Raw genomic sequence first — 57,671 nt, 5'->3', positions numbered from 1 at the left:
GTCGTGCCGGCCGCGGTCTTCCGCGTCGGCATGGCGATCGTCGACAAGGTCAGGCCGCGCGGCCCGGCGCCCGGGGCGGTACCCGCCGACGGCACGGCACCGCGCGCCCTGCCCTGGTTCACCCCGGACACCGCACCGTCCATCACCACATCCACCGAGCGACCGACGTCGAAAGGTACTTCGTGATGAGGCAACGGAGGAGAGCGGCCGCGGCCGGCAGCGCGCTGATGCTCGCGGGCGCGGGGCTGCTGGCGGTGTCCGGCACGGCAGCGGCGGCGGACCCGGTACCGGGCCTGCCGGCCGCCGCGAGCGCGGTGTCGTACGCGACCGAGTGCGTCCCGCCGCCCATCTCGGGCCTGGACCCGGTGCGGGGCACGACCGAGGTCGAGATCAGCGCGCCGGCCACGGCGAAGGTGGGCGACACGGTCGAGGTGGTGTGGAAGACGGTCACGGCTGCGTCGAAGAACCCGGACGTACTGGACCTTGGCAAGGACACCGTGCTGCCGACCGGGGTGCTGACGGCGGCCGGCGCGCAGGCCGGTGAGATCGCCATGAAGGGCCTGCGGCAGAACCCGCCGATACCGAAGAACAGCCCGATGGCGCTGTCCGACATGACGGGCAGGCTGAAGCTGGAGAAGCCGGGGGAGGTCACGCTGACCCCGGGCGCGTACACGATCAACGTCAACAAGCCGGTCTCGACGGACACCAAGTGCACGCCGAAGGAGAAGGTGAAGCCGGCCCTCACGATCAAGGTCACGGACGGCAGCGGCTCGTCGGGCGGGTCCTCGTCGGGCGGCTCGGCCTCGGGCGGGTCCGGCTCGGGCGGTACGTCGACGTCCGGCGGGTCGTCCTCCGGCGGGTCGTCCTCCGGCGGATCGGACACCGGCGGCTCGGGCACCGGGGGTTCGTCCTCCGGCGGTGTCTCCGGAGCGTCGGGCGGGAGCACGGGCGGCGGCTCCGGCGGCGGCAACGGCGACCCCGACGGCACCGCGTACAAGGGCAAGCAGGTCGACGTCCCGTACGCCTGCAAGACGCCGATCGGGGACAAGAAGGCCACCTCGCCGGTGCAGATCAACGGCACCAAGAAGGGCGGCGCCTTCGACCTGACCGTGAAGTTCGCCAAGTCCGTGATGGACAGCCCGGCGGACATCCCCAAGGACTCGGTCAAGCCGACGATGGAGGTGAAGCTGGGCGGCGCCGACAAGGGCACGGTGCACGTCGAGGGCCCGGCCAACAAGAAGGAGATCAAGTCCGGCGACCCCATCGAGATCCCCGACCTCAAGGGCACGTACAAGCCCGGCGCCAGCGGCAAGGCCACGCTCACGCCCGGCGTCCTGACGGTCAAGGCCATGGGTACGACGACGACCTGCACGCCGGAGAAGGACCCGGGCGTCTCGCTGGAACTGGACACCAGTGCCCAGCCGGGCGGCGCGAGCGGCGGCACCGGCTCCGGAGGAACCAGCGGCGGTGACGCGAGCGGCGGCGGCACGGGCAGCGGCGGTGCCGCGGGCTCCGCGGGCGGCGCCGGCGGCCTCGCCGACACCGGGGCTGCCGACCACGGCGGCCTGCAGGCGCTCGGGCTGGCCGCCGGCACCGTGATCCTGCTCGGCGGCGCCGTCTTCACCTTCATGCCGCGCCGCTACCTGCGGCGCTGAGCGACCGGGACGGGGCGGCGGCGCGCGGCCGCGCCACGGGCCGGCCGGCGGGGCCGGGCGGTGTGCCTACGGGCGCGCCGCGCGGTCCGCCGCCCGCTCCGTCCTGGCCAGCAGCCAGTTCACCACCCGGCGCTCGGTCTCCGGGCGGGTGAGCGCCGTCATGCCGTGGCCCGTCCCGGGCACGACCGACACCGTGGCCGCTGGCTCGGCCTTCGCCAGGCTCCGCGAGTGCGCCACGGGGACGAAGTCGTGCGCGAAGTGCAGCAGCAGCATCGGCATCCCGGGCCCGCCGGGCCGCTTCGGTCCGCCGGGCGCCCAGGTGCGTGCGGCCATGTCGTCCCACACGGCCCGGCACCCGGCCGCCGCCACCGCCGGCGCCTTCTTGGCCTTCGGGTCGCATCCCGCGAGCTTCTGCGCCTCGCGCCGCAGCCGGCGCTGCTCGGCCGAGGCACCGGCGCGGGCGCCGTCCCGCCACGCCAGGTACGGATCGGCGACCGGCGACAGCGCGACCACCCCGGCCGGCCGGTAGGCGGTGCCGGCTGCGTACTCCGCGGTGTTCGCCGCGATCTGGCCGCCCGCCGACGAGCCGAGCAGCACGATCCGCCGGGGATCGGCGCGGAAGCGGGCGGTCTGGGCGTGGATCCAGCGCAGCGCGGTGAGCGCGTCGGTGCGCTGCGCGGGCCAGGGCGCGTCGGTGTTCAGCCGGTAGTCCACGTCGAAGACGACGAAGCCGCGGTCGGCCAGCTTCCGTGCCCAGCCGCTCCAGTCGGAGTCCTGCGCCCAGTACCCGCCGTGCAGGATCATCACCGCCGGCCGGACGTCCTGGCCGGCGGCCCGGTAGACCCCGATGGTCTGCCGCTTCCCCGTGCCGTACGCATACGTCCCCACGTACGGGTCGGCGCCGCGCTGCGCCTCCGCCGCCGGCTGCCCGCGCTGTGCCGCAGCGGCCCGCCCGGCCTGCGGCGCCGCCGTCAGACACACGACGGCCAGCACCCCGCAGACCCCGGCCCACACACTCCCTCGGCGCATACGCCGATCGTTACCGCACCGCGCCGGGGCTCTCCCGGGCCGCCGGGCGCCCCACCCGAACGGCGGCACACGCGAAAGGGCCCCGGCGCGCCGTGGCGCCGGGGCCCTGAATCCGCTGCGAGCGGGGGTCCGTCAGTGGATCTCGCCCATGCGGGCGCGGACCTGCTTGCGGAACATGTAGACCGCGAAGCCCGCGAGGGCGGCGAGGATGGCCTCGATGAGGACCGCGCGCGAGCCGCTCATGTCGACGTTGCCGATGGACAGCAGGCTGGTGACGGAGTCGCCCGCGGTGTTCGCGAGGAACCAGATGCCCATCATCTGGCTGGCGTACTTCACCGGCGCCATCTTCGTCGTCAGCGACAGGCCGACGGGGGAGAGGCACAGCTCACCGATGGTCTGGATGAAGTAGATGCCGAGCACCCACATCGGGCTGACCTTCGTGCCGTCGGAGGCGACGGCCAGCGGCAGCAGGAAGAAGAAGAACGAGACGCCGATGAGGAACAGGCCGGCGGCGAACTTCAGGATCGTGCTGGGCTCCTTGCCCTTCCGGTTCAGCCACAGCCACAGCCAGGCGAAGACCGGGGCCAGCGCCATGACGAAGATCGGGTTCAGCGACTGGAACCAGGTGGTCGGGAAGGAGAGCCCGAACAGCTCGCCGGAGGTCTTGGTGGTGCCGAACGCCTGGACGGTGGAGCCGCCCTGGTCGTAGATCATCCAGAAGGCCGCGGCGGCGATGAAGAACCAGATGTACGCGGACACCTTGCTCTGGTCGTCGCGGGACAGCTCCCGGTCCCGCTTGATGCGGAACAGCACGGCGGCCGGGATGAGGATGCCGAGCACGCCCAGCGGGATCATCGCCCAGTTCAGGGTGAAGTGACCGGTGAAGGCGACCACGCCGTAGAAGACGACGGCGATGATCAGCCAGGTCAGGCCCTTGCGCAGCCAGGAGTTGCGCTCCTCGGCGGAGAGCGGCGTGGGGACCTTGTTGCTCTCCGGGCTGAGGTGCTTGGTGCCCAGCAGGAACTGGAGCAGGCCCAGGCCCATGCCGATGGCGGCGAGCGCGAAGCCCAGGTGCCAGTTGTGGCTCTCACCGACGGTGCCGATGACGAGCGGCGCGAGGAAGGCACCGACGTTGATGCCGATGTAGAAGATCGTGAAGCCGCCGTCGCGACGGGGGTCGTTCGGCCCGTCGTAGAGGTGGCCGACCATCGTGGAGATGTTGGCCTTCAGCAGACCGGAGCCGAGCGCCACCAGCGCCAGGCCGGCGAAGAAGAAGCCCTGGCCCGGGCCGGCCAGCGAGAGGTGGCCGAGCATGATGATCGACGCCGCGATGGCGACCGTCTTGCGCGGGCCCCAGACACGGTCGGCGAGCCAGCCGCCGGGCATGGCCAGCAGGTAGACCATCGCCATGTAGATGGAGTAGATGGCCGTGGTGGTGGCCGCGTTGAACCCGAGACCGCCCTCGCGGATGCCCGATCCGTCCGGACCGCCGGACAACAGGTAGATCGTCAGCAGGGCCCGCATGCCGTAGAAGCTGAAGCGCTCCCACATCTCGGTCATGAACAGGGTGGCCAGTCCGCGGGGGTGGCCGAAGAAGGTCTTGCCGCCGGCAGGGGTCCCCTGCCCGGGGGAATCCTTCGTCAGGCTGGACGCCATGGTCGATCCTTGGGTGATCGGGACGCACAGGTGGGGCTGCGCGCCCGGGTCGGCTGACCGGCACCGGCGCAGTGCCGTCCGCCTTCCCACGCCCGGTAGGGAGGTGCGACACCACTGTGGAGAGAGGAATCGACAGGACGGCCGTACACCGGAATCCACGCCCCCGTGTATGTGCGATGGACCCGGTCTAGGAGGTCATTTGCCCGCGGGCCCGGTCGTGCCGGCCCCGCACACAACAGGGACCGTGACGTCACATGAGCGCCAAGGTCCCGGGTTGTACGACGGACGTTCCAGCCACTGTACGACGCGCGTAGCTGAGGTTGGTGACAGTGAGACAACGGTCACACCACGGGCCGGGAACCGGGAGGCGCACCCCCGGGCTCACCCGAGGACCCCCGGAGGGGCATCGGGGCCGTGACCTGTCGGACTACCATCGGGCCATGACCCGTGTACTGCTCGCCGAGGACGACGCGTCCATCTCGGAGCCGCTGGCCCGCGCACTCCGCCGTGAGGGTTACGAAGTCGAGGTGCGTGAGGACGGGCCCACGGCGCTCGACGCCGGTCTGCAGGGCAACATCGACCTGCTCGTGCTCGACCTGGGCCTGCCCGGCATGGACGGCCTGGAGGTCGCCCGCCGGCTGCGCAACGAAGGCCACTCCTTCCCGATCCTGGTCCTCACCGCCCGCGCGGACGAGGTGGACACCGTGGTCGGCCTGGACGCCGGCGCCGACGACTACGTCACCAAGCCCTTCCGGCTGGCCGAGCTGCTCGCGCGGGTGCGGGCGCTGCTCCGCCGCGGCACGACCGCCGAGCCCCAGCAGCCGCCGGCCACCCACGGCGTACGGATCGACGTGGAGTCCCACCGCGCCTGGATGGGCGAGGAGGAACTGCAGCTCACCGCGAAGGAGTTCGACCTGCTCCGGGTGCTGGTGCGGGACGCCGGCCGGGTGGTGACCCGCGACCAGCTGATGCGCGAGGTCTGGGACACCACCTGGTGGTCCTCGACGAAGACGCTCGACATGCACATCTCCTGGCTCCGCAAGAAGCTCGGCGACGACGCGGCCAACCCGCGCTACATCGCCACCGTGCGCGGCGTGGGCTTCCGGTTCGAGAAGAGCTGAAGCCACCACAGCAGCCTCCCCCACCCTGCCCGGAGGGCACCGTGCGCCGCCGACTGATCAACTCCACGCTCGCCGTGGTGCTCGTCGTGATCGCCGTCTTCGGCGTCTCGCTCGTCATCGTGGAGACCCGCACCATCCAGGCGGGCGCCCGGGAGAGCGTGGGCGCCGAGGCGGTACGGCTGGTGGGCATGGTGGAGAGCCGGCTGAGCGGCGGCGAGAAGATCACCGCCGAGGTGCTCTCGGAGCAGATCACCACCGACCGGTACGCCCTGATCGACGTGCCGGGCCATCCGCCGGTGGAGATCGGGGACCGGCCCTCGGGCGATGTCATCGCCACCACCGTGCACGGCGAGCGGGGCGAGACCGTCACCGTCGAGGAGCCCCGCTCGGCGGTCAGCGCCGAGATCGGCCGGACCCTGCTGATCATCCTGGCGGTCGCCGCGCTGGCCGTCCTCGCCGCCGTGGTCCTCGCCGTGCGCCAGGCCCGCAAGCTGACCGCGCCGCTCACCGACCTCGCCGAGACCGCCGAGCGCCTCGGCTCCGGCGACCCCCGGCCGCGCCACCGCCGCTACGGCGTGCAGGAGCTGGACCGGGTCGCGGACGTGCTGGACGCCTCGGCCGAGCGGATCGCGCGGATGCTCACCGCCGAGCGCCGGCTCGCCGCGGACGCCTCCCACCAGCTCCGTACGCCGCTGACCGCGCTGTCCATGCGGCTGGAGGAGATCACCCTCACCGACGACCCGGAGACGGTGAAGGAGGAGGCGACGATCGCCCTGGGCCAGGTCGACCGGCTGAGCGACGTCGTCCAGCGGCTGCTGACGAACTCCCGCGACCCGCGCTCGGGCTCGGCCGTCGCCTTCGACCTGGACGAGGTCGTCAAGCAGCAGATCGAGGAGTGGCGGCCCGCCTACCGCAGCGCCGGCCGGGCCATCGTCCGCTCCGGCAAGAAGCACCTGCGGGCGGTGGGCACGCCCGGCGCTGTGGCCCAGGTGCTCGCCACGCTCATCGAGAACGCGCTGATGCACGGTGACGGCACGGTGGCGCTGCGTACCCGGGTCACCGGCAACCAGGCCGTCGTGGAGGTCACCGACGCCGGCCCCGGCGTACCGCCCGACCTGGGCTCCCGGGTCTTCGAGCGGACGGTGAGCGGCCGGAACTCCACGGGCCTCGGCCTCGCGGTCGCCCGGGACCTGGCGGAGGCGGACGGCGGCCGGCTGGAGCTGCTCCAGCAGGAGCCGCCGGTCTTCGCGCTCTTCCTCAGCCGGGAGTCCGAGCAGTACGGGCCGGGCGGTGCCGTGGACGAGCGAGGTCCGGCCTCCGGGCCGCGCTGAGCCGAGGGCCCGCCCGGGCTGCGGCCGGTTCCCTTACGCGCGCGGGCCGCGCCGGGACGCGCCGGCCGGGGCGTCCTCGGAGTCCGCGAGGAAACCCTCGGCGGTCTCCACGGCCTCCCGGGCCGGCAGCGCCTTGAAGACCCAGGAGCGGTAGGACCAGAAGCGGAAGAGCGTGGCGATGCCGATGCCGAGGAACTTGAAGACGTTGTTCTGCAGCGGGGTGTTCCAGCCGCACCAGTACGTCGCGGCGTAGAGGATGCCGTTCTCGATCACCAGGCCGACCGCGCTGAAGAAGACGAAGAGCGCCAGTTCCTTGGTGCGGCCGCTCTTGTCCCGGTCCCGGTAGGTGAAGTAGCGGAAGCCGACGTAGTTGAAGAGGATCGCGACGACCGTGGCCACGATCCCGGCCCGCACCACGGGCAGCTCGGTGGTGTGCCGTACGAGGTTGAAGACCACGAGGTTGACCAGCACGCCGGCCCCGCCGACCGCGCCGAACTTCACGATCTCACGGGTCAGCAGCCGAAGCCGCGAGCGCAGCGCGCTCCGTCCAGACATGGTGGTGGCTCAGCTCCCCGTGACGGCGTCGTGTCCGGCGGGCCGTGGTCGGCGGCCCCGCCGCCCACTCATGCTAACCAGCGCGCCTGCCGCCCGCCCGTGGCCCTCGCGCCACCCCGGACGGGCGGTGACCGGCCCGTCACCGCGGTCCGTCAGTCGGTCACCGTGACGCGGAAGGCGAGCTGCTCGCCGCCGCGGTCCGGGTCGGCCTGCCCGGTGCCGCACTGGAAGCAGTGCCGCAGGGCCAGCTCGGTGCGGCCCGCGCGGACCGCCTGGAACTCCAGGTAGCGGGTGCCGCCGGAGCCGGTCACCACCGGCTCGTCGGCGTCGTAGTGGCTGCCGGCCGGCTTGAGGACGTCCGGGTCGGGCGCCGGGGACTCGATGCTCCAGCGGTAGCCGGTGCTGGGGTTGTCGTCCAGCTCTATGACGAAGCGCTCCCCGGGCGAGACGGAGATGACGGTGTCCTGCGGCCCGTACACCTCGGGGCCCGCGGTGAGCACGGCGATCAGGGAGTACACGGCCACCAGGAGGGCGGTCACCGCGACCGCTATGCCGATCCTGCGGGACGGCGTCGATATGCCGTCGGTGCCCTCCATGCGTCCTCCCCCGGTCCGCGCGTGCGATGAGCCTACCGTCCGGTGGCGGCTCGTACAGAGGTGCGGAATGTCCGGTGTCGGAGGATCCTCCAAGGGGTGGCCGGGAACGGTCGGCCGGAGCGGATACCCTGAAGACGTGACGTTTCCGGTAGTCGGCATGGTCGGCGGCGGACAGCTGGCTCGTATGACCCACGAGGCAGGCATCCCCCTCGGCATCAGGTTCAAGCTCCTCAGTGACACCCCGCAGGACTCCGCTGCGCAGGTCGTCGGCGACGTCGTCGTCGGCGACTACCGCGACCTGGAGACCCTGCGCGCGTTCGCGCGCGGCTGCGACGTGATCACTTTCGACCACGAGCACGTTCCCACCGAGCACCTACGGGCCCTGGAGGCGGACGGCATCCCCGTGCGCCCCGGCCCGGACGCGCTGGTGCACGCCCAGGACAAGGGCGTGATGCGGGCGAAGCTCACCGAGATCGGTGCGCCGTGCCCGCGCCACCGCATCGTCTCGGACCCGGCGGACGTGGCGGCCTTCGCGGCGGAGGGTGACGGTTTCCCGGTCATCCTCAAGACCGTCCGCGGGGGCTACGACGGCAAGGGCGTATGGGTCGTACGATCCTCCAAGGACGCCGAGGAGCCGTTCCGCGCCGGGGTGCCGGTTCTCGCCGAGGAGAAGGTCGACTTCACCCGCGAGCTGGCCGCCAACATCGTTCGTTCCCCGCACGGCCAGGCCGTCGCGTACCCGGTCGTGGAGTCCATCCAGGTCGACGGCGTCTGCGACACGGTGATCGCGCCCGCGCCCGGCCTCTCCGAGGAGCTGTCGGCACAGGCCCAGGAGCTGGCGCTGCGCATCGCCAAGGAGCTGGACGTCGTCGGGCACCTCGCGGTCGAGCTCTTCGAGACCGCCGACGGCCGCATCCTGGTCAACGAGCTGGCCATGCGCCCGCACAACTCCGGCCACTGGACCCAGGACGGCGCCGTCACCTCGCAGTTCGCCAACCACGTCCGCGCGGTCCTGGACCTGCCGCTGGGCGACCCGCGCCCGCGCGCCGAGTGGACCGTGATGGCCAACGTGCTCGGCGGCGACTACCCCGACATGTACAGCGCGTACCTGCACTGCATGGCACGGGACCCGCAGCTGAAGATCCACATGTACGGCAAGGACGTGAAGCCGGGCCGTAAGGTCGGGCACGTCAACACCTACGGCGACGACCTGGCCGACGTGCGCGAGCGCGCCGCGCACGCCGCCGGCTACCTGCGAGGAACGATCACCGAATGAGCGAGAGCAGCTCCCCCCTGGTCGGCATCGTCATGGGCTCGGACTCCGACTGGCCCGTCATGGAGGCCGCGGCCCAGGCCCTCGACGAGTTCGGCATCCCCTACGAGGTCGACGTCGTCTCCGCGCACCGCATGCCGCGCGAGATGGTCGCGTACGGCGAGGAGGCCGCGGGCCGCGGTCTGAAGGCGATCATCGCGGGCGCCGGGGGAGCCGCTCACCTGCCGGGCATGCTGGCCTCGGTCACCCCGCTGCCGGTCATCGGCGTGCCCGTGCCGCTGAAGTACCTCGACGGCATGGACTCGCTGCTCTCCATCGTGCAGATGCCGGCCGGCGTGCCGGTCGCCACGGTCTCCGTCGGCGGCGCCCGCAACGCGGGGCTGCTCGCCGCCCGGATGCTGGCCGCGCACGACGCGGAGCTGCAGGAGCGGATGCGCGAATTCCAGCAGGAGCTGAACGACCAGGCCACCGAGAAGGGCAAGCGGCTGCGGAACAAGGTCGCGGGCAACGAGGGCTTCGGCTTCGGGGGCGGCAAGTGAGCGAGGCGGCCCGGGAGCTGCTGGCCCGCTGGCCCGTCGTCGACGGCCACAACGACCTGCCCTGGGCGCTGCGCGAGCAGGTCCGCTACGACCTGGACCGGCGCGACATCGCGGCCGACCAGTCCGCGCACCTGCACACCGACATCCCCCGGCTGCGCGCGGGCGGCGTCGGCGCGCAGTTCTGGTCGGTGTACGTGCGCTCGGACTACGACGGCGACCGGGCGGTCAGCGCCACCCTGGAGCAGGTCGACTGCGTACGGCAGCTGATCGACCGTTACCCGGGCGACCTGCGGCGCGCGCTCACCGCCGACGACATGGAGGCCGCCCGCGCCGAGGGGAGGATCGCTTCCCTCATGGGCGCCGAGGGCGGCCACTCCATCCACTGCTCGCTGGCCACCCTGCGCGCCCTGTACGCGCTCGGCGTGCGCTACCTGACGCTGACCCACAACGACACCATCGCCTGGGCCGACTCGGCGACCGACGAGCCGCGCCACGGCGGCCTCACCGCCTTCGGCGAGGAGGTCGTCCGGGAGATGAACCGGCTCGGCATGCTCGTCGACCTCAGCCACGTCTCCGCCGACACCATGCGGGACGCGCTGCGGGTCAGCGAGGCGCCGGTGGTCTTCTCGCACTCCTCGGCGCGCGCCGTCTGCGACCACCCGCGCAACATCCCCGACGACGTGCTGGCCCAGCTGCCCGCCAACGGCGGCGTCGCGATGGCCACCTTCGTGCCGAAGTTCGTGCTGCCCGAGGCCGGGGAGTGGACCAGGCGCGCCGACGAGAACATGCGCGCGCACGGCCTGCACCACCTGGACACCACCGAGGCCGGCATGAAGGTGCAGCGCGCCTTCGAGGCGGCGCACCCGCGCCCGGTGGCCACCGCCGCCACCGTCGCCGACCACCTCGACCACATGCGCGAGGTCGCCGGCGTCGACCACATCGGCATCGGCGGCGACTACGACGGCACCGCTTTCACCCCGGACGGCCTCGCCGACGTCGCGGGCTACCCGAACCTGATCGCGGAGCTGCTGGACCGCAAGTGGTCCGAGGCCGACCTCGCCAAGCTCACCTGGCAGAACGCGGTCCGTACGCTCCGCGACGCGGAGGACGTGGCCCGCGGCCTCCAGGAGCGGCGCGGCCCGTCGAACGCGACGATCGAGCAGCTGGACGGCTGAGGACCGGTCAGGTCCCGGCCGGGGCGCGGGCAGCCGCGCGAACTGACCCATTCGCCGGGGGTGTCGGCCGTTCGGCCGACACCCCCGGACGCATGTCCGAGTGCAAGATGCCCCGTACGCATCACTCACCGCGAACTAGTGGATCTCCCGTGTCACGGTGGCCCTACTGCCACCGATCCAGGAGTTCCGAAATGGCCGACCTCGCCCCCGATCTGGAAGCCGCAGACCTCACCGGTGCCGCCGGGGATCTCGGCGCCGCCGAGGACGCCCACTCCCCGTACGGAACGCTCGGGCGCCCCGCCGACCCGCCGCTGCGCCGGGACCCGCTCTCCCGCGCGCACGCGCTGCTCGCCGCGCACCCCGTCTTCGACGGCCACAACGCCCTGCCGTGGGCCCTGCGGCTGCACCACGGCGATGACCTGACACCGGGTCACTACTACGACCTCGAATACGGCGAACCCGCCGTCAGCACCGACATCCCGCGGCTCCAGCAGGGCCGGGTGGGCGCGCAGTTCTGGTCGGTGCAGGTGCCGACCGCGCTCAGCGGCGACCACGCCATCAGCGCCACGCTCGAACAGATCGACTTCGTGCACCAGCTGGTGCGGGCCTACCCCGAGGCGCTGCGGCTGGCGATGACCGCCGACGACGTCACCGAGTGCCGCAACCGCGGCCGCATCGCCTGCCTGCTCGGCTCGGCCGGCGGCCAGATCATCGACAGCTCGCTCGGCGCGCTGCGCGCCCTGCACACCCTCGGCGTCCGCTCGATGCTGCTGACGCCGGACCGCAACACCCCGTGGGCGGACGCGGCGGCCGACACCCCGTGCGCGGGCGGCCTCACCGCCTTCGGCGAGGAGGTGGTCCGGGAGATGAACCGCCTCGGGATGCTCATCGACCTCTCGTACGCCTCGCACGACACGATGCGGCACACGCTGGGCATCACCAAGGCGCCGGTCTTCCTGCACCGCTCGGCCGCCCGGAACCTGACCAACCACCGGTACAACGTCCCCGACGACGTGCTCGCGCAGCTGCCCCGCAACGGCGGCATCTGCATGGTCACCTTCGCGCCGCAGCGGGTCGCGGGGCCGGTGGGCGCCGCGACCATCGAGGACGTCGCCGACCACCTGGACCACGTACGGAACGTGGCGGGGGCGCAGCACGTCGGCCTCGGCGGCGGGTTCGACACCGATCCGGCCGACGGGCGGCCGCAGGGCCTGGAGGACGTCTCCGGCTATCCGCGGCTGATCGCCGAGCTGATCTCGCGCGGCTGGTCCTTCTCCGACCTGGCCGGGCTGACCTGGGGGAACGCGCTGCGCGCGATGCGCGGCGCGGAGTTCGCCGCGCGCGAGGCCCGGCACCGCCGCGGGCCGTCCACGGCGACCATCGACCGGCTGGACCGGGCCGACCGGCGGGACCGGATGACCCGGCTGCACTGGGCCTGGACCTGACGGGCGCGGAACGGCGGAGGGGCGGGCGGGAAGCTCCCGCCCGCCCCGCGCCGGCCCGTCGTCAGTGCAGGCAGAGACAGAACGGATGCCCGGCCGGGTCGAGGTAGACCCGCCAGTTGCGGTCGCCGTCGTCGGTCTGGACGAGCCGCGCGCCCAGCTTCAGCGCCTCGCGCTCGGCCTCCTCGATCCGCTCCCGCGGCACCCGGAAGTCCAGGTGGAACTGCTGGGACCGCTCTCCGCTGGGCCAGTCCGGCGGCACCATGTCGGGCGCCTTCTGGAAGGCGAGCAGCCGGCCCTGCGGCCCGTTCACCTCGATCCAGGTGCCGTCCTCCTCGAGCTCGCCGACCTGCCAGCCGAGCAGTCCGGCGTAGAACTCGGCGAGCGCCACGGGGTCGGGGGCGTCGAGCACGACGACGCCGAACTCAGCGATGGCCATGGTGTTACCTCCTGCGCAGGGGTAGCGGTAACTCGGTTACTGCATGATGGCCCAGTGCCGGTAACGTGGCAAGGGTGGCCGACCGCAGCGCGCCGCCTCCCCTGGCCCTGGTCCAGGAGCTGGCGAACACCCTCGACATCGAAACCGGACAGGACGCGCTGGCGGCCCCCGGCGCACTCGCCGCCTTCCTGCGCGACCACGGCGTGCCGCCGGCGTCCGCCGGCACGCACGAGCTGGACGCCGTCCGGCGGCTCCGCGAGGCGCTGCGCGCCGCCTGTCTCGCGCACACCGGCCAGGACGTGCCCGCGGAGACCGGGCGGACGCTGAACGCGCTGCTCGCCGACGCGCCCCTCACCCTCGCCGTCGACGCCCGCGGCGAGGCCGCGCTGCGCCCGGCCGCCGGGCTCACCGGCGCCGCCGCGCTGACCGCCCGGATCGCCGCCGGCATCGCGACCGCTGCGGCCGACGGCAGCTGGCCCCGCCTCAAGGCATGCGAGGCGCACGACTGCCAGTGGGTGTTCTACGACCGCAGCCCAGGCGGGCGGGGCCGGTGGTGCTCCATGGCGGTGTGCGGCAGCCGGGCGAAGATGCGCACGTACCGGGCCCGGCGCGCGGCGGAGTCCGGCTGACGGCCGCGCGGCTCCGTACTGCTCCGCCGCCCGGCGGCCGGAGCCTGCCGCGGCCGGAAAACGGCACCGCCCGCCCCGCCGGTGCGGCGGGACGGGCGGTACGGAAGTCCGGTACGGCTTACGCGCGCGGGCGGCCCAGCGCCCGGTACGTCCAGCCGGCCTTGCGCCACAGCTCCGGGTCGAGCGCGTTGCGGCCGTCCAGGATGCGGCGGTGCGCCGCGACCTCGCCCAGCGTCGCCGGGTCCAGCTCGCGGAACTCGCGCCACTCGGTCAGGTGCAGCACCACGTCGGCGCCGCGCACCGCGTCCAGCGCGGTCGGCGCGTACCCGAGGGTGGGGAAGACCCGGCGGGCGTTCTCCATGCCCTTGGGGTCGTACACCGTGACCTGGCCGCCCTGGAGGTGGATCTGGCCCGCGACGTTCAGCGCGGGGGAGTCGCGCACGTCGTCGGAGTCCGGCTTGAAGGTCGCGCCCAGGACGGCGACCCGCTTGCCGAGGAAGCCGCCGCCGACCGCCTCGCGCGCCAGCTCCACCATGTGCCCGCGGCGGCGCATGTTGATCGAGTCGATCTCGCGGAGGAAGGTCAGCGCCTGGTCGGCGCCCAGCTCACCGGCGCGCGCCATGAAGGCGCGCAGGTCCTTGGGCAGGCAACCGCCGCCGAAGCCGACCCCGGCGCGCAGGAACTTCTTGCCGATCCGCTCGTCGTGGCCGATCGCCTCGGCCAGCTTCATGACGTCGCCGTCGGCCGCCTCACAGATCTCGGCCATCGCGTTGATGAAGGAGATCTTGGTGGCCAGGAAGGAGTTGGCCGCGGTCTTCACCAGCTCGGCGGTCGGGTAGTCCATGACGACGAACGGCGAGCCCTCGGCCAGCGGCGTGGCGTACACCTCGCGCAGCAGCGACTCGGCGCGGTCGCTCGCGACGCCGACCACGATCCGGTCCGGGTGCAGGGTGTCCTGGACCGCGAAGCCCTCGCGCAGGAATTCGGGGTTCCAGGCCAGCTCGGCCTCCTCGCCGGCCGGGGCCAGCTCGGCCAGCCGCTTCGCGAGCCGCGCCGCGCTGCCGACCGGCACGGTGGACTTGCCGACCACCAGCGTGGGGCGCGTCAGGTGCGGCGCCAGCGACTCGAAGGCGCTGTCGACGTAGGACATGTCACAGGCGTACTCGCCGTGCTTCTGCGGGGTGTTCACGCACACGAAGTGCACGTCACCGAAGGCACCGGCCTCTTCCCACGAGGTGGTGAACCGCAGCCGCCCGCTGGAGCCCGGCAGCCCGGCGACGTGCTTGCGCAGCAGCTCCTCCAGGCCGGGCTCGTACAGGGGCACCTCACCGCGGCCGAGCATCTCGATCTTCTCGGGCACGATGTCGAGCCCCAGCACCTCGAAGCCGAGCTCGGCCATGGCGGCGGCGTGCGTGGCGCCGAGGTAGCCGGTGCCGATCACGGTGATCTTGAGGGGCATGGATGCTCCAAATGCGAACTCGGTGACGCTGCGGGCCCGAGCATATCCGTGACGGGGCGTGCGCGATCCGGACGTTGTCGGCAACCTCACGTACCCCAGGGCATGCCACGGCTCTAGAATTCGGGGAAACGCGACAGGTTACTTAACGGTAGTTAGCACTCAGGGGAGATGAGAGACCTTGGCGGGAAACGCCGATTTCGATCTGTACCGGCCGGCCGAGGAGCACGACATGCTCCGCGAGTCGGTGCGCGCGCTCGCCGAGGCGAAGATCGCGCCGTTCGCCACCGAGGTCGACGAGGAGGCGCGCTTCCCGCAGGAGGCGCTGGACGCGCTGGTCGCCAATGACCTGCACGCCGTGCACGTCCCCGAGTCCTACGGCGGCGCCGGCGCCGACGCGCTGGCCACCGTCATCGTCATCGAGGAGGTGGCCCGCGTCTGCGCCTCCTCCTCCCTGATCCCCGCGGTGAACAAGCTGGGCTCGCTGCCGGTGATCCTCTCCGGCTCCGAGGAGCTGAAGAAGAAGTACCTGGGCCCGCTGGCCAAGGGCGACGCGATGTTCTCCTACTGCCTCTCCGAGCCGGACGCGGGCTCGGACGCGGCGGGCATGAAGACCCGTGCCGTGCGCGACGGCGACTCCTGGGTGCTCAACGGCGTCAAGCGCTGGATCACCAACGCCGGCGTCTCGGAGTACTACACCGTGATGGCCGTCACCGACCCCGAGAAGCGCTCCAAGGGCATCTCCGCCTTCGTGGTGGAGAAGGGCGACGAGGGCGTCTCCTTCGGCGCGCCGGAGAAGAAGCTGGGCATCAAGGGCTCGCCGACCCGCGAGGTCTACCTGGACAACGTGCGCATCCCCGCCGACCGCATGATCGGCGCGGAGGGCACCGGCTTCGCCACCGCCATGAAGACCCTGGACCACACCCGCATCACCATCGCGGCCCAGGCGCTGGGCATCGCCCAGGGCGCGCTGGACTACGCCAAGGGGTACGTCCAGGAGCGCAAGCAGTTCGGCAAGCCGATCGGCGACTTCCAGGGCGTGCAGTTCATGCTCGCCGACATGGCCATGAAGCTGGAGGCCGCCCGCCAGCTCACCTACGCGGCGGCCGCCAAGTCCGAGCGGATCTCCGCCGGCGGCAAGGACGAGGACCTCACCTTCTTCGGTGCGGCCGCCAAGTGCTACGCCTCCGACGCGGCCATGGAGATCACCACCGACGCGGTCCAGCTCCTCGGCGGCTACGGCTACACCCGGGACTACCCGCTGGAGCGCATGATGCGCGACGCGAAGATCACCCAGATCTACGAGGGCACCAACCAGGTCCAGCGCATCGTCATGGCGCGGAACCTGCCGTAACGGCGGGCCCCCTGCACGCGGGAAGGCCCCGGCTCCTCCGAGGAGCCGGGGCCTTCCCGCGTGCCGGACGACGGGTCACTGGTCGGCGGAGACCGTCACCGGGTCGTCGTTCTTCAGCTCGTTCACCAGCTGCTTGACCTTGGGCATGTCCCACGCGAGGTTGCCGCCGACGCTGCCGGAGACCGGCATGTTCATCGACTTCCCGTCGCCGCCCTTGCTGGTGACGTCCTTCAGCGCGAAGAACATCTTGGCCAGCGAGTACGGGCCCATGTCCTTGTCGACGATCAGGGTGTCCAGGCCGGCGCCCATCGCGGGGTACAGCTCGAAGGGGTTCAGCAGCGTGCCGGGCGAGGCCACCTGGTGGGCCAGCGTGGAGAGGAACTTCTGCTGGTTCTTGGTGCGGTCCAGGTCGCTGCCGGCGAAGGCGTGCCGGGTACGGACGTACGCCAGGGCCTGCTGGCCGTTGAGGGTCTGCTCGCCGGCCTTGAAGTCGGCGCCGGACCACTTGTCCTTGAAGCCCTTGTCCAGCTTCATGTCCACGCCGCCGATGGCGTCCACGATGTTCGCGAAGCCGGCGAAGCCGATCTCGGCGTAGTGGTCGATGTGCAGGCCGGTGTTGTACTCGACCGTGCGGACCAGCAGCTGCGGGCCGTCGATGGAGTACGCGGCGTTGAGCTTGTTGGCGCCCATGGCGGGCTGCATCTTGCCGGACTCCGAGCCGCGGAACTGCGGGATCGTGACGTTGGAGTCACGCGGCAGCGAGATCAGCGTCGGGCCGTTGGACCCGGTGTGCAGGATCATCATCGAGTCGGTGCGCTTGCCCTCGGCGGAGCCGGTGTGCAGGTCCTTCTTCTGCTGCGCCGACATGCCCTCGCGGCTGTCCGAGCCGACGATCAGGTAGTTGGTGCCGTCGCCCTCCTCGGGGCGGTCGATCACCTTGCTGAGGTCGACCTCCTTGCGCATCTTGGAGTCGGCCCAGAAGTACGTGCCGACCGTGGCGACGAGCAGGACGACGACCAGCGTGAGGACGGTCGCCTTGATGCGCCGGCCCCAGTTCGGGCGCGGCCGGTAGCCGTCGTCGTAGCCGCCGCCACCGCCGCGGCCGCCGCCGTAGACCTGACCGGTGTTGTACCCGTCGTCGTACCGGCCGCCGCCGTACCCGCCGTCGTGCCCCGGCTGCGGCGGCACGGCCTGCCGGCGCGGGGACATGCCGGGCGGCAGCGGCGGCTCGCCGTGGGCGGGAGCGGGCTCCCGGCGCACCTGTCGCATGGCGCGCGCGCCCTCCGGCTGGGCGCTGCCGCTGCCGCGTCCGTACCGGTTCCTGTCGTCGTCACGGGCGAGCCCGTCGCGCCACTCGTTCATGCAGCAAAGTGTGCCTGCCGGTCCGGCCCGCCATACAGGGCGGGGACGGGATCGGACCCCGGCTGTTGCAGAGCTGATGCAAAACGGGGCGGCATAAAGGGGAGCGCGTGACCATTGGGCCGGGTGGGACGGGAGGCGACGTTTCGGGACGCTCGGGACGTACGTTTGCGCGCGATTGCGACCGTAATGACATGAATCACAAGCAAACCGGACCGGTCGGGGACCTCCGCGACGGTCTCGGGCAGAAGGTGTCTCCCGGGGTGCATAGGGTGGACGTATGACCGATCTCGTCACCGACAGCCAGGAGGGCAGCCTCCCGGGCAAGCCCACCTCCGTCTCGCGTACGACGCTCAGCCACATCATGGATGCGAGCCACACCAATCTCCTCGGCACCGTCCACGGTGGCGTGATCATGAAGCTGGTGGACGACGCGGCGGGCGCGGTGGCCGGCCGGCACTCCGGCGGCCCGGCCGTCACCGCCTCCATGGACGAGATGGCCTTCCTGGAGCCGGTCAGGGTCGGCGACCTGGTGCATGTGAAGGCCCAGGTCAACTGGACCGGCCGGTCCTCGATGGAGATCGGCGTGCGGGTGCTGGCCGAGCGCTGGAACGAGTCCACCCCCGCCCAGCAGGTCGGCTCCGCCTACCTGGTCTTCGCCGCCGTCGACGAGAACGGCAAGCCGCGCCCGGTCCCGCCGGTGATCCCCGAGACCGAGCGCGACAAGCGCCGCTACCAGGAGGCCCAGATCCGCCGCACGCACCGGCTGGCCCGCCGGCGTGCCATCAAGGAGCTGCGCGAGCGCCGCACCGCCGACGGCGTCGTCGACGACTGAGCCGCGCGGCTCACCGGCACTCCTCCTCGTCCCCCGTGACCGCCGGGGCATCGCCCGAGCCCGGCTCCGGCACCTCGGCGCGCACCTTGTGCACCTCCTTGTGGTCGGGGCCGAGCGTGACCCGCAGCACCGGGCCCTGGCCCGGCACCTTCCGCAGCTTCGCGCCGGGCAGCGCGGCGGCCAGCGTCCGTACGGAGCGGTCCCAGCGCGGGTCGTAGCTGATCTCGGTGTGCTCGGCGGGCGACTGCGCGTTGCGCGGCGCACCCGTGGTCGCGAAGCCCTCGGCCCGCAGCGCCTTGTCGGTCCTGGCGGCCTGCCCGCTGACCCGGGTGCCGTTCTCGACCTGCACCCGGACCTCGCCCGGCGCCACGTCGACCATGGTCGCGCGCTGCTTGCGCTTCTTGTGCACGGCGAGCGGGCGGTCCGCGCGGATGGCCTCGAAGAGCTTCTTCGCGCGGTCCTCGTCCCACTTCACCGTCGAGCCCAGCTTCGGGTCGGTGTAGTTCATGTCACCGATGGGCACGGAGACGAACTCCGACGAGGAGGGCTTGAAGCCGCGCAGCGCCTGGCCGAGGGCCATCATCTCGTCCGGGCCGAAGCCGGCGTCGGCCCGCAGCGAGTCCAGCACGGTCGAGGTGACCTTCTTGAACCGTACGGGGTTCACCAGGGCGTCCGAGTCGGTGATCCGGTGCAGCAGGGCCACCAGGAAGCGCTGCTGGCGCTGCATGCGGCCCAGGTCCGAGCCGCCGTCCAGGTGCCGGGCGCGTACGTACTGCAGTGCCTCGCCGCCGTTCAGCTCGCTGCGGCCGCGCGGCAGGTCCAGGCCGGTGTAGCGGTCCTTCAGCGGGGTGGAGGTGCACACCTGCACCCCGCCGACCGCGTCCACCGTCTTCATGAAGCTGGTGAAGTCGACCTCCAGGTAGTGATCGATGTGCACGCCGGTCATGTGCTCGACGGTGCGGACGGTGAGGTTCGGGCCGCCCTCCGCGTACGCCGCGTTCAGCCGGATGGGGTGGGCCGGCACCGTCCGCCCGGACTTCTCGTCCCTGTACTCCGGCGCCTCGGCGTAGGAGTCGCGCGGCAGGCTGATCACGCTGGCCCGGTCCCTGGCCGCCGAGAGGTGGACGAGCATGAGCGTGTCGGTGCAGTGACAGGGCGCACCGCCGAGGTGGTAGCGGTCCTTCTCCGCCTTGGACAGCCGGTCCCGGCCGTCCGTCCCCGCGACCAGGAAGGTCATCCCGTGGCCGGTGGCGGGGCGCGGCCGGTGGTCCATGCCCTTGAAGGCGTCCACCCGGGTGATGCCCTTCTCCACCCCGGTGACCATCGCGTGCCCGACGCCGCTCGCGGCCAGCAGGACGACGGAGGCGGCGGCGGTCACCCGCACGATCCACCGGGCGCGCCGGCGCCGCCTGCCGGGTGCGGGGAGCGGGAGGGTGCGGGGCGGTGGGGACATGGCGGGGCACCTCCTCGTAGGGAGCAGGGGGACGGACGACAGTACGTCGATATGATCGGCTGACTGTCATCACACGCCGCTCCCGTCCACAGCGCCACTCGGCTGCCGTCAGGCCCGTACGCCCGTTCGCGGTAACGTGAACACCGATGAACGCCACGCCGAGCCAGCACCCCGCAGTCTCCGTGATCATGCCGGTGCTCAATGAGGAACGTCATCTGCGCGACTCCGTGCGCCACATCCTGGAGCAGGAGTACGACGGCGAGATGGAGGTGGTGATCGCGCTCGGGCCGTCCACGGACCGCACCGACGAGATCGCCGCCGAGCTGGTACGGGAGGACCCGCGGGTCCACACCGTGCCGAACCCCACCGGCCGTACGCCCGCAGCGCTGAACGCCGCCATCAAGGCGTCCCGGCACCCGATCGTGGTGCGCGTCGACGGCCACGGCATGCTGTCGCGCAACTACATCGCGACCGCGGTGCGCCTCCTGGAGGAGACCGGCGCGCAGAACGTCGGCGGCATCATGAACGCCGAGGGCGAGACGCCCTGGGAGGAGGCCGTCGCGGCCGCCATGACCTCGAAGATCGGGGTGGGCAACGCGGCCTTCCACACCGGCGGCCAGGCGGGTCCCGCCGAGACCGTCTTCCTGGGCGTCTTCCGGCGCGAGGCGCTGGAGCAGCAGGGCGGGTACAACGTGGAGTTCATCCGCGCCCAGGACTGGGAGCTGAACTTCCGCATCCGCGAGGCCGGCGGGCTGATCTGGTTCTCGCCCGAGCTGAAGGTGCAGTACCGCCCCCGGCCGAGCGTGAAGGCGCTCGCGAAGCAGTACAAGGACTACGGCAAGTGGCGGCACGTCGTCGCGCGCTACCACTCCGGTTCGATCAACGCCCGCTACCTCGCCCCGCCGGCCGCGGTGTGCGCGATCGCCGCCGGCCTCGTGGTCGGCGCGGCCGTGACCCCGTGGGGCTTCGTCGTCCCGGGCGCCTACCTCGCGGCCATCACGGCGGGTTCCGTCCCGGCCGGCAAGGGCCTGTCGCTCAAGGCCCGCGTCCAGATCCCCGTCGCGCTGGCGACCATGCACATGTCGTGGGGCTGGGGCTTCCTGACCAGCCCGCGCTCGCTGGCCAAGCGGGTCATCGCCAGCCGCCGCCCGGCGGTGAAGGCCCCGGCCGAGACGGTCTGAGGACTCCGCGCACGAGAACGGCGGCGGCCGGCTCCCCTCGGGGAACCGGCCGCCGCCGTTCGTGCTTCCGGCCGGGCCTCACCAGGTGTAGCCGGGGTTCACCTTCATGCACGCGCCCTTGTCCTCGCCGTTGAGGGCATCCGCGCTCTCCGGGGCCTTGTCCGCCTGCTTCTTGCCGCCGGCCGCCTTCGGGTACGCGGTGCCGGCGCGCCAGTCGTTGCCGACCACCAGCCGGATGCCCTGGGCCGAACTGGACTCCTTCACCGCGCTCTTGGGCAGCCCGAGCGCCTTGGCGACGCCGAGCGCGTCCCCCTCGGCGTCCTTGCCCCCGTACGTGATCGTGGTGTCCGCCTGGGCGATCAGCGTGGCGTCGGTGCCCGCCGCGGTGTAGCCGAGCGACGCCAGCTGCCCCTGTACCTGGCTCGCGCGGCCGACCACCGGGCCCTGGATCGCGCCGTTGGTGCCGTTCTGCACGGTGATCTGCAGCTGGTCCTTGGCCGTGGTGGGCTTCGGGTCGGCGGCGGGCTTCTTCTTCGCCTTGTCCTTGCCGTCCAGCGCGGTGTCGTTGCGCAGCATCGCGAAGACCTGGTCGGCGTCGCCCGGCTTGGGTATCACGTAGGACTCGCCGGGACCGTACGCCCACGGCATCGTCGCCATGGTGATCCGCTTGACCGGCACCCGGTTGAGGTCGCCGCCGAGGTCGTAGAGCTTCTTGACCGTGCCGAGGCCCTCGTCCACGGTCAGCGCCTTGGTGGCGGCCTCGGCGAGCGCCTGCAGCTTGCCCGGGTCGGTGAGCTTGGCGCTCGACTTCAGCTGACGGATCATCGAGTTCATGTACATGTGCTGGGCCTTGGCCCGGCCGATGTCGGTGTTGTCCTCGAAGCCGTAGCGGGTGCGCAGCCACTGGAGCGCCTGGACGCCCTTGATGGTGTGCTCGCCCTTGGTCAGCTTCAGCCCGCTGCCGTGGCCCTTGCTGTCGTGCGAGTAGACGTTGCCGTCGACGCAGACGGGGACGCCGCCCACCGCGTCGGCCATCTGCACCACGCCCGCGAAGTCGATCATCATGAAGTGATCGATGTAGATGCCGGTCAGCTCTTTCCAGGTGGCGACCGTGCAGCCCGGACCGCCGTGCTGCAGCGACTGGTTGATGGGCGCGGTGGTCTGCGGGTACTTCTCACCGCTCTTGGGGTCGGTGCACTCGGGGATGGTGACGCGGGTGTCCCGCGGTATGGAGAGCACCGACATGCTGGAGCGGTCGGCGGAGACGTGCAGCAGCATCTGCACGTCCGCCAGCGGCTTGCGCCCCACGTCGCCCTTGGCGCCGCCGAGCTTGAGGTTCTCCTTGCTGTTCCGGCTGTCCGAGCCGAGCAGCAGGATGTTCATCGGGGTCTGCCCGAAGGCGTTCGGCTCGGGTTTCTTCAGCCCGCCGTCGCCGAGGTCCAGCGCGCCCTTGCGGAGGTTCCCGTTGAGGTGCTCGTAGTAGAGGTAGCCGGCGCCCGCGGTGCCGAGCACGAGGAGCGCGGCGATGCCGGCGGTCCACCGCAGGACCCGGCGCCCTCTTCGGCGCCGGCGCCTGCCGTGGCCCGCGGGCCCGGCGGGGTCCGCGGCGCCCTCGCCGCCGTCCCCGCTCCGCCCTTCGTAAAGGCTGTCGTCCCAGCCCAGTTCCTGGGCGTCGGGCTGGTGCCTGCGTGATCGGTCACCCCGCACACTGCTCTGCCGCATCGGCTGCCCCTCCCCGTTTCCTTCATCCGGTGGTGCGCTCGGCGGCCTGGCAGGGCGGCCGGTCGTTGTTCACTTGGTCGTACTGGTCCTGCGGTACTGCACGCCTACTTGGCGCAGACGTTCTTGTCGTCGGCGTTGACGTTCTGCACGCCGTCCGGCGTCTTCGTCGGCGCCTCGATGGGCTCGCCGGCACCGGTGAAGTCCTTGCCGAGGATCAGTTTCATCGGCACCTTGGGCCCGGCGTCACCCGACGTCTCCTTCATCGCCGACTTCGGCAGGCCCATCCACTCGGCCAGCGTCGCCGCCTGGCCCGCCTGGTTCGGCGCGTACTCCAGACGCGTCGTGTCCAGGGTGGTGGTCGCGTTGCCGGCGTTGGTGGACAGCGGTGCGCCCTTGGTGTTCTGCAGCCAGTCGACGGTCTCCTGCGCGGCGCCCAGCGGGCCGCCGCCGTTCGAGACGTCGACCCGGACCTCCGCGGCGGGAGCCTTGGTGACCGGCTTGGCCTTCTTCTTGGTCTTTTCCTTCTTCGTCTTCGTCAGCGAGTGGTCGGCCTGGACCATCTTGAACAGCGGATCGGCCTTGGCCTTGTCCAATATGACGGTCGCGGGGTCCTCAGGGTTGTCCAGAACCGGCACGGTCGCGAAGGTGACGTTCTTGACGTCCACCCGGCTGAGGTCCTTGGCCAGGTCCATCAGCTTGCTCGCGGTGCCGATGCCGGTGTCGACGGTGAGCGCCTTGGTGGCGGCGTTGCTCAGCTTCCACAGCTTGCTCGGGTTGCTGAGCGTGTCGTCGGACTTCATCTTGCGGATCATCGAGCTGAGGAACTGCTGCTGCAGCTCGATGCGGCTCAGGTCACTGCCGGTCCCGACGGTGTGCCGGGTCCGTACGAACGCCAGCGCCTGCTCGCCCTGGACGACGTGCTTGCCGGCCTTGAGGTGCAGGTGCGACTTGGGGTCGTCGATGTCCTTGCCGGCGCACACCTCGACGCCGCCCACCGCGGTGGACAGCTCCTTGACGGCGTTGAAGTCCGCCATCATGAAGTGGTTGATCTTCAGGCCGGTCATCTTCTCGACGGTCCGCCAGGTGCAGCCCGGGTCCCGGCCCTCCTGGCCGAGGCTGGTGTTGAAGCGCACCCCCGTCTCGCCGGGAATGTTCTTCGTCGAGCCGTCCTTCTGCTTCGTGGGGCAGTCCGGGATGTCGGTGATCATGTCGCGCGGAATGCTCAGCGCGGTGGCGTTCGTCCGGTCCTCGGAGACGTGCATCAGGATCGTGGTGTCGGCGTGGCCGACGCTGCCCAGGTCCCCGTAGCCGGCGTTGCCCTTGCCCTCACGGGAGTCCGTTCCCATGATCAGTATGTTCACGGGGCCGTCGGTGACCGCGTCGTTGTTGATGCCGACGTCGACCTTGGAGATGTTGCCGTCGAGGTGCTGGTAGACGAAGTACGCGCCCGTGCAGCCGGCGACCAGCACGAATCCCATCGCGCCCGCGCCCCAGTACAGGGCTTTCTTCTTCTTCGACGCCCTCGGCTTGGGCTTGCGGCGCCCGGTGCTCGCCGCCGGGGCCGTCGCCGCTGCCGCCGCCGCGCGGTGCCCGGCGCGGCCGCCGGCCCGGCGGTTGCGCTGGGCGGGCAGCTCCCGGGTCGGCGTGTCACGGCCGGAACCGGCCGACCGTCCGCGTTCCTGCGCGCGCCGCTGCTTCCGGCCACTTTCCGCGGGGGCCGCGGAGGGGGCTTCGGCTCTCCGGCCGCCCTGCCTGGGGGCTGACTTTGAGCCAGCATCCAGTCGCAGTTCGTAGTTGCCGGTGTTCGGATCGAACACCCACTGATCGGCGGGATCGATGTCGCCCGCCTGCCCACGGCCTTGCGCGTCCACGGTGCCTTGAGTCCTCCGTCGGTGCCACGCGGCGCCTGCCCCCTCAAGGCGCTCGGTCGGTCGGATTGCAGTGCGCGGTCAGCCAGTCTTGCGACCGGATCGCTCACACTATCCGCCCAGTTCAGCGTCAAGCGACGCCCGTGACAAATTCCACGTCCCTACAACTGGGCAATCCACCCGATACTTTCGCGTCCTTGATGCACGCTTTATGGAGGGTTTATCGGCAAATGCCCCGGTCTGCTGTGGTTCCCCGGAAGGTGGTCACGGGGCCGGGCGTGGCCGATTCGGGATGGTCGGGCTTGTCAGCTTCGTCCCCGCTGTTCGAACGTCCCGCTCCGCGCGCGTCCGTCTGTCCGGTCTGCGGGTCCTTGGCGGGATCGTCGTATTCGGTGGTGTCGGTCTGTTCCGTCGGCGCCGGCCGTACCGGAACGGGACGGTCCGCGCGCAGCCGGCCGAAGAGCCGGTCGGCGTCCGGCTGCACCAGTTCGTCGCGGTTGATGTTGAGTGCGTACGCCTGGCGCGGCACCGTCAGGAAATGAATCTTGTCGGTGGGAATGCCGCGGACGCTGCGCACCAGATTGAAGAGGCCCTTCAGCGACGCCAGCCCCTCGTCGGTGGTGAGGGAGCTCGTCGCGGCGTCCAGGAGCGGGTACAGGCGCGTGGGATTGAGCAGCACGCCGTTGCCCTGCACCTTCTTCACCAGCGCCGCCAGGAACTGCTGCTGGCGCTCCATCCGCTGGGTGTCGCTGCCGTTCCCGAGCGTCTTGCGGGCCCGTACGTACCCCAGCGCCTGCTCGCCGCGGAGCAGATGACGGCCCGCCGCCAGGTTCAGGTGCGAGTCCCGGTCGGCGACGGCCTGCGGCAGGCAGACCTCCACGCCGTCCACCGCGTCCACCATCTTCTTGAAGCCGGTGAAGTCCAGGATCATGTGGTGGTCGATGCGGATGTCGGTCATCCGCTCGACCGTGCGGATCGTGCAGGCCGGGCCCGCCGCCTCGAACGCGTAGTTGAACTGCGTGAATTGGGGCTGCGTACGGCTGCCGTCCTCCTTGGTGCAGGTCGGCACCTGCACCATCAGGTCGCGCGGGATGCTGACCGCCGTCGCGCTCTTCCGGTCCGCCGCCAGGTGCAGCAGGATCGTGGTGTCCGAGCGCTGGGTGCCGTCGTCGGCGCCGTACTCGCGGTTCCCGCCGCCGCGGTTGTCCGAGCCGATCAGCAGGATGTTCTGCACGTTCTTCGCCGAGGCGGGCGGCCGCTCCGCCTCGTACCCGCGCAGCTGCGCCGCGGTGTCGGAGTCGGCCGTGATGTTCCCGTTGAGCTTGTCGTACGCCAGCCAGCCGACGGCGCCGGCGCCCAGCACGACGACTCCCGTGCCCAGCGCGGTCCAGCGCAGCCACCGCCGCCGCGGCGGCCGGCCGTCGCCGGCCGCGGTCCGCTCGTTGCAGCGCTGCAGTTCTTCGGGGATCTCCGGCCTGTCGTCCACGGCGACCACCCCTCGTGCGTCGGCCGCACGGGGTACGGCCGGTCACCCGGTGCCGGGGTCGGGCGAGGCCCGGGCCCCGGTACTCAGGCAGACGGCCGAGTCCCGCGCAGGGTTGTACGTCTCCCTGATCATGGACCGCGCGGGACGGATCGGCGCCCGCTCGGGGCGCCGGCTGGGCCGGTCGGGCGATGCCCCGGATGCCGGGGCCGCGTGCTCAGGCCGCCGCGGGCGCCTCGACGGTGACCTGCTCGGCCTCCTTGCGCCGGGCGAGCCCGTCCGCGTCCAGCCGGTCGGCGTTGCGGCACAGGACGACCGAGCCGCCCGTCGCCAGCGGTGCGTACAGCCCGTACGCCAGCCCGTCCCAGGTGCCGTACGGCAGTGCGGAGAGCACCCGCTGCCGCTCGGGCAGCGCCGCCAGCTCCACGGCCGCGGCGCCGATCTCCGCGCCGGTGAACTCGCGCCCGTCCACGGCGAGCGCGGGCGCCTGCGGATCGACCGGCGCGTACGGAGCGAAGCGGTCGCCCTGGGCCGGCACCTCGGCCGCGTAGTCGGCGAAGCCGGCCGGCGGCTCGGGGAACCGGCCGCCCAGCGGGCGCAGCGCGAGCGCCACCCGCTCCCCGGAGCAGGCGCGTGCCGCCTCCAGGGTGTCCGGGCCGCTGACGACCACGTCCGCGGCCGCCGGGTCGCCGCCCACGTCCGCGACCACTCCGACGGAGGAGCAGGCCAGCAGCCAGACGGCGGTCTGCCAGTGCGTCGGCAGCAGCAGCGCGAGCCGGTCGCCGGGCTCGGCCGACAGCTCGTCCTGGAGGTAGTTGGCGGTCTTGGCCACCCAATTGGCGAAGGTGGCGACGGACAGTTCGACGCGTTCGCCGGTGGCGTCGTCGTAGAAGGTCACGAGCGGCCGCGCCGGATCGGTGGCCAGCGCGGATCGCAGCAGGTCGGCGGGGGTTCGGTCGGTGGCGTTCATCGCCGCCAGCCTACGCGCGCGGCGCGCCGCCGTACGGCGTACCCGGCAGGACCCGTGGTGCCGTGACGCGCCGATGAGGCGTCAGTTACCGAATGGCGGATTTGTCGTACTTCGCACACGATCGCTTCCATGCGTGCCTTCGTTGCCACTTCGCTCGGCGCCGCGACCTTCGCGGCCCTCGTCGTACCGCTCGCGCTGCCGGCCGGGGCGAACCCCGCCAAGGCCCCCGCAGCCGCCGCTCCCGAGGCCGCCAAGGCGGGCGTCCCCGGAAGCACCCAGTCCCTGCCGCTCGTCCCGCTGGGCGACCGCGACCGCGTCCTGCCCGGCCGGGGCTCGGCGCGGGCCGGCACCGCCGCCCGCCTGGGCATGCCCGTCAAGGACGTACGGCCCTTCTCGCTCGTCGGCGTCGTCTGGGACGACGCCAAGGCCGAACTGCACGGCCAGCCGCAGGTCCGCACCCGGGCCACCGGCAGCCACAAGTGGGGTGCCTGGCAGGACGTGCAGACGCACTACGACGACGCCCCCGACCTGGACTCCCCGGAGCGCGGTCAGAAGCCGCGCGGCGGCACCGCGCCGCTGTGGGTGGGCGACTCCGACGCCGTGCAGATGCGGATCGCCCCGGAGACCGGCCGGCAGGCCGTGACCGAGCTCCCGGACGGCATGCGGCTGGAGCTGGTCGACCCCGGCTCGCCCGCCAAGTCGCGCGACCCCGCGCCGGCCGCCGCCGGGCAGCAGGCCAACGACAGCTCGGCCGCCAACGCCGGGCTCGCCCCGGCCGGCGCCACCGAGATCCCGGCGGCCCCCGCCGACCAGCTGCAGGCCGACCTCGCGGCGGCCGGCCAGGAGGACCGGGGCCAGGCGGCCGAGCCGCGGAACGGCCCCCGGCCGAAGATCATCACCCGGGCCGGCTGGGGCGCCGACGAGAAGCTGCGGGAGCCGAAGTTCGGGTACACCAAGACCGTGAAGGCGGCCTTCGTGCACCACAGCGCGACCGGCAACACCTACTCCTGCAGCCAGTCGCCGGCGATCATCCGCGGCATCTACCGCTACCACGTCAAGAGCAACCACTGGCGGGACCTCGGCTACAACTTCGTGATCGACAAGTGCGGCACGATCTACGAGGGCCGGGCCGGCGGCGTCGCCAAGCCCGTCATGGGCGCCCACACCCTCGGCTTCAACAGCGACACCACGGGCATCGCGGTCATCGGCACCTTCGACAAGGCCAAGCCGTCGGCCGCCGCCGTCGAGGCGCTCGGCAAGCTCACCGCGTGGAAGCTGGGGCTGTACGGCCGCAACCCGAGCGGCAAGACCACACTGGTCTCGGGAGGCGGCAACCGTTTCAAGAAGGGAACCAAAGTCCGGCTGAATGTCATCTCCGGACACAGGGACGGCTATGTGACCAGCTGCCCGGGTGCCGCGCTGTACGGCACACTCGGCTCGGCGCGTACCGCCTCCGCCCGCTTCCAAGGGCGCTGAGGGCCCGGGGTCGGAGCCCGTGACTGCGCACGGGCTCCCAGGCCGGGCGGCGCCGGACAGCCCGCCTACCGGCGGGTAAGCCCGCTGGCAAAGCGGGCAAACCGTCTGCCTACACTGGTCCGCCGTCCGGCCGACCCCAGCAGGAAGCAGAGAAGACAAAGGTGACTGAAGCGATCCTTCTGGTCGGCGGCAAGGGCACCCGGCTGCGTCCGCTCACGGTGCACACGCCCAAGCCCATGGTCCCGGCCGCGGGCGTGCCGTTCCTGACGCACCAGCTGGCCCGGGCCCGCGCGGCGGGCGTGGAGCACATCGTGCTGGCCACTTCCTACCTCGCCGAGGTTTTCGAGCCGTATTTCGGTGATGGGGCGGAATGGGGGCTTCATCTCGAGTACGTCACCGAAGTGGAACCGCTCGGCACCGGCGGCGCCATCCGCAACGTCGCCCACCGGCTGCACTCGGGCCCCGACGACCCGGTACTGATCTTCAACGGGGACATCCTCACCGGGCTCGACATCGAGGCCCTGGTCCGCACCCACCAGGAGACCTCGGCCGACGTCTCGCTGCACCTCACCCGGGTCGAGGACCCGCGCGCCTACGGGCTCGTCCCCACCGATGACACCGGCCGGGTCACCGCCTTCCTGGAGAAGCCGCAGACGCCCGAGGAGATCGTCACCGACCAGATCAACGCGGGCGCCTACGTCTTCAACCGCTCCGTGATCGACTCCATCCCGCAGGGCCGCCCGGTCTCCGTCGAGCGCGAGACCTTCCCCGGCCTGCTGGAGTCCGGCGCGCACCTGCAGGGCATGGTCGACTCCACCTACTGGCTCGACCTCGGCACCCCGCAGGCCTTCGTGCGCGGCTCCGCCGACCTGGTCCTCGGGCACGCGCCCTCCCCGGCCGTACCGGGCCGGCGCGGCGAGTACCTCGTGCTGGAGGGCGCCGACGTCGCGCCGGACGCCAAGCTCAGCGGCGGCACGGTCGTCGGCAGCGGCGCCCGGATCGGCGCGGGCGCGCGCATCGCGGGCAGCACGGTGCTGGCGGACGCGGTGGTCGAGCCCGGCGCCCAGATCCACGACTCGCTCATCGGTGCCGGGGCCCGCATCGGCGCCCGTACGGTGCTGCGCGACGCGGTCATCGGCGACGGCGCGACCGTCGGCCCGGACAACGAGCTGCGCGAGGGCATCCGCGTGTGGTGCGGCGCCGACCTGCCCGCCGCGGCGGTCCGCTTCTCCTCGGACCAGTGACGGTCGCGTTCAGTGCCGGCTGCCCGGTCTGCTTCTCCTCCGGCCGGTGGCTCCCGGCCGGGCCGTGACGTCCGCCACCCGGTGACGACCGCCACGCCGTGACGGGGGCCGCAGGGCGGCCGGAGCGCCGCCCTGCTCCCGTACGCTGAACGGGTGTCCCGCACCCGCACCCGCACCTGGGCCCCGCCCGGCCCGTACGACCTCCTGCGCACCCTCGGTGTGCTGGGGCGCGGCCCGGGCGACCCCGCGTACCGGGTGGAGGCCGGCACCGTCTGGCGGGCCTCCCGCACGCCCGACGGACCCGCGACCGTCCGGATCGCCGCGCGCCCCGCCGAGGGGTGCGTCGAGGCCGAGGCGTGGGGCCCCGGCGCGGACTGGATGCTGGACCAACTCCCTTCGCTGCTGGGCGGGTCGGACGATCCCGCGGCCTTCACGGCCCGGCACCGGATCGTGCACGAGGCGCACCGGCGCAACCCCGGCCTGCGGCTCGCCCGCACCGGCCTCGTCCTCGAATCGCTGGTGCCCTCGATCCTGGAGCAGAAGGTCACCAGCGACGAGGCGTACCGGGCCTGGCGGCTGCTCCTGCAGCGGTTCGGGGAGCCGGCGCCGGGGCCGCACGAGCGGCTGCGGGTGATGCCGGACCCGCGCGGCTGGGCCATGATCCCGTCCTGGGAGTGGCACCGAGCGGGCGTCGACGCCAAGCGCTCCGACACCGTCGTACGCGCCGCCCGGGTCGCCCGCCGCCTCGAAGAGGCCGCGCACATGGACCTGCCGGACGCGCTGCACCGCCTCCAGCTCGTCCAGGGCATCGGCCCGTGGACCGCGGCGGAGGTCCTGCAGCGCTCCAACGGCGCGCCCGACGCGCTGACCCTCGGCGACCTGCACCTGCCGCGCATCGCCGTCTACGCGCTCACCGGCCGGACGGGCGGGACCGACGAGGAGATGGTGGAGCTGCTCGCGCCGTACGAGGGCCAGCGCCACCGCGCGACCCGCCTCCTGCTCCTCTCCGGCCGGGTCCCGCCCCGGCGCGCCCCCCGCTACTCGGTACGCGACATCGCCCGCCTCTGACCGCTCCGCGTCAGCGGACGGCCAGGAACTCCTCCGGGTCCCGCGGCGCCCGCGGCTTCGGCTCCCCGGCGGGCCGTCCGATGGCCACGGCGCCCATCGGGTCCCAGTCCGACGGCAGCCCGAGCACCTCCCGTACGACGTCCCGGCAGAACATCGTCGAGGACACCCACGCCGACCCCAGCCGCTCACCGGCCAGCGCGACGAGGAAGTTCTGCACCCCGGCGCCCGCAGCGACCACGAACATCTCCCGCTCGGCGGCGTTGCGCCGCGCGTCGGCCGCGGCGTCCGGCCCTTCGTACGTGTGCGAGCCGTCCATGACCAGGCACGGCACCGCCAGGTACGGCGCGTTGCGCAGCACGTCGCCGCGGCGCACGCGCTTCGCGACGGACTCCTCCGACTTGCCGTCGCCGCGCAGGTCCGCGAGCCAGGCGTCCCGCATCGCGTCCAGCAGCCGGGTCCTGGCCTCCGGGGTCTCCAGCAGCACGAAGCGCCACGGAGTGGTGTGGTGCGGCGCGGGCGCGGTCACGGCCGCCGCGACGGCGCGCCGTACGGCCCCGCTGTCCACCGGGTCGTCGGTGAACTCCCGGACCGTGCGGCGCAGCGACAGCGCCTCCCGCACGGCCTCCGAGGTGCCGAGCCGGAACATGTCGTCGGCGGCGGAGCGGACCAGCGCCCGGGCACCGGTGTCCGCCTCGCCGCCGGCGCTCTCCGCACCGTCCGCGCTCTCCGCCCCGCCGGGGCGTTCCGTGCCGCCCGTGCCCTCCTGAGGGCCCGTCAGCACGTGCGGCAGGCCGCGCACCACCGCGACCGGCAGCCCGCCCGCCTTGCCCTTGACCAGGTCGCCCGCGCTCGCCAGCTCGTCGGCGGTGGCCACGACCGTGGCGCTCAGCGGGTTCCCGTGGCCGTCGGTGCCGCCGCGCAGGTCCTCCAGGACCCGTACGCCGGCCGCGCCGATGGCGACGTCGGTCAGGCCGTTGCGCCAGGGCCGCCCGAAGGTGTCGGTGACGACCACGCCGACGTCCACGCCGAGCGCGGCGCGCAGCCCGGCCCGGACGGCGCGGGCCGAGGCGTCCGGGTCCTCGGGCAGCAGCAGGATCGTGCCCCGCGGGGTGTTCGAGGCGTCGACCCCGGCGGCGGCCATGACCAGCCCGTTGCGGTTCTCGACGATGCGCAGCGCACCGCGGCGCGCCACGACCCGTACGGTCTCCTGGTCTATCGCGGCCTCACGGTCGTCGGCCGCCACGATCCGGTCCTCGGCCTTGCTGACGATCTTCGAGGTGACCAGCAGCACGTCGCCGTCGGCCAGCCCCGGCATGCCGGGCGCGGTGGCCGCGGCGGCGATCAGCTTGGCGAGGTCGTCGCCGGGGCGCACCTCGGGGATGCCGGGCAGCGCCCAGACCCGGTACGAGGGCACCTCGGCGTCCTCGCCGTACGGGGCGCGCGGGGCAGCGGGGGAGTCCTGCGCTCCGGCGGTCACGCCCGTACCTCTTCGGCCAGCGCCAGCGCCTCGCGGGCCATCGCGGCGGTCGCCTCGACGTCGGTCATCATCAGCGGCACCGCGCGGCAGCGGATGCCGGCCGCCTCCACCTCGTCGGCCTTGTCCGCGTCGACGGTGTCCACCAGCCAGCCGTCCAGCAGCCCCATGCCGTAGTGGGCGGCCACGGCCGAGGCCGTGGACTCCACGCCGACCGCGGCCAGCACCTTGTCGGCCATGCCGCGCACCGGCGCGTCGCCGACGATGGGGGAGAGGCCGACGACCGGCGCGCCCGCCTCGGCGATCGCCTCCCGGATGCCGGGCACGGCGAGGATGGTGCCGATGCTGACCACGGGGTTGGACGGCGGGAAGAGGATCACGTCGGCGTCGGCGATCGCCTCCAGCACGCCGGGCGCGGGCTTGGCCTGCTCGGCGCCGACCGGGACGACGGCCTCGGCGGGCACGGAGGCGCGCAGCCGGACCCAGTACTCCTGGAAGTGCACGGCCTTTTTCTCGCCGTCCACCTCCACGGCGACGTGGGTCTCGACCCGGTCGTCGGTCATCGGGACCAGCCGGACGCCGGGCTGCCAGCGGTCGCACAGCGCCTCGGTGACGGCGCTGAGCGGATAGCCCGCGCTCATCATCTGCGTACGGACGATGTGGGTGGCGAAGTCCCGGTCGCCGAGCCCGAACCACTCGGGCCCGACGCCGTAGGCGGCCAGCTCCTCCTTCACGCGGAAGGTCTCGTCCGAACGCCCCCAGCCCTGTTCCTCGTTGATGCCGCCGCCGAGCGTGTACATCACGGTGTCCAGGTCCGGGCAGACCTTCAGCCCGAACAGATGGATGTCGTCACCGGTGTTGCCGATGACCGTGATGTCCGCGTCCGGAGCCGCTGCCTTCAGTCCCCGCAGAAAGCGGGCGCCGCCGATGCCGCCGGCGAGAACCACAATGCGCATGGGGCCAGTCTCTCGCAGCCGGGGGCCGTGTCCATCAGGGGTGCGTGGCCGCGCGCTGTGCGGCGGGTGCGCCCTCGTGCCGGGCCCTGGCCCTGGGGTGCATCGGCATGTCGGTCAGGCCCGGGAAGTAGACGTGCAGGCTGACGGCCGGGGTGAGCGCGTCGTTGGTGACCTCGTGGACGTAACCGGGCGCGAAGACCCGCTGGGTGCCGGACGTCAGCAGGCGGCTGCCGCTCGTGCTGTGCTCGGTCAACTCGCCGTCCAGGACGGTCAGTACGCCGGAGGACCGGCCGTGGTCGTGGCGGCCGCTGCCCTGGCCCGGCAGCCAGCTCAGGAGCCAGACCTCGTAGCCGGGTCCGGTGCGCAGGCGGTGGTACCAGCGGGTGGTGGCGTCGTACTCGACGAGGGGCGCCCACTGGTCGCGGTCGGCGGCGACGGCGCGGGCGAGACCGACGAATTCGGCCACGGTGGCGGGGTGCTCGCGCGGGGGCTGGAGGAGGTGGGTGACCTCGAAGATGTCGCCTGCGATCTGGAGGTCGCTGTCGCTGTTCATGAACTTCTGGTTCCTCGGAGGAGAAGAGCACGGAGAGGGCGGTGCGGCGGTACGCGCCGGGCCGGGCCACAGGGGTGCCGGGTACGGCGGCGCGGTAGCGCTCAGGGGTGATGCGGGAGGGAAAAGCCGGAGCTCAGTGGCTTCAACAGCTGGAACAGCGACAGCGAGCCTGGGCAGCGCAGCGGGACCCGTAGGAACGGGTCAGGCGGGGCGCGGGCTTCACTGGCATGGACTCAAGGAGAGCGGGTACTTGCCGCCCGTGTCAACCGGATGCCGGGTTTGGGGTAATTGTTTCACCTCATCCGGTTACTGTGCCGGGCGAAAGGTTTGTGCACCCGAACGTCAGGAGAGGTGGCCCACCAGTCACGCCATCAAACGCCGTTGTGGTTCCGTGATCTGAATGTGATCAAGCCCGCTTCTGTTGATGGAGTGCAACGTGATCGCCGTCCGTTGAGTCCTTCAGAGACAGAAGGGGGTTGCGGGATGTCTGGGGCGAATGTTTGTCCTGGTTTTAGCGGATTTGAACACTTACCGCGTACCCTTGGTTCCGCAGAGTGAATAAGGGGCCCAATAGCAGATCTCGGCTTGACTGGCCCGGATCGGCACACTTGTAATTTCACTCGTGTCGTTCAGCCGTCATCGGTAACGGCAACATCACGGGGACGCAATGACAGACGAGGGGCGCACATGACCGAGCTGTTCGAAGAATTGCTGGTCGAGGAGGCGGACGAGGAGCTCGGCTGGCAGGAGCGCGCGCTGTGCGCCCAGACCGATCCCGAGTCCTTCTTCCCGGAAAAGGGCGGCTCCACCCGCGAGGCCAAGAAGGTCTGCCTCGCCTGTGAGGTCCGTTCCGAATGTCTTGAATACGCTCTTGCCAATGACGAACGCTTCGGTATTTGGGGCGGTCTGTCCGAGCGCGAGCGGCGCCGGCTGAAGAAGGCCGCGGTCTGAAGCCCGGCCACGGTACCCCGGGCAGCAGCCGCCCGGCACCGGTCGGCACAGCGCACGGGCACCGGCCGACGGGCCGGTCCGGTCACCGAGGAACACCAAGAGCACCCGCTCCGCCCCCGGCAGACAGCCGGGGGCGGAGTGCTGTCTGCGCAGCCCGGAGGGGCCGCCGCACGGACCCGGCCGACGGGCCCGCGTGAACCATTAGTGTGGGGCTCCGTCCGAGACGCACCAACACCCGCATGGTGAGCGCGCGTCCATCGCAGTCCATCGCAGTGTCTTCCGGGGGCCACACCCGCAGCGGCCCGCCCGCCGCGGGAGACGGCAGCCCCGGGTCCGGAGGGCCCGTACCTCGATGTCCGTGCACAGCCAGTCGGCGGCGCAGGCCGCCTCATACGAAGCCGCCGCGCCACAGTTCCCGCGGCATGTCGTCACCGCCGTGATCGTCTCGCACGACGGCGCGCGCTGGCTGCCCGACGCGCTCTCCGGCCTGCTCGGCCAGGAGCGCCCGGTGCAGAACGTCATCGGCGCCGACACCGGGAGCGCCGACGACTCCGCCCGGCTGCTGACCGAAGCCCTCGGCGACGAGCGGGTGCTGCACCTGGCCCGCCGCTCCGGCTTCGGCACCGCCGTCGACGAGGCCGTCCGCGCCGCGCCGGTGCTCACCCCCGACGACCTGCCCTACCTCAAGCGCCCCAGCGGTTGGGACCCGGTGACCCGGACCTGGCACGACGAGGCGTACGACATGCCCGAGCTGCCGCACGGCGAGCCCGTGCAGTGGCTCTGGCTGCTGCACGACGACTGCGCGCCCGCGCCCGACGCGCTCGCCGAACTGCTGCGCGTCGCCGACGCCAGCCCCTCCACCGCCGTCATCGGCCCGAAGCTGCGCAGCTGGTACGACCGCAGGCAGCTCCTCGAAGCCGGCGTCAGCATCGCGCGCTCCGGCCGCCGCTGGACCGGCCTGGACCGCCGCGAGCAGGACCAGGGCCAGCACGACCAGGTGCGCGCGGTCCTCTCCGTCTCCACCGCCGGCATGCTCATCCGCCGCGACGTCTACGAACAGCTCGGCGGCTTCGACCGCCGGCTGCCCCTGATGCGCGACGACGTGGACCTGTGCTGGCGCGCCCAGGCCGCCGGACACCAGGTGCTCATCGCGCCGGACGCGGTCCTGCGGCACGCCGAGGCCGCGTCCCGCGAGCGCCGCCCCATCGACTGCGTCGGCCGCTCGGTGGCGGGCCCGCACCGCGTCGACAAGGCCGGTGCCGTCTACACACTGCTGGTCAACGCCCGCGGCGCGGTGCTCCCGTACGTCCTGCTCCGCCTCGTCCTCGGCACCTTCCTGCGGGTCCTCGCCTATCTGGTCGGCAAGGTGCCGGGCCAGGCGCTGGACGAACTCGCCGGGCTCTTCGGCGTCCTGCTGCGGCCCGGCCGGATCATGGCCGCCCGGCGCAGACGCGGCAAACCGGCGGTCGAGGCGAGCGAGCTGCGCCCCCTCTTCCCGCCGCCCGGCGCGACCGTACGGGCCACCGTCGAGCAGGTCGCCAGCAACTTCGCGGGCCGCGCCGCGCCCGACGCCTCCGCCGGCGGCCGGCACGGCGCCGTGGAGTCCGGGCCCGGCGACGACGACGCGGACTTCCTGGAGGTCGAGCAGTTCGCGCGGCTGAAGCGGATGGCCCGCAGGCCCGCGCCCGTCCTCTTCGCCGTCCTGCTCCTGGTCTCCCTGATCGCCTGCCGCGGCCTGCTCGGCGGCGGCGCGCTGACCGGCGGCGCCCTGCTGCCCGCGCCCGGCGAGGTCTCCGACCTCTGGGCGCGCTACTTCCACGGCTGGCACGACGTCGGCATCGGCTCCACCGCCTCGGCGCCGCCCTACCTCGCGGTCGTCGCCCTCGTGGCGACCGTCTGCTTCGGCAGCACCGGCTTCGCCGTCACCCTGCTGCTCGTCGCCTCCGTCCCGCTGGCCGGCCTGACCGCGTACTTCGCCTCCCGGCCGCTGGTCACCTCGCGCCTGCTGCGCGCCTGGGCGAGCGTCGCGTACGCCTTCCTGCCCGCCGCCACCGGCGCGCTGGCCGGCGGCCGCATCGGCACCGCCGTCCTCGCGATCCTGCTGCCGCTGATGGCACGCGCCGCGATCGCCGCGAGCGGACTGCGGCTCGCGCCGGGCGTGCGGCCCAGCTTCCGCGCCGCCTGGGCGTACGCGCTCCTGCTGACCTTCACCACGGCCTTCACCCCGGTGGTCTGGCCGATCGCGGTCCTCCTCGGCCTCGGCCTGCTGGTCCTGCGCTTCCTCGACGGCAACCGCGACAAGATCGTGGCGTACCTGCTGCGCTTCCTCGCCGTCGTCGTCTCCCCGATGGTCGTGCTCGCGCCCTGGTCGCTGTCGCTGCTGACCGAGCCGTCCCGCTTCTTCCTGGAGGCCGGGCTCGCCTCGAAGCCCGGCCAGGCGTCCTGGCTGGACCTCCTCGGCTTCAGCCCCGGCGGCCCCAAGGCGTACGGCAGCGTGCTGCTGCTCGGCGTCGTGCTGGCGGCCCTCGGCGCGCTGCTGCGCGACGAGCGGCAGCGCGCCGTCCGCACCGCGTGGGTCGCCAGCCTCGTCGGCCTGCTCTTCGCGGGCCTGGCCAACGGCTCCGGCTGGGCCGGCCCGCCCGCGCTGGTCTACGGCCTGGCGCTGCTGTGCGCCGCCGCGATCGGCGCCGAGGGCATCCGCACCCGCATGATGGCGCTCGGCTTCGGCTGGAAGCAGCCGGTGGCCGTGCTCATCGCGCTGGCCGCCGCGCTGGCCCCGCTGTGGGCGGCGGTCGGCTGGATGATCGGCGGCGCCGCCGGGCCGGTGGAGCGCCGCAACCCCGAGCAGGTCCCGGCGTTCGTCGCCGAGGAGTCCGGCAGCGCCGATCGCCCCCGCACCCTCGTGCTGGACGGCGATGCGGGGCACGTCGCGTACTCCCTGGTCCGCGGCTCCGGCGCGCGCCTGGGCGACGCCGACATCGCCGCCGAGGCCGGCGAGGACAGCCGGCTGAACGACGTGGTCGCGCACCTCGTCGCCGGCTCCGGCGCCGACCAGACCGACCGGCTCGGCGGCTACGCCGTGCGGTACGTCCTGGTCAAGGACGGCGCCCCGCGCGAGATGGGCCGGATCCTGGACGCCACGCCGGGCCTGACCCGGATGAGCCAGGAGGACGGCAGCGCCCTGTGGCGGGTGGACCGCCGGGTCTCCCGCGTCGCCATCGTCAGCGGCTCCGGGGGCGGTACGGCCGCCGAACCGGTCGCGGTCGCGGCCGACCCGGTCGACGCGCACACGAAGGTGCCGGCCGGCCCCGGCGGGCGGGTGCTGCGCATCGCCGACGCCGCCGACGAGGGCTGGCAGGCCACCCTCGACGGCAAGCCGCTGAAGCCGGTCACCGTCGACGGCTGGGCACAGGGCTTCGAGCTGCCCGCCTCGGGGGGCCGCCTGGACCTCACCCATGAGAGCCCGCTGACGCACACCCTCTGGATGACGGCACAGGGACTGCTCGCCGTGGTCCTGGTGGTGATGGCCCTGCCGGGCCGCCGCCGGGACGTGGACGACGACCTGCCCGAGGAGGGCCTGGCGGCGGTGCCCGCACAGCCCGTGGAGGGCGAGGGGCGCCGCGCCCGCAGGCTGCGCGCCGCACAGGAGGCACAGGCCGCGGCGGCGCCCGAGGCGGCTGTGCCCGGCGCACGGGACGGTGCCGACCCGGTGGCCGACCCGTACGCGGCGGCCGCACAGCAGGCCGACCCGTACGCCGCCCAGGCCGATCCCTACGCGCCGGCCGGGCACGACCCCCAGTACGCCGCCGATCCGTACGCCGCCGACCCCTACGCGGCGGGCCAGGGCGTCCCGCAACAGGCGGTGCCCGGGATGCCGCAGCAGCAGCCGTACCAGGACTGGCAGGGCGCCTCGCAGCCCGACCCGTACGGGGCCGCGCAGTACGGGCAGCAGTACCCGCCCGCCTACCAGGCCGACCCGTACGCGCAGCACTACGGAGGCGCGTACGACCCGTACGGCTACGGACAGCAGCAGCCCTACGGGGACGGCACGGCCTACGACGGCATGCCGCACGAAGGGGCCGCCGACGGCACCACGCACGACGGCTCGTACCGCGAGCCCCGCCGCGACGGGAGCGACCAGCAGTGAAGCGCACCACGATGTCCCTGATCGGCGCGGTCGCCGCGCTCGCCGCCGTCACCGGTGCCGCCGCCGTCGCGGCCCCCGGCGAGGACGCCGGCAGCACCACCGCGAAGGCCGCCACGCTGCCCGTGCAGCGCTCGGCGCTGACGTGCCCGGCCCCGACCTCCTCCGAGGTCGGCGAGACCACGTACACCGCCTTCACGCCTCAGGGGGAGAAGGCGGGCAAGGGCAGCGCGAGCCTGCGGCCCGCGGCGGACGGCCGGCCGGACGACACCGGCAAGAAGGGCAAGGACGCCAAGAGCCCGAAGAAGGGCGACGACAAGCCCGTCGCGCCCCTGAAGGCCCCTGGCACGCCGGTCACGCAGAGCACCGACAGGTCCGACGCGCCGGCCCTCATCGGCACCGCCGACGGCGGCCTCGCGCCGGGCTGGAGCGTCCAGCAGACCACCGAGGTCAGCGCGGGCACCGGCCGCGGCGTCCTCGGCACCGCCTGCACCGCGCCCGACACCGACTTCTGGTTCCCCGGCGCCAGCACCTCGCCGGACCGCCAGGACTACGTCCACCTGACCAACCCGGACGACACCGCGGCCGTCGTCGACCTGAAGCTGTACGGCAAGGACGGCGGCCTGAAGGGGACGTCCGGCGAGGACATCCAGGTGCCGCCGCACGCCAGCGTCCCCGTGCTGCTCTCCACGCTCTCCGACACCCGCGCCGCCAACGTCACGCTGCACGTCAGCGCGCGGGAGGGCCGGGTCGGCGCGGCCGTGCAGGCGGGCGACGACAAGCTGGGCGGCGACTGGCTGCCGGCCACCGCCGACCCCGCCTCCGCCGGCTCCGGACTGGTGCTCCCCGGCATCCCGGCCGACGCCACCTCCGTACGGCTGGTGGCCCTCGCCCCCGGTTCCGCCGACGCCGACCTGAAGGTGCAGCTGGCCACGCCCACCGGCGCGATCGTGCCGGCCGGGCTGGAGACGCTGCACCTGAAGAGCGGCGCGACCACCGCGGTCGACCTCAAGGACCTCACCAAGGGGGAGGCGGGCTCGCTGGTCCTCACGCCGACCGACGGCTCCAAGGCGCCGGTCACCGCCGCGCTGCGGGTCGTCCGCGGCAAGGGCGCCGACCAGGAGATGGCGTTCATCCCGGCGACCCGGCCGGTCGGCACCCGGGCCACCGTCGCCGACAACCGCGCCAAGGGCAGCACGCTCTCGCTCGTCGCCCCGCAGAAGGGCAAGGACGCGCGGGTGAAGGTCACCGCGTCGGCGGGCAGCGGGGGCGGCAGCCCGGTCTCCAGGACGTACACGGTCAAGGGCGGCAGCACGCTCGCGGTCCAGCCGCCCCGCCCGAACGGCCTCAAGGGCTCCTACGCGCTCACCGTGGAGCCGGAGAAGGGCACCGGGCCCGTCTACGCGGCCCGCACGCTCGCACTGCCGCACGGCGGCGTACAGGGCTTCACGGTCCAGACACTGCCGGACGACCGCGGACTGGTCGAGGTGCCGACGGCGGGCTGGAACATGTCCGTGCTGAACGACTGACGGCACGCACCGCGACGGGCCCCTCGGGAAGCGCTTCCCGAGGGGCCCGTCCTTTCGGCCCTGTCCGTACCCGGAGGCGGCTCAGTCCTGCCCGTACCGGGGGTCGACCGACTCCGGGGCCAGGCCCAGCAGTTCCGCCACCTGTTCCACGACGACCTCGTGCACGAGGAGCGCGCGCTCCTCGCGGTTCTTGGTCCGTATCTCCACGGGCCGGCGGTAGACCACGATCCGGTCCCGGCGGCCGGCCTCGGAGGGCAGCAGCCTGCCCAGCGGCACGATGTCCTCGTCCGCTGTGAACCCCTCGTCCCCGCCCGGGCCCAGCCGCGGCACCTCGCGCACCGAGAACTCCACCTCGGACAGCTGCGGCCAGCGCCGCTCCAGGCGCTCCACCGAGTCGTGCACGAGGTCCACGAAGGCATCGGCGCGGCTCACCGAGAGCGGCACCTGGGGCGGCGCGATCGGGCCGCGCATCCCGCGGCCGTGGCGGTCGCGGCGGCGCGGGCGCGGCTCCGTCGGGCTGGAGTTCTCCCCGGCACCGGCCGGGGGAGGTACGGGGCTGTCCATCAGTCACGAGCGTAGCCGCAGCGGGCCGGGGACGGCCGAACTCTCGCACCGTACGCCTCATGTCGCTCACTGATCGGTACGGGTTCTGTTCCGTTCGTTCATCCGAGGCCATGTGATCACCGAACGGTCATGGAGCGCCCGCGATATGACACGAAATGACTGGAGTGGGTACGGGAATCATCGCCTCCACTCGGGCGGCAACGGGATCTCGGCGCAGGTCAGGCCGAGCGTGCGCAGGTCAGACAGGTCGGGCGAACCGGGACGACACGGCCGGGTGAGGTCGTGGAGAGTCGTCGCGGCCCGCTCAAGAGTGCGGTACCGTCCAACGTCGTGAGCCCTGTACGTCGCTGTTCGCGCACTGCGTGCGGCCGTCCCGCCGTCGCAACGCTGACGTACGTCTATGCGGATTCGACCGCTGTGCTCGGCCCGCTCGCCACCTACGCGGAACCCCACTGTTACGACCTGTGTGCCGAGCACTCCGAGCGCCTGACCGCGCCGCGCGGGTGGGAGGTCGTCCGGCTGGCCGCCGACCCCGGCGCCGTCCAGCCGAGCGGTGACGACCTCGAAGCGCTCGCCAACGCGGTGCGCGAGGCGGCGCGTCCGCAGGAACGTGCGGCCGGCGGTCCCGAGGCGGCCGCCTCCCGTGAGGCGGACCCCATGGAGGTGGCCCGGCGCGGTCACCTCCGTGTGCTGCGCTCGCCCGACTCCTGAGAGCCGCGGCCCGCCGCGCCTCGGTAACGCCCGGTCGTACGGGCCTTCGTGGGCAGCCGTCACCGCCCTCTCGTGCGCCGTGCTCCCCGAGCCTTCGTGGGCAGTCGTCCCCCGCGCCTTCGTGGACGCCGGTCCCCGCCTCTTCGTAGGCACGGCTCCGCGCGCCCCCGTACGGCCCGGTACCGCGTGCCCGTAGATGTGCGGGCGCCGCTTCCCGTAGGCGGGCAGGAGTCGGTTTCCGGCCGATTCACCGGTGCGTCCGCGCCTGATGCCCACTCACTTCCGATCTCCTGCCATCTCGTGACGACCCATTGACTCCGGCTTGGCGCGGACACGACCATTCCTCCACTCCTGCGAGATCGCCTTCCGCATGGCGGAAGGAAGGGAGCCGCCACGCCGCCGGGGAGGCCGCCGCATGTCCGGAGTGTTCGTCCAGCAGCTTCAGCCGATCGCCGATTCGCTCGCCCTGTCCGCGCTCGTCGCGGCGCTGCCCCTGCTCACCGTCCTGGTCCTGCTCGGCGCCGTGCGGATGCGGGCCCACCACGCCGGCCTCATCGGCCTCGCCGTCGCCCTCGTCACCGCCTGGGCCGGTTCGGGCATGCCCGTGACGCAGGCGCTCTCCAGCGCGGTGCAGGGCGCCGTCTTCGGGCTCTTCCCCATCATGTGGATCGTCGTCAACGCCCTGTGGGTGTACCGGATGACGGTCCGTACGCACCACTTCGACGTGCTGCGCCGCTCCTTCTCCCGGCTCTCCGACGACCCCCGCATCCAGGCCCTGGTCATCGCCTTCTGCTTCGGCGCCCTCCTGGAGGCACTGGCCGGCTTCGGTGCCCCGGTCGCCATCAGCGCCGTCATGCTGGTCGCCCTCGGCTTCGACCCGGTCAAGGCCGCGGTCGTCGCCCTGGTGGCCAACACGGCGCCCGTCGCGTTCGGCGCCATGGGCACCCCGGTCGTCACCCTCGCCCAGGTCACCGGCCTCCCGCTGGACTCCGTCGCCTCCGTGGTGGGCCGTCAGACGCCGCTGCTCGCCCTCGTCGTGCCGCTCCTGCTCGTCGCCCTCGTGGACGGCCGGCGCGGCCTGCGCGAGACCTGGCTGCCCGCGCTCACCTGCGGGGTGGCCTTCGCCGCCGTCCAGTTCGCCGCCGCCAACTTCGTCTCGGCGCAGCTCGCCGACATCGGTGCCGCGCTGGCCGGCGCGGCGGCCCTGGTCGCGGTGCCCGCTGCCCGCCGCCCCGCCTCCGCCGACGTACGCGCCGCCGTCCTCACCGGTGCCCGCAGCGAGGACCTGGACGTACGGGACAGCCGCCGCGAGACCGTCCGGGCCTACGCCCCGTACGGCCTGATCATCGTGATCTTCTCGCTCGCGCAGATCCCGCCCTTCAAGGACTGGGCGGCGGCCGCCACGCAGTCCTTCGACTGGCCGCTGCTGGACGTCGCGGGTCCCGACGGCAAGCCGGTCGGCGGCAACGTCCTCGCCCTCCCGCTGGTCGCCACCGGCGGCACCCTCGTCCTCCTCGCCGGCCTGGTCACCGCTGCCGTCCTCGGCGTACGCGCCGGCAGCGCCGCCAGGGAGTGGCTGGCCACCGTGCACGAGCTGCGCTTCGCCATCCTGACCGTGACGTCCGTGCTCGCCCTGGCCTACGTCATGAACCTCTCCGGGCAGGCGGCCACCATCGGCCACTTCGTGGCCGCGGCCGGCGCGGGCCTGGCGTTCCTCTCGCCCGTACTGGGCTGGTTCGGCGTCGCCGTCACCGGCTCCGACACCTCCGCCAACGCCCTCTTCGGCGCCCTCCAGGTCACCGCCGCCCAGCAGTCCGGGCTCGGGCCCGAGCTCCTCGCCGCGGCCAACAGCTCCGGCGGTGTCCTGGGCAAGATGATCTCCCCGCAGAACCTCACCATCGCCTGTGCCGCCGTCGGCCTGGCCGGACGCGAGGGGGACCTGCTCCGCAAGGTCCTGCCGTGGAGCCTCGTACTCCTGCTGGTCATGTGCCTGATCGTGCTCGGGCAGAGCACCGCGGCGCTCGGCTGGATGCTGCCCTGAGCCACGCCCCGGCCGCGACCGGTCGCGAAGCCGTCCCTGTCGGTCGTTTTCGGGCCGGAAGCAGTCGTACGGGAACATCGTTCACCGATGGTTCACGGCTGGTCCACAGATCTTCCCGGTAGCTTGGGTGACCCGAAGAGACTTCAGGAGGGTGGCTGTGGCTGATCTGTCGCAGATCGTGAAGGCGTACGACGTGCGCGGTGTGGTCCCCGACCAGTGGGACGAGACCCTGGCCGAGCTGTTCGGGGCGGCCTTCGTCCGGGTCACCGAGGCGGACGCGATCGTCATCGGGCACGACATGCGCCCCTCCTCGCCGGGCCTGGCCCGCGCGTTCGCCCGCGGTGCCGCCGCGCGCGGGGCCGACGTCACCGAGATCGGGCTGTGCTCGACCGACGAGCTGTACTACGCGAGCGGCGCGCTGGGCCTGCCCGGCGCGATGTTCACCGCCTCGCACAACCCGGCCCAGTACAACGGCATCAAGATGTGCCGGGCCGGCGCCGCGCCCATCGGCCAGGACACCGGCCTCGCCGACATCCGGGCCCTGGTGGAGGAGTGGATGGAGGGCGGCGCGCCCGAGCCGGTCGCCGAGACCGGCTCCATCACCCAGCGCGACGTGCTGGGCGACTACGCCGCCCACCTGCGCTCCCTGGTGGACCTGGTGCACATCCGCCCGCTGAAGGTCGTGGTGGACGCGGGCAACGGCATGGGCGGCCACACCGTCCCCACCGTGCTCCAGGGCCTGCCGGTCGAGCTGGACCCGATGTACTTCGAGCTGGACGGCACGTTCCCGAACCACGAGGCCAACCCGCTGGACCCGAAGAACATCGTCGACCTCCAGGCCCGCGTCCGGGAGACCGGCGCCGACATCGGCCTGGCCTTCGACGGGGACGCCGACCGCTGCTTCGTCGTCGACGAGAACGGCGACCCGGTGTCGCCCTCGGCCGTCACCGCCCTGGTGGCCTCGCGCGAGCTGGCCAAGGAGCCCGGCGCCACGGTGATCCACAACTGCATCACCTCCTGGTCGGTGCCCGAGGTCGTCAAGGAGAGCGGCGGCAAGCCGGTCCGCACCCGGGTCGGCCACTCCTTCATCAAGGCCGAGATGGCCAGGACCGGCGCGATCTTCGGCGGCGAGCACTCCGCGCACTACTACTTCCGCGACTTCTGGAACGCCGACACCGGCATGCTCGCCGCCCTGCACGTCCTCGCGGCGCTCGGCGGCCAGGACGGCCCGCTCTCGGGCCTGGTCGCCCAGTACGACCGGTACGCGGCCTCCGGCGAGATCAACAGCACCGTCGACGACCAGGCCGGCCGGCTCGCCGCCATCAAGGAGGCCTACGAGGGCCGCGAGGGCGTGGAGCTGGACGAACTGGACGGCCTGACCGTCACCGCCGCCGACTGGTGGTTCAACCTCCGCCCCTCCAACACCGAGCCGCTGCTCCGCCTGAACGCCGAGGCGCGCGACGCGGCCACCGTCGACCGGGTACGGGACGAGGTCCTGGCCATCGTCCGCGGCTGACCCGGGCACGCGCACGGAAGCGGGCCGGCGACGGGTGCGAGGAGCACGCGCGCCGGCCCCGCCGTTCCGCTGGGCGGCGGGCCGGCCCACCCCCGCCCACCGGCCGAAAGACGCCCAGCACCGCCACCCGGCGGTACGCTGACGAGGCGAAACACCTCACCACTTGGAAGGGGCCGCCACCGTGCCGGTCGAAGCCAGCCTCCTCGAGATCCTCGCCTGCCCGGCGTGCCACGCCCCGCTCGCGGACAAGTCCGCCGACGACCCCGCCGAGCTGGTCTGCACCGGCACCGGCTGCGGTCTCGCCTACCCCGTGCGCGACGGCATCCCCGTCCTCCTCGTGGACGAGGCCCGCAAGCCGGCCTGACCCCCCGGGGCGGCGGCCGCTCCGACCGGCCCGCCCGGCGACCGGAAGGCAGCATCACCATGCTCGACGAGTCACTTCTCGACGCCCCCGAGGCCCTGGCCGAGGCGGACCGGTACGGCCTGCTGCGTGCCGTGGCCGAGTCCGGCGCCCGCGTCCGCACCGCGGCCCGCAACGCCGCCGAGGCGGGGATACCGGACCTCGCGCCCGACGGCCGCCCCCGCACCGTCCTGGTCGCGGGCCCCGGCCCCGCCGCGCCCTGCGTCGCCGACCTCTTCGGCGCGCTCGGCGGCGGCAGCTGCCCGGTCACGCTGATCCGGCCCACCGGCGTCGCCCCCGAGCCCGGCGCGCTGCGCTGGGCCCTGCCCGGCTGGACCGGCCCGCTCGACCTGCTGCTCGTCGCGGCCCCCGACGGCGCCGACGCCGGCCTCGCCGAGCTGATCGAGAACGCCTACCGCCGGGGCTGCTCCGTCGTGGGCGTCACCCCGGCCGGCAGCCCGCTCGCCGACGCCATCGAGCAGGCACGCGGCCTTGCCGTACCGCTCGCCACCACCCCGTACGACGGCGAGTTCGACGTCGAGGGCGCGCCGCCCGCCGCACCCGGCACCCTCTGGTCGCTGCTCACCCCGCTGCTGGCGCTCGCCGACCGGATCGGGCTGCTTGCGGCCCCGCCCGACGAGCTGGCGCGGCTCGCCGACAAGCTCGACGAGATCGCGGCCCAGTGCGGCCCGGCCACCGCCACGTACGGCAACCCCGCCAAGACCCTCGCCGCCGAGCTCGCCGACAGCCTCCCGCTGATCTGGACCGAGGGCACGGTCGCGGGCGCCGTCGGCCGCCACTTCGCGACCGTACTGACCGGCCTCGCGGGCCGCCCCGCGCTCGCCGCCGAACTTCCCGAAGCACTCACCGCGCACCGCATGCTGCTGGCCGGAGCGCTGGCCGCCGGCGCCGACCCGGACGACTTCTTCCGCGACCGGGTCGAACAGCCCGAGGCGCTGCACGCCCGCGCCCTGCTGCTGCGTGAGGGCCCGCCGGGACCGCTGTCCGCGGCCCCCGCCGCCCGCGACCTCGCCCTCGAACAGGACACGCCGGTCAGCGAGCTGGCGGCGGACGAGGGCGGCAGCCCCCTGGAGAACGCCGCACAGCTCCTCGCCACCACCGATTTCGCCGCCGTTTACCTGGCGCTCGCCGGAGCCGAGGGATCATGAGGCGGGGCGGTGCGCGGTGTCCCAGCGGGCCGCCGCCGTGCCGCTCCGCCGCCCGCCCGGCCGCCGTCCCCGACCCCTACCGATTCCACCAGGAGCCCGCCCGCCATGGACCGCCTCACCAACACCGTGCGCCCCTACGCCTGGGGCTCCACCACCGCGATCCCTTACCTCCTCGGCGTCGAGCCGACCGGTGAGCCGCAGGCGGAGATGTGGATGGGCGCCCACCCCGGCGCGCCGTCCCGCGTCGACCGGGGCATCGGCCCGCAGTCCCTGGCGGAGATCATCGACGAGGGCCCCGAGGACGAGCTCGGCCCCGACGCCGTACGCGCCTTCGGGCCCCGCCTGCCCTTCCTGCTGAAGCTGCTCGCGGCCGGCTCGCCGCTCTCCCTCCAGGTCCACCCCGACCGCACGCAGGCCGAGGCGGGCTTCGCCGACGAGGAGCGGCGCGGCGTCCCGATCGACGCGCCGCACCGCAACTACAAGGACGCCAACCACAAGCCCGAGCTGATCTGCGCGCTCACCCCCTTCGACGGCCTGTGCGGCTTCCGGCACCCCGCCGAGGCCGCCGACCTGCTCGCCGGCCTCGGCGTCGACAGCCTCAAGCCGTACGTCGACATCCTGCGCGCCGGCCCCGAGGAGGACGCGCTGCGCGAGGTCCTCACCGCCGTCCTCACCGCCGACAAGCACGCCATGGCCGAGACGGTCGGCGAGGCCACCGCCGCCGCCGAACGCCTGGGCAAGGCCGACGGCCCGCACGCCGGGTCCTACGCCGCGTACGCCGCGATCGCCCATCACTACCCGGGCGACCCCGGCGTGATCGCCGCGATGCTGCTCAACTACGTGACGCTGCAGCCCGGCGAGGCCCTCTTCCTCGGCGCCGGCATCCCGCACGCCTACCTCAACGGCCTCGGCGTCGAGCTGATGGCCAACTCCGACAACGTCCTGCGCTGCGGCCTCACCCCGAAGCACGTGGACGTCCCCGAACTGCTGCGCATCGTCCGCTTCGAGGCGGGCGACGCGGGCGTGCTGCGCCCCGAGGCCGGCCCGTCGGGCGAGGAGGTCTACGAGACGCCCATCGACGAATTCCGGCTCTCGCGGTACGTCCTGGCCCCCGGCGCCGCGCCCGCGCCGCTGCCGAGCCGCACGCCGCAGATCCTGCTCTGCACCGCCGGCTCCGTCGTCCTGCGCAACGCCGAGAGCGCGGCGGGCCCGGCCGGCCAACTGTCGCTCGCGCCCGGTGAGTCCGCCTTCGTCCCGGCCGGGGAGGACGTCACGGCGGGCGGTGAGGGCACGCTCTTCCGCGCCACGGTCGTCGTCTGAGCGCGGGCGCTCCCGTGCCACGGCCGCCGTCCGGACGCGGGGTCTCCCGCGTCACGGTGGTCACCCGGTGCACGCCTGCGTCACGGGTGCGACAATGACCATCCCCATTGGGTTAAAGGGGCGGTAAAGCCCGGTCGACGGAAGGGATATGCGGCACTCATGAGTGCATCAGGTGGCACCAAGGCCATCGTCGCGGCGCTGGGCGCCAATCTGGCCATCGCCGTAGCGAAGTTCGTGGCGTTCGCCTTCAGCGGTTCGTCCTCCATGCTGGCCGAGGGCGTGCACTCGATCGCCGACTCCGGCAACCAGGGCCTGCTGCTGCTCGGCGGGAAGAAGGCCAAGCGCGCCGCCACCGAGGAGCACCCCTTCGGGTACGGCCGCGAGCGCTACATCTACGGCTTCCTCGTCTCCATCGTCCTCTTCACCATCGGCGGCGTCTTCGCGCTGTACGAGGGCTGGGAGAAGATCCAGCACCCGCACGACCTGGAGCACTGGTACTGGCCGGTGGGCGTCCTGGTCTTCGCGATCGTCGCCGAGGGCTACTCCTTCACCACGGCCATCAAGGAGTCGAACTCCCTGCGCGGCCAGCAGTCCTGGGCCCAGTTCGTCCGCCGCGCCAAGGCCCCCGAGCTGCCCGTCGTCCTCCTGGAGGACTTCGGCGCGCTCGTCGGCCTGGTGCTCGCGCTGCTCGGCGTCTCCCTCACCCTGATCACCGGCGACGCGATCTGGGACGGCATCGGCACGATGTGCATCGGCGCCCTGCTCGTGCTGATCGCCCTGATCCTGGCGGCCGAGACCAAGTCCCTCCTCCTGGGCGAGGCGGCGGGCGCCGACCAGGTCGCCAAGATCCGTGCGGCCATCGTCGACGGCGACACCGTCACCCGCGTCATCCACATGCGCACCCTCCACCTCGGCCCCGAGGAACTGCTGGTCGCCGCGAAGATCGCGGTCCAGCACGACGACACGGCCACGGAGGTCGCCGACGCGATCAACGCGGCGGAGGACCGCATCCGCGCCGCCGTGCCGATCGCCCGCGTCATCTACCTGGAGCCGGACATCTACTCGGCGGAGGCCGCGGCCTCGGGCAGCCCGGTACCGGGCGTCTGACCAGGCTCTCGCGAAGCGGGCCCCGCACTCAGTGGTGCTGAGTGCGGGGCCCGCTTTCTTCTGCCGCCGTTCGCTTGCTGGATCTCGTTACTGGATCTCGGTGAGTACGGCCATGATCCCGTCGGCATCCGGCGCCGCCTGCAGCCGCGCCCGGAAGTCCGGGTCCATCAGCTTCCGCGACAGCAGCGCGAGGATCCGCAGGTGCTCGTCGCCCGCCGCGGCCTCCGGTACCGAGATCATGAAGACCAGCTTCGCGAGCGTGCCGTCCAGCGACCCCCAGTCGATGCCCTCGGCGGACCGCGCGAACCCGACGACCGGCGCCGTCACCGCGTCCGTCTTGGCGTGCGGGATCGCGATCTCCTCACCGAGCCCGGTGGTGCCCTGCGCCTCCCGCGCGAGCGCCACCCGCACCAGCTCGTCCACGTCCGCGACCTTCCCGGCCCCGGCCGCGAGCTCCGCCATCTCCCGGATCGCCGCCTCCTTCTCCGTGGCGTCCAGCTGCACCTTCACGGTGGCGGGGGTGAGGTAACCGGAGAGGACGGCGGGCGCGGGGGCATCGGCCGCGTCCGCGGCGCGGGGAGCCGCTGCGCCGGCGCCCGTACCGACCTTCGCGCCGGCGTCGGGGGCGGTGTCCGCTCCGGCCTCGGGGCCGGTGTCCGCGTCGGCCTTGGGGCCGGTCTTCGCGTCGTCTTCCGTGCGCGCGTCGGTACGGGAGCCCGGTGCGGCGGCCGTACGGGCTTCCTCAGCGGTGGCCCGGTCCGTCGGGGCCGGTGCGCCCGCGTCCTGCGCTGCCGTACGGGCCGAGCCCTGCGCCGCCGTACCGACCGCACCCGCAGCCGTCGCACCCGCGGCGGACGCGCCCCCGGCGGTCGCCCCCGTCAGGGCCGGCTCCGGAGCGGACACTCCGGCGTCCTCCTTGGCGCCTCCGGTGCCCCGCGCGCCCCCGCGCCGCTCCGCCATCGACATCAGCGTCACCGTGCACAGCGCGGTGACGACCGTACCCGCAGCGACGGCCACGAAGAACATCGCGATGCCGCCCACCGCGCCCAGCACGGCCACGATCGGCCCGCCGTGCGGCACGTTGTCCGTCACCCCGGCCAGACCGGCGATCGCACCGGCCACCGCGCCGCCGGCCATGTTCGACGGAATGATCCGGGCGGGCCGGGCCGCCGCGAACGGGATCGCGCCCTCCGTGATGCCGAAGCACCCCATGAACAGCGCCGCGAGCCCCGTCTCACGCTCCTGGTCGTCGTAGAGCCGGCGGCGCACCAGCGTCGCCAGGCCCTGCCCGAGCGGCGGCACCGGAATGGCCGCCGCGCACATACCCATGATCTCGGGGTTCTTGGAGACCAGGCCCGCGCCGAAGAGGAACGCCGTCTTGTTGACAGGCCCGCCCATGTCGAACGCGATCATGAGCCCGAGGAGCACCCCGAGCAGGGCCGCGCTCGATCCCGTGAGCCCGCCCAGCCAGCTCGTCAGGTGCTCGAACACCCAGGAGATCGGCCGCCCGATGACGTAGATGAAGAACAGGCCCAGCGCCGTCGTCGCCACGATCGGGATCACGATGATCGGCATGATCGGCTGGACGAACTTCGGGACCCGGACCTTCTTGATCCACAGGACCAGGTATCCGGCGAGGAAGCCGGTGACGATCGCCCCGATGAAGCCCGCGCCCGACTTGGAGTCGTACAGCGCGCCCGTATTGGCGATCCAGCCACCGATCATGCCCGGTACCAGCGCGGGCCGGTCCCCGATCGCGTACGCGATGTACCCGGACAGGATCGGCACCATCAGCGTGAAGCCGATCGTCCCGATGTCGTTGACGTGCTTCCAGAACGAGCCGTCGGGGATGACGAGTCCGCCGTCGGCCTGCGGATGGCCGCCCAGTGCCAGTGAGACGGCGATGAGCAGCCCGCCCACGACCACGAACGGAATCATGTAGCTGACGCCGTTCATCAGCGCCTTGTACGCGACGCTGCGCTCCCGGCCACCGCCGCTCCCGCCGCCGGCCGCGCCCGCGGAACCCGTACCGGCCGTGCCGCCGCCGGCCCCCGCCGCGGTGCCGTCCGCGCCGTACACCGGCGCGCTGCGTACCCGCTCGATCAGCTGCTCGGGGTGGTGGATGCCCTCGGCCACCCCGACCACGACGACGCGCTTACCGACGAACCGGGCGCGGTCGACGTCCTTGTCCGCCGCGATGATGATCCCGTCGGCGTCCCTGACATCGTTGTCAGACAGAACGTTCTCGGCCCCGATCGACCCCTGCGTCTCCACCTTCATCTCGTGCCCGAGCGCCTCGGCGGCCTGCGCCAGCTTCTCGGCGGCCATGTACGTGTGGGCGATGCCCGTCGGGCAGGCGGTCACGGCGAGCAGCCGCAGCCGCTCCCCGCCCCGGGCACCTTCGGGCGCCGCGGCCCGCGCGCCCTCGGAAGCCGCGCCTCCGGACCCCGCGCCGCCGGGCCCCGCACCCTCAGGGGGCTCCGCTGAACTGCTGGTCACGTCACTCTCCTCACAAAGTCCGCGCAAGATCGTGCAAGTGTTCCCGCGCACTCCGATCCTGCATCACGAACCCCACCCCTCCAACCCGCCACCACACCCCTCACCCACAACACTCACCCCACTGCCGCCCGCGCCCTGTCCCTGACCGGCGACCGGCGCCGCGGCTCGTCCTGCCCCGTATCGCAGCGGAGTCCCTGTCCCGCGAGGCGACCTGTGCCCGGTTCGCGCCACGACCGCTTCCCTGCCCCCCGCCGATCCACCCGCACCCGCCCCCGACACGCGCCGCGCACCCGTGTGTGACGCGCCGCACCCTTCCGGAGGGGCTGGGGTTCACTGGGCCGATCGGTGTAGATTCGTGACCAGTGCCAGACGTCGCTGCTGATGGCGGTCGGGCGGCCCGCAGCGCGGACCGGCCGAGGGAGAGAGGGCCTCCGACGGACTGCGTGCTGCGGCCAGGGGACAGGTATGTCCAGGGCGGGTGCCTCCCGGTTCGATCACGTCCCGGTGAGGAACGCGCCGGGTGACGGCCATGTCCAGGTGATCCGTCCGGACCAGCCATGTCCGGTACGGGGTGTCCGTACGGCGCCCGAAGCGCGCCTGCGTACCCGCTCACCCACCCCGCCTGCCCGCGCCGCAGACTGCCGACCGCAACCACCCTCCGACCACCGGGGAGCAGCCCGACATGACGACAGCAGCCATCGGTCAGGACTTCAAGGTCGCCGACCTTTCCCTGGCCGCCTTCGGCCGCAAGGAGATCACCCTCGCCGAGCACGAGATGCCCGGCCTGATGGCGATCCGCAAGGAGTACGCGGACCAGCAGCCGCTGGCCGGCGCCCGGATCACCGGCTCGCTGCACATGACCGTGCAGACCGCCGTCCTGATCGAGACCCTGGTCGCGCTGGGCGCCGAGGTCCGCTGGGCCTCCTGCAACATCTTCTCCACCCAGGACCACGCCGCCGCGGCCATCGCCGTCGGCCCGAACGGCACCCCCGACGATCCCCAGGGCGTCCCGGTCTTCGCCTGGAAGGGCGAGACCCTGGAGGAGTACTGGTGGTGCACCGAGCAGGCCCTGACCTGGCCGAACTCGCCCACCGGCGGCCCGAACATGATCCTGGACGACGGCGGTGACGCCACCCTCCTGGTCCACAAGGGCGTCGAGTACGAGAAGGCCGGCAAGGCCCCCTCGGTCGACACCGCCGAGAGCGACGAGCACCGCGCCATCCTGGAGCTGCTCAACCGCACCCTCGCCGAGTCCCCGCAGAAGTGGACCCGCCTCGCCTCGGAGATCCGCGGCGTGACCGAGGAGACCACCACCGGCGTGCACCGCCTGTACGAGATGCAGCGCGACGGCGTGCTCCTCTTCCCGGCGATCAACGTCAACGACGCCGTCACCAAGTCGAAGTTCGACAACAAGTACGGCTGCCGGCACTCGCTGGTGGACGGCATCAACCGCGCCACCGACGTCCTCATCGGCGGCAAGACCGCCGTGGTCTGCGGCTACGGCGACGTGGGCAAGGGCTGCGCCGAGTCGCTGCGCGGCCAGGGCGCCCGCGTGATCGTCACCGAGATCGACCCGATCTGCGCGCTCCAGGCGGCGATGGACGGCTACCAGGTCACCACGCTGGACGAGGTCGTCGAGACCGCCGACATCTTCATCACCACGACCGGCAACAAGGACATCATCATGGCCTCGGACATGGCCAAGATGAAGCACCAGGCGATCGTGGGCAACATCGGCCACTTCGACAACGAGATCGACATGGCCGGTCTCGCGCAGATCCCGGGCATCGTCAAGGACGAGGTCAAGCCCCAGGTGCACACCTGGACCTTCCCCGACGGCAAGGTCCTGATCGTGCTGTCCGAGGGCCGCCTCCTGAACCTCGGCAACGCCACCGGCCACCCGTCCTTCGTGATGTCCAACTCCTTCGCGGACCAGACGCTGGCCCAGATCGAGCTGTTCACCAAGCCCGAGCAGTACCCGACCGACGTCTACGTCCTGCCGAAGCACCTGGACGAGAAGGTCGCCCGCCTCCACCTGGACGCGCTGGGCGTCAAGCTCACCACCCTCCGCCCGGAGCAGGCCGCCTACATCGGCGTCGAGGTCGAGGGCCCCTACAAGCCCGACCACTACCGCTACTGAGCCGCGGCACCGACCGCCCCGGTACCGCCCCGGCACGCCTTCGCGGTACCTGGCGGCACCCCGCGGCACGCCGTGACGCCGCCCGGTGATCACCGCCGTACGCGTCACGCAGTCAGCCGGTGAACCAGGCCCCCGTCCTCCCCGGGCGGGGGCCTGGCCCGCGCCCGGGCTTGCGTAGCCTCGACGGCAGTCCCTTCGCGGGAACGACTGACGGAACCATCGAAGGACCCCCATGCCCCGCGGCCGCTATTCGCTGCACGATCCGCACGATCACACCCCCCTCGGTGAAGAGCACTTCCACTGCGCCACCGGCCCCTCCGGCTGGCGTTACGTCTCGCAGATCACCACCCCCTCCGGCGACCACGCGGGCTCCGTCGACCTCACCCTCGACGACCTCGGCCGCCCCATCCGCCTCGAACTCCACGCCGCGTCCTGGCAGGTACGCGGCGCCGCACTCGAAGGCGTCACCTGGGTACGGTCCGACCCCTCCGGCACGCACGCCACCGAGGGCAACGTCGCCGCCCACGCCTTCACCGGCGCGTCCCCCGCCTTCCTCGTGGCCACCGCCCGGCTGCTGCGCCCCGCCCACGGCTCCGGAGCCGTCCGCACCCGCCTGGTGGCCTTCACACCCCCCGTCCTCGCACCCCGCACCCTCGACCAGTCCTGGGCCCTGATGAACAGGACAGCACACGCCACTGACAACGGCCCGCTGACCGTGGACGAGTACCAGGTCAACGACCTGGAGACCGGCGAACAGCACGCCGTCCACCTCGCCGGCGACGTCGTCCTCTCCGCCCCCGGCATCGAGCTCGAAAACCTCGAATCCCCGCCGTCGACGTTCCCGACCGAGGCGGACCCGACGTTCTGACCGCCCGTCCCGTCCCGCCCCGGGCACGACCTGGCGCGGCCCGCGCGAAGCCGCCCGGCACGACCTGACACGGCCCGCGGGCAGCTGCCCGGCGCCGTACTGGCCCTTCCCGCACCGCCGCCTTACGCGGGCGGCGCGAACCCCGTCCTGCGCCCGGGCTCCGCCGTACGGTCGTCCGGTCCCGCCGCGCGCCCCGGTCCCGCCGTACGGCCCGATCCGGCCCCCGCTGAGCTCTCCGCCGAGGAGACAACAGCCGAGGAGGCAACGGGAGCCACCGGCGCCACCGGCGGTACGTCGGACGCCGCCGGCGCCCCACCCGGCGTCGCCCACGGGCCCGTACCCGTCGCCGCCGAAGGCACCGCCGCCGAGGGCACCGCCGGCGCGGGCCCCGGCGACGCACTCGCCGCCACCGGCCCCGGCACCGCTCCCTGCCCGGCGCCCTCCCCACCGAAGGCGCGCCGCGCTTCCCGCCCCTGCCGCTCGAACACCACCGCCGACAGATAGGCGACCGGGTGCACGTCCTGCGGCGGCGCGGCTCCCGTCCACCCCACGAAGTCCTCGGTCAGCCGCCCCGCCAGCCGCCAGCCGGCCTGCGGATCCAGCTGCCCCGCCCGCGCCAGGAACTGCCGCACGGCCAGCCACCAGCTGTCCGGCACCCGCGACAGGTCCAGCGCACCGAGCTGCCCCATCAGCCACGGCGGCGGAGGCGGCAGCGCCGGCGACCCGCCCCGTGGCACGGGTATCCGCTCCCGTACGACGACGGTGCCCGCGAACACGTCCCCGAGCCGCCGCCCGCGCGCCGACACCAGCGACGCGATACAGGCCACGACCCCCATCGTCAGCACGATCTCGATGGCCCCGAGCGCCCCGCGCACCAGCGCGTGCCGGAACCGCACCGGGCCGCCGTCCTCGCGCACCACCCGTAGCCCGCACGCGAGCTTCCCCAGCGAGCGGCCGTGGCTCAGCGTCTCGACGACGATCGGGATGCCGATCAGTACGAGTACGAAGGCCGCGACCGACAGCGCCGCTACCGCGGCCGGGTCCAGCGAGCCCGTCGCGGCGAACAGCGCGATGGAGACGGCGATGTAGGCCGCCCACGCCACGGTGAGGTCGATCAGGACCGCCAGCGCCCGGCTCGGCAGCCTGGCCGGCCGCAGCCCGAGGACGACCGCCTCACCCGTCACCAGCTCGTTCATCCCCGCCGTCCTCCTCGCCCGCGTCGCCGCCACCCCGTTGCCGGCACCGCCAGTCTGCCAAGCCGATACGACAATGGGACCGGTACGTTCATCATGAGCACCAGGACCGTCACCACGGGGGCGAGGAGCGCTACCGAATGGACCTCGATGTCTTCGTCACCGCGCACCGCACCGAGTGGGACCGCCTCGAGACACTCGTACGCCGCAAGCGCCGCCTCTCGGGTGCCGAGGCCGACGAACTGATCGCCCTCTACCAGCGCGCCACGACCCACCTGTCGCTGCTGCAGTCCACCGCACCGGACCCCGCCGTGACCGCCCGGCTGACCTCCCTGGTCGCGCGCGCTCGCAGCGCCGTCACGGGGGCACGCAAGGCCTCCTGGCGGGACGCCGCCCGCTTCTTCACGACCGCGTTCCCCGCCGCGCTCTACCGGCTGCGCCACTGGTGGATACCGACCGCGGTCCTCTCCACGGTGGTCGCCGCCCTCATCGGGTGGTGGATCGCGGCCCACCCGGAGGTGCAGGCGTCCATCGGGGCTCCCGAAGCCCTGCGCGAGATGACCAAGCCGGGCGGTGAGTACGAGACGTACTACTCGAGCCACCCCGCCGCGGCCTTCGCGGCCCAGGTCTGGACGAACAACGCCCAGACCGCCGCCCTGTGCCTGGTGCTCGGCGCCTTCCTGTGCGTCCCCGTCCTCTGGGTCCTCTTCCAGAACATGCTCAACGTGGGCGTCGGCATCGGGCTGATGGCCTCCGCCGGCCGCCTCTCCACCTTCCTCGGGCTGATCCTTCCGCACGGCCTCCTGGAGCTGACCGCCGTCTTCGTCGCCGGCGGCGTGGGCCTGAAGCTCGGCTGGACCGTCGTCGACCCGGGACCGCGCACCCGCCGCGAAGCCCTCGCACAGGAGGGCCGCGCGGCACTCGGCGTCGCCCTGGGACTGGCCGCCGTACTCCTCGTCTCCGGAGCCATCGAAGGCTTCGTCACCCCGTCAGGGCTGCCCACCTGGCTCCGCATCGGCATCGGAGTCGTCGCCGAACTGGCCTTCCTGGCGTACGTCTACGGCCCCGGCCGCCGTGCAGTGCGCGCGGGGGAGACCGGCGACATCGAGGACGCGGACCGCGCCGCCTCGGTGCCGACCGCCGCCTGACCTGCGCTCACGGCGCTACAGAGGGCCGGATGTGCATCGGGCACCCCCGAGCTGCTAATCTCCTCTTCACCCCAGGAAACCCGTTGACACGGACGACTGGGGGAGGTAGATTCGAACGGTTGCCAGGGAGCTGGACAAGCCCCTCTGTGATGGTTAAGATCTACTGCGCTCCGGTCGGAATTCAATTCGATGGAGCCCTTCCGAATCCTTATCGGGAACGCTGAGCCGATCAAATCGGCGAAAACGCTTCTGATAAAGTCGGAACAGCCGAAAGGCAAGGCCAATCCAAAGGCCACCGGAAACAAAATTCGAGTCGGAAACGACACGGACGAGGATCTGGTAAAGTCGGAACCGCCGAAAGGGAAAGCCCGCAAGGGCCGAACCGGAAAGCGAACCCCGCTCCAACAGGGGGCCGGATCACGAAAAACGATCTGGTAAGGTTGGAAACACCGAAGGGAAGCGCCCGGAGGAAAGCCCGA

The 57,671-nt window shown here is 72.7% G+C and carries 46 protein-coding genes (1 of these 46 running past the window's edge); 28 read left to right on the top strand and 18 right to left on the bottom strand.

The annotated features are described in order from the left end of the window. Both C3486_RS17125 and C3486_RS17120 read left to right on the top strand, forming a co-directional pair. Nucleotides 1–186, top strand: the final stretch of a protein-coding gene (locus tag C3486_RS17125; protein ID WP_258052823.1) for a hypothetical protein. It extends 882 nt beyond the left edge of the window; the window shows 186 of its 1,068 coding nt (coding positions 883–1,068); the start codon falls outside the window, past its left edge; its stop codon occupies nt 184–186. After that, nucleotides 186–1,655 carry a hypothetical protein gene (locus tag C3486_RS17120; RefSeq protein WP_103833573.1) on the top strand — a complete coding sequence of 490 codons (1,470 nt, stop codon included), beginning with the start codon at nt 186–188 and terminating at the stop codon, nt 1,653–1,655. The genes C3486_RS17125 and C3486_RS17120 overlap by 1 nt, the downstream gene beginning before the upstream one ends. A 66-nt stretch (nt 1,656–1,721) precedes the next feature. On the opposite strand, the gene C3486_RS17115 is transcribed toward C3486_RS17120, so the two are convergent. Then, on the bottom strand, nt 1,722–2,684 hold the full coding sequence (locus C3486_RS17115) for an alpha/beta hydrolase (protein WP_103833572.1): 963 nt from the start codon (nt 2,682–2,684) through the stop codon (nt 1,722–1,724). A gap of 132 nt (nt 2,685–2,816) precedes the next feature. Further along, entirely contained in the window at nt 2,817–4,340 is a 1,524-nt protein-coding gene (locus C3486_RS17110; protein ID WP_103833571.1) for a peptide MFS transporter, read from the bottom strand. A gap of 440 nt (nt 4,341–4,780) precedes the next feature. Between C3486_RS17110 and C3486_RS17105 the strand changes: the two genes are divergently transcribed. Then, nucleotides 4,781–5,461, top strand: a complete 681-nt coding sequence (locus C3486_RS17105; RefSeq protein WP_030265943.1) for a response regulator transcription factor — start codon at nt 4,781–4,783, stop codon at nt 5,459–5,461. Between the two features lie 41 nt (nt 5,462–5,502). Further along, the gene (locus tag C3486_RS17100; RefSeq protein ID WP_103833570.1) at nt 5,503–6,792 is read left to right on the top strand and encodes an ATP-binding protein; all 1,290 of its coding nucleotides are present in this window, start codon (nt 5,503–5,505) and stop codon (nt 6,790–6,792) included. Between the two features lie 33 nt (nt 6,793–6,825). Here the strand turns inward: C3486_RS17100 and C3486_RS17095 are convergent, their stop codons facing one another. Together C3486_RS17095 and C3486_RS17090 are read right to left on the bottom strand one after the other, a co-directional pair. Continuing rightward, entirely contained in the window at nt 6,826–7,347 is a 522-nt protein-coding gene (locus C3486_RS17095; RefSeq protein ID WP_103833569.1) for a GtrA family protein, read from the bottom strand. 152 nt (nt 7,348–7,499) lie between these two features. Next, nucleotides 7,500–7,943: a protease inhibitor I42 family protein gene (locus C3486_RS17090; protein WP_103833568.1), complete on the bottom strand. Its 444-nt coding sequence runs from the start codon at nt 7,941–7,943 to the stop codon at nt 7,500–7,502. 157 nt (nt 7,944–8,100) lie between these two features. Here C3486_RS17090 and C3486_RS17085 point away from each other — a divergent pair, with 157 nt between their 5' ends. The 4 genes from C3486_RS17085 (at nt 8,101) to C3486_RS17070 (ending at nt 12,375) form a co-directional block, all read left to right on the top strand. Beyond that, nucleotides 8,101–9,219 carry a 5-(carboxyamino)imidazole ribonucleotide synthase gene (locus C3486_RS17085; protein WP_258052827.1) on the top strand — a complete coding sequence of 373 codons (1,119 nt, stop codon included), beginning with the start codon at nt 8,101–8,103 and terminating at the stop codon, nt 9,217–9,219. After that, on the top strand, nt 9,216–9,755 hold the full coding sequence (gene purE / locus C3486_RS17080) for a 5-(carboxyamino)imidazole ribonucleotide mutase (protein WP_103833566.1): 540 nt from the start codon (nt 9,216–9,218) through the stop codon (nt 9,753–9,755). The genes C3486_RS17085 and purE overlap by 4 nt, the downstream gene beginning before the upstream one ends. After that, on the top strand, nt 9,752–10,930 hold the full coding sequence (locus C3486_RS17075) for a dipeptidase (protein WP_103833565.1): 1,179 nt from the start codon (nt 9,752–9,754) through the stop codon (nt 10,928–10,930). Before purE ends, C3486_RS17075 begins: the two co-directional genes overlap by 4 nt. A gap of 191 nt (nt 10,931–11,121) precedes the next feature. Then, nucleotides 11,122–12,375 carry a dipeptidase gene (locus C3486_RS17070; RefSeq protein WP_103833564.1) on the top strand — a complete coding sequence of 418 codons (1,254 nt, stop codon included), beginning with the start codon at nt 11,122–11,124 and terminating at the stop codon, nt 12,373–12,375. A 61-nt stretch (nt 12,376–12,436) separates the two neighbouring features. Here the strand turns inward: C3486_RS17070 and C3486_RS17065 are convergent, their stop codons facing one another. After that, nucleotides 12,437–12,811 carry a VOC family protein gene (locus C3486_RS17065; protein ID WP_103833563.1) on the bottom strand — a complete coding sequence of 125 codons (375 nt, stop codon included), beginning with the start codon at nt 12,809–12,811 and terminating at the stop codon, nt 12,437–12,439. Nucleotides 12,812–12,885: 74 nt separating this feature from the next. Between C3486_RS17065 and C3486_RS17060 the strand changes: the two genes are divergently transcribed. Further along, on the top strand, nt 12,886–13,440 hold the full coding sequence (locus tag C3486_RS17060; RefSeq protein ID WP_103833562.1) for a CGNR zinc finger domain-containing protein: 555 nt from the start codon (nt 12,886–12,888) through the stop codon (nt 13,438–13,440). Between the two features lie 118 nt (nt 13,441–13,558). Here C3486_RS17060 and C3486_RS17055 read toward each other — a convergent pair whose 3' ends face one another. Further along, a complete protein-coding gene (locus C3486_RS17055; RefSeq protein WP_103833561.1) occupies nt 13,559–14,899 on the bottom strand; it encodes a UDP-glucose/GDP-mannose dehydrogenase family protein in 1,341 nt (446 codons plus the stop codon). A 178-nt stretch (nt 14,900–15,077) separates the two neighbouring features. On the opposite strand from C3486_RS17055, the gene C3486_RS17050 reads away from it, so the two are divergent. Then, nucleotides 15,078–16,250 (top strand): acyl-CoA dehydrogenase family protein, encoded by a 1,173-nt coding sequence (locus C3486_RS17050; RefSeq protein WP_103833560.1) that lies wholly within the window; start codon nt 15,078–15,080, stop codon nt 16,248–16,250. A 75-nt stretch (nt 16,251–16,325) separates the two neighbouring features. On the opposite strand, the gene C3486_RS17045 is transcribed toward C3486_RS17050, so the two are convergent. Then, on the bottom strand, nt 16,326–17,612 hold the full coding sequence (locus tag C3486_RS17045; protein WP_103833559.1) for an LCP family protein: 1,287 nt from the start codon (nt 17,610–17,612) through the stop codon (nt 16,326–16,328). Nucleotides 17,613–17,889: 277 nt separating this feature from the next. Here C3486_RS17045 and C3486_RS17040 point away from each other — a divergent pair, with 277 nt between their 5' ends. Next, complete coding sequence (locus C3486_RS17040; protein WP_103833558.1) at nt 17,890–18,444, top strand: acyl-CoA thioesterase; 555 nt, start codon at nt 17,890–17,892, stop codon at nt 18,442–18,444. A gap of 10 nt (nt 18,445–18,454) precedes the next feature. On the opposite strand, the gene C3486_RS17035 is transcribed toward C3486_RS17040, so the two are convergent. Further along, nucleotides 18,455–19,897: an LCP family protein gene (locus C3486_RS17035; protein WP_103833557.1), complete on the bottom strand. Its 1,443-nt coding sequence runs from the start codon at nt 19,895–19,897 to the stop codon at nt 18,455–18,457. Nucleotides 19,898–20,043: 146 nt separating this feature from the next. On the opposite strand from C3486_RS17035, the gene C3486_RS17030 reads away from it, so the two are divergent. Beyond that, complete coding sequence (locus tag C3486_RS17030; RefSeq protein WP_103833556.1) at nt 20,044–21,078, top strand: glycosyltransferase family 2 protein; 1,035 nt, start codon at nt 20,044–20,046, stop codon at nt 21,076–21,078. A 78-nt stretch (nt 21,079–21,156) separates the two neighbouring features. Here the strand turns inward: C3486_RS17030 and C3486_RS17025 are convergent, their stop codons facing one another. The 4 genes from C3486_RS17025 to C3486_RS17010 all read right to left on the bottom strand — a co-directional run bounded on the left by C3486_RS17025 (nt 21,157) and on the right by C3486_RS17010 (nt 27,121). Beyond that, nucleotides 21,157–22,800: an LCP family protein gene (locus C3486_RS17025; RefSeq protein ID WP_103833555.1), complete on the bottom strand. Its 1,644-nt coding sequence runs from the start codon at nt 22,798–22,800 to the stop codon at nt 21,157–21,159. Between the two features lie 104 nt (nt 22,801–22,904). After that, on the bottom strand, nt 22,905–24,671 hold the full coding sequence (locus C3486_RS17020; protein ID WP_103833554.1) for an LCP family protein: 1,767 nt from the start codon (nt 24,669–24,671) through the stop codon (nt 22,905–22,907). A gap of 217 nt (nt 24,672–24,888) precedes the next feature. After that, on the bottom strand, nt 24,889–26,154 hold the full coding sequence (locus C3486_RS17015; protein ID WP_374936882.1) for an LCP family protein: 1,266 nt from the start codon (nt 26,152–26,154) through the stop codon (nt 24,889–24,891). Between the two features lie 214 nt (nt 26,155–26,368). Further along, nucleotides 26,369–27,121: a TIGR03089 family protein gene (locus C3486_RS17010; RefSeq protein WP_103833552.1), complete on the bottom strand. Its 753-nt coding sequence runs from the start codon at nt 27,119–27,121 to the stop codon at nt 26,369–26,371. A 129-nt stretch (nt 27,122–27,250) separates the two neighbouring features. Between C3486_RS17010 and C3486_RS17005 the strand changes: the two genes are divergently transcribed. From C3486_RS17005 to C3486_RS16995, 3 genes are all read left to right on the top strand, one after another. Next, nucleotides 27,251–28,597 carry a peptidoglycan recognition protein gene (locus C3486_RS17005; RefSeq protein WP_103833551.1) on the top strand — a complete coding sequence of 449 codons (1,347 nt, stop codon included), beginning with the start codon at nt 27,251–27,253 and terminating at the stop codon, nt 28,595–28,597. 161 nt (nt 28,598–28,758) lie between these two features. Continuing rightward, entirely contained in the window at nt 28,759–29,841 is a 1,083-nt protein-coding gene (locus C3486_RS17000) for a sugar phosphate nucleotidyltransferase (RefSeq protein ID WP_103833550.1), read from the top strand. 153 nt (nt 29,842–29,994) lie between these two features. Continuing rightward, nucleotides 29,995–30,909 carry a DNA-3-methyladenine glycosylase gene (locus C3486_RS16995; RefSeq protein ID WP_103833549.1) on the top strand — a complete coding sequence of 305 codons (915 nt, stop codon included), beginning with the start codon at nt 29,995–29,997 and terminating at the stop codon, nt 30,907–30,909. Between the two features lie 10 nt (nt 30,910–30,919). On the opposite strand, the gene C3486_RS16990 is transcribed toward C3486_RS16995, so the two are convergent. Genes C3486_RS16990 through C3486_RS16980 form a run of 3 tightly spaced genes read right to left on the bottom strand, consistent with a single transcriptional unit; the run spans nt 30,920 to nt 33,892 of the window. After that, nucleotides 30,920–32,386, bottom strand: a complete 1,467-nt coding sequence (locus C3486_RS16990) for a coenzyme F420-0:L-glutamate ligase (protein WP_103833548.1) — start codon at nt 32,384–32,386, stop codon at nt 30,920–30,922. Further along, a complete protein-coding gene (cofD, locus tag C3486_RS16985) occupies nt 32,383–33,339 on the bottom strand; it encodes a 2-phospho-L-lactate transferase (RefSeq protein ID WP_103833547.1) in 957 nt (318 codons plus the stop codon). Before cofD ends, C3486_RS16990 begins: the two co-directional genes overlap by 4 nt. 34 nt (nt 33,340–33,373) lie before the next feature. After that, the gene (locus C3486_RS16980) at nt 33,374–33,892 is read right to left on the bottom strand and encodes a cysteine dioxygenase family protein (protein WP_103833546.1); all 519 of its coding nucleotides are present in this window, start codon (nt 33,890–33,892) and stop codon (nt 33,374–33,376) included. A gap of 687 nt (nt 33,893–34,579) precedes the next feature. On the opposite strand from C3486_RS16980, the gene C3486_RS16975 reads away from it, so the two are divergent. The 3 genes from C3486_RS16975 to C3486_RS16965 all read left to right on the top strand — a co-directional run bounded on the left by C3486_RS16975 (nt 34,580) and on the right by C3486_RS16965 (nt 40,516). Further along, the gene (locus C3486_RS16975) at nt 34,580–34,843 is read left to right on the top strand and encodes a WhiB family transcriptional regulator (RefSeq protein ID WP_030266018.1); all 264 of its coding nucleotides are present in this window, start codon (nt 34,580–34,582) and stop codon (nt 34,841–34,843) included. Between the two features lie 352 nt (nt 34,844–35,195). Then, on the top strand, nt 35,196–38,990 hold the full coding sequence (locus C3486_RS16970) for a glycosyltransferase family 2 protein (protein ID WP_103833545.1): 3,795 nt from the start codon (nt 35,196–35,198) through the stop codon (nt 38,988–38,990). Next, nucleotides 38,987–40,516, top strand: a complete 1,530-nt coding sequence (locus C3486_RS16965; protein ID WP_103833544.1) for a DUF5719 family protein — start codon at nt 38,987–38,989, stop codon at nt 40,514–40,516. Before C3486_RS16970 ends, C3486_RS16965 begins: the two co-directional genes overlap by 4 nt. Nucleotides 40,517–40,597: 81 nt before the next feature. Here C3486_RS16965 and C3486_RS16960 read toward each other — a convergent pair whose 3' ends face one another. After that, nucleotides 40,598–41,080, bottom strand: a complete 483-nt coding sequence (locus C3486_RS16960) for a metallopeptidase family protein (protein WP_103833543.1) — start codon at nt 41,078–41,080, stop codon at nt 40,598–40,600. Nucleotides 41,081–41,362: 282 nt separating this feature from the next. Here C3486_RS16960 and C3486_RS16955 point away from each other — a divergent pair, with 282 nt between their 5' ends. From C3486_RS16955 to C3486_RS16925, 7 genes are all read left to right on the top strand, one after another. Beyond that, nucleotides 41,363–41,791 carry a DUF3499 domain-containing protein gene (locus C3486_RS16955; protein WP_103833542.1) on the top strand — a complete coding sequence of 143 codons (429 nt, stop codon included), beginning with the start codon at nt 41,363–41,365 and terminating at the stop codon, nt 41,789–41,791. A 424-nt stretch (nt 41,792–42,215) separates the two neighbouring features. Beyond that, the gene (locus tag C3486_RS16950; protein ID WP_103833581.1) at nt 42,216–43,832 is read left to right on the top strand and encodes an L-lactate permease; all 1,617 of its coding nucleotides are present in this window, start codon (nt 42,216–42,218) and stop codon (nt 43,830–43,832) included. A 157-nt stretch (nt 43,833–43,989) separates the two neighbouring features. Continuing rightward, a complete protein-coding gene (locus C3486_RS16945) occupies nt 43,990–45,348 on the top strand; it encodes a phosphomannomutase/phosphoglucomutase (protein ID WP_103833541.1) in 1,359 nt (452 codons plus the stop codon). Between the two features lie 181 nt (nt 45,349–45,529). Further along, nucleotides 45,530–45,712, top strand: a complete 183-nt coding sequence (locus C3486_RS16940) for a Trm112 family protein (RefSeq protein ID WP_052869224.1) — start codon at nt 45,530–45,532, stop codon at nt 45,710–45,712. A gap of 59 nt (nt 45,713–45,771) precedes the next feature. Then, nucleotides 45,772–46,917: an SIS domain-containing protein gene (locus tag C3486_RS16935; protein ID WP_103833540.1), complete on the top strand. Its 1,146-nt coding sequence runs from the start codon at nt 45,772–45,774 to the stop codon at nt 46,915–46,917. A gap of 105 nt (nt 46,918–47,022) precedes the next feature. Beyond that, nucleotides 47,023–48,237 carry a mannose-6-phosphate isomerase, class I gene (gene manA, locus C3486_RS16930; protein ID WP_103833539.1) on the top strand — a complete coding sequence of 405 codons (1,215 nt, stop codon included), beginning with the start codon at nt 47,023–47,025 and terminating at the stop codon, nt 48,235–48,237. Between the two features lie 159 nt (nt 48,238–48,396). After that, nucleotides 48,397–49,344 (top strand): cation diffusion facilitator family transporter, encoded by a 948-nt coding sequence (locus tag C3486_RS16925; RefSeq protein WP_103833538.1) that lies wholly within the window; start codon nt 48,397–48,399, stop codon nt 49,342–49,344. 87 nt (nt 49,345–49,431) lie between these two features. On the opposite strand, the gene C3486_RS16920 is transcribed toward C3486_RS16925, so the two are convergent. Next, nucleotides 49,432–51,708, bottom strand: coding sequence for a fructose-specific PTS transporter subunit EIIC (locus C3486_RS16920; RefSeq protein ID WP_181138580.1), 2,277 nt, complete (start codon nt 51,706–51,708; stop codon nt 49,432–49,434). Nucleotides 51,709–52,525: 817 nt separating this feature from the next. Here C3486_RS16920 and ahcY point away from each other — a divergent pair. Both ahcY and C3486_RS16910 read left to right on the top strand, forming a co-directional pair. After that, entirely contained in the window at nt 52,526–53,983 is a 1,458-nt protein-coding gene (ahcY, locus tag C3486_RS16915) for an adenosylhomocysteinase (RefSeq protein WP_103833536.1), read from the top strand. 232 nt (nt 53,984–54,215) lie between these two features. Then, nucleotides 54,216–54,851: a hypothetical protein gene (locus C3486_RS16910; protein WP_103833535.1), complete on the top strand. Its 636-nt coding sequence runs from the start codon at nt 54,216–54,218 to the stop codon at nt 54,849–54,851. Nucleotides 54,852–54,973: 122 nt separating this feature from the next. Here C3486_RS16910 and C3486_RS16905 read toward each other — a convergent pair whose 3' ends face one another. Further along, complete coding sequence (locus C3486_RS16905) at nt 54,974–56,047, bottom strand: RDD family protein (protein WP_103833534.1); 1,074 nt, start codon at nt 56,045–56,047, stop codon at nt 54,974–54,976. Between the two features lie 137 nt (nt 56,048–56,184). Here C3486_RS16905 and C3486_RS16900 point away from each other — a divergent pair, with 137 nt between their 5' ends. Then, entirely contained in the window at nt 56,185–57,192 is a 1,008-nt protein-coding gene (locus tag C3486_RS16900; RefSeq protein WP_103833533.1) for a stage II sporulation protein M, read from the top strand. The last annotated feature ends 479 nt before the right edge of the window (nt 57,193–57,671 follow it).

Origin of the sequence: Streptomyces sp. Ru73, from assembly GCF_002920575.1 — a bacterium.
Taxonomy (GTDB): domain Bacteria; phylum Actinomycetota; class Actinomycetes; order Streptomycetales; family Streptomycetaceae; genus Streptomyces.
This window is presented reverse-complemented; position numbering and strand designations above follow the sequence as displayed.

Coding starts and splice junctions, on each gene's coding strand:
- C3486_RS17070 (WP_103833564.1), top strand. CDS start 11,122: ATGGCCGACCTCGCCCCCGATCTGGAAGCCGCAGACCTCACCGGTGCC.
- C3486_RS17055 (WP_103833561.1), bottom strand. CDS start 14,899: ATGCCCCTCAAGATCACCGTGATCGGCACCGGCTACCTCGGCGCCACG.
- C3486_RS17095 (WP_103833569.1), bottom strand. CDS start 7,347: ATGTCTGGACGGAGCGCGCTGCGCTCGCGGCTTCGGCTGCTGACCCGT.
- C3486_RS16935 (WP_103833540.1), top strand. CDS start 45,772: ATGCTCGACGAGTCACTTCTCGACGCCCCCGAGGCCCTGGCCGAGGCG.
- C3486_RS16905 (WP_103833534.1), bottom strand. CDS start 56,047: ATGAACGAGCTGGTGACGGGTGAGGCGGTCGTCCTCGGGCTGCGGCCG.
- C3486_RS16970 (WP_103833545.1), top strand. CDS start 35,196: ATGTCCGTGCACAGCCAGTCGGCGGCGCAGGCCGCCTCATACGAAGCC.
- C3486_RS16900 (WP_103833533.1), top strand. CDS start 56,185: ATGGACCTCGATGTCTTCGTCACCGCGCACCGCACCGAGTGGGACCGC.
- C3486_RS16960 (WP_103833543.1), bottom strand. CDS start 41,080: ATGGACAGCCCCGTACCTCCCCCGGCCGGTGCCGGGGAGAACTCCAGC.
- C3486_RS17030 (WP_103833556.1), top strand. CDS start 20,044: ATGAACGCCACGCCGAGCCAGCACCCCGCAGTCTCCGTGATCATGCCG.
- C3486_RS17025 (WP_103833555.1), bottom strand. CDS start 22,800: ATGCGGCAGAGCAGTGTGCGGGGTGACCGATCACGCAGGCACCAGCCC.
- C3486_RS16975 (WP_030266018.1), top strand. CDS start 34,580: ATGACCGAGCTGTTCGAAGAATTGCTGGTCGAGGAGGCGGACGAGGAG.
- C3486_RS17035 (WP_103833557.1), bottom strand. CDS start 19,897: ATGTCCCCACCGCCCCGCACCCTCCCGCTCCCCGCACCCGGCAGGCGG.
- cofD (WP_103833547.1), bottom strand. CDS start 33,339: ATGCGCATTGTGGTTCTCGCCGGCGGCATCGGCGGCGCCCGCTTTCTG.
- C3486_RS17120 (WP_103833573.1), top strand. CDS start 186: ATGAGGCAACGGAGGAGAGCGGCCGCGGCCGGCAGCGCGCTGATGCTC.
- manA (WP_103833539.1), top strand. CDS start 47,023: ATGGACCGCCTCACCAACACCGTGCGCCCCTACGCCTGGGGCTCCACC.
- C3486_RS17040 (WP_103833558.1), top strand. CDS start 17,890: ATGACCGATCTCGTCACCGACAGCCAGGAGGGCAGCCTCCCGGGCAAG.
- C3486_RS16925 (WP_103833538.1), top strand. CDS start 48,397: ATGAGTGCATCAGGTGGCACCAAGGCCATCGTCGCGGCGCTGGGCGCC.
- C3486_RS17090 (WP_103833568.1), bottom strand. CDS start 7,943: ATGGAGGGCACCGACGGCATATCGACGCCGTCCCGCAGGATCGGCATA.
- C3486_RS17010 (WP_103833552.1), bottom strand. CDS start 27,121: ATGAACGCCACCGACCGAACCCCCGCCGACCTGCTGCGATCCGCGCTG.
- C3486_RS17110 (WP_103833571.1), bottom strand. CDS start 4,340: ATGGCGTCCAGCCTGACGAAGGATTCCCCCGGGCAGGGGACCCCTGCC.
- C3486_RS17085 (WP_258052827.1), top strand. CDS start 8,101: ATGGTCGGCGGCGGACAGCTGGCTCGTATGACCCACGAGGCAGGCATC.
- C3486_RS17045 (WP_103833559.1), bottom strand. CDS start 17,612: ATGAACGAGTGGCGCGACGGGCTCGCCCGTGACGACGACAGGAACCGG.
- C3486_RS17005 (WP_103833551.1), top strand. CDS start 27,251: ATGCGTGCCTTCGTTGCCACTTCGCTCGGCGCCGCGACCTTCGCGGCC.
- purE (WP_103833566.1), top strand. CDS start 9,216: ATGAGCGAGAGCAGCTCCCCCCTGGTCGGCATCGTCATGGGCTCGGAC.
- C3486_RS17065 (WP_103833563.1), bottom strand. CDS start 12,811: ATGGCCATCGCTGAGTTCGGCGTCGTCGTGCTCGACGCCCCCGACCCC.
- C3486_RS16910 (WP_103833535.1), top strand. CDS start 54,216: ATGCCCCGCGGCCGCTATTCGCTGCACGATCCGCACGATCACACCCCC.
- C3486_RS16980 (WP_103833546.1), bottom strand. CDS start 33,892: ATGAACAGCGACAGCGACCTCCAGATCGCAGGCGACATCTTCGAGGTC.
- C3486_RS17115 (WP_103833572.1), bottom strand. CDS start 2,684: ATGCGCCGAGGGAGTGTGTGGGCCGGGGTCTGCGGGGTGCTGGCCGTC.
- C3486_RS17105 (WP_030265943.1), top strand. CDS start 4,781: ATGACCCGTGTACTGCTCGCCGAGGACGACGCGTCCATCTCGGAGCCG.
- ahcY (WP_103833536.1), top strand. CDS start 52,526: ATGACGACAGCAGCCATCGGTCAGGACTTCAAGGTCGCCGACCTTTCC.